This window comes from Desertibacillus haloalkaliphilus, from assembly GCF_019039105.1.
GTDB classification, from domain to species: Bacteria; Bacillota; Bacilli; order Bacillales; family KJ1-10-99; genus Desertibacillus; species Desertibacillus haloalkaliphilus.
In genome coordinates this window covers 57,672-115,342 of record NZ_JAHPIV010000009.1, presented here as the reverse complement: position 1 = coordinate 115,342, position 57,671 = coordinate 57,672, and the positions used below count along the sequence as shown (strand labels likewise).

Genomic DNA, 57,671 nt, shown 5'->3' with positions numbered 1-57,671 from the left:
CAGCTTCAACAAGAAGGTGCTGGTGGTCATGAAACGCCTGGTCGACTTGACTCATCATTTCAAGTTGACCATCACGAATTTCATAACCTTCCATTGATTGAGCGAAAGGTCCTTCTGGATTAGTCATGCTTTCATGAAGGTCATTAAAATTGGTTTCCATTGGCTCTTCACTACGTTCGATAAGAGCACGATGTTTTAATGCTAATTGACGATAAATATCTATATGTTCATCCTCACCCGTAACAGACGTCAACTTGCGTGAAATCATTTGTGAGAGGATCTCTTCTAAATCACTCGTTAGTTTAGCCGCAAGTGTCTTTAAATGCTGGAGCGTAATAAGGGGCAAACGTTCTAACTTAGTAAGTAAATAAAGCAGTAGCTCCCCTGTAACTTCTGCATCGCTATCGGCCTGGTGTGGACGTTCATGTTCTAGACCGAGACTTGATGCCAGCTGATTTAATTTATACCCATCCTCTGTCGGCATTAAGAGCCTGGATAATTCTACCGTGTCAATGGTTGGGCCTTGAAAATGCGAATATCCACACAAATCCAATTGATTTTGTAAAAACGATAGATCAAATTGAACATTATGTGCAACAAAATAAGCGTCATTTAAAAGCTCCAACATCTGTGGCGCAACTTCCACAAACGTTGGAGCACCTGTTACCATGTCATTGTCAATTCCTGTTAATTGCTGAATAAAAACTGGGATCGATATTTCTGGATCAACAAATTGAGAGAACCGCTCTACAATTTTGCCTCCTTCAATAGCGACAGCCCCTATTTGAATAATCCGATCTCCTTGTTTTACGGAATTCCCCGTCGTTTCGATATCAACGACAACAAAACGTTGCGACATTTTCCCCACCTACCTTACATGTACGTGATACGTAGATCACGTAGACCATACTATTACAAATGAGTGATCAGCGGGTGTGATACTTCGTACCGTTCACTTTGTTTACGTATAAACTGAAATTGCTGATCATGTCCCCATGATTTTAATAACCATAAATATGAAATCCATACATTCTCATTATTTGGATCATTTGAGAGTAATTGATAAAATAACTGATTAGATTCTTGACGGTAATCAAGTAACCCATAATTCCAAGCTAACCCATGCCATACCATGATGTCAGAATGTCCGAGAGATAATAACCGTCGATAACAATGCACAGCTGCCTCATAAAACCCATGCCATTCAAAGTCCTGAGCTAGCGATTGTAACAAGCTTCTTGATTCTACAAGTTGTAACGCCGTTATCCACGATTGAAAAGCCATCTCATCTTGGCCAATAAGAAGATAACAACGACCAAGAAAGTAGTATGATTCTGGGTCATCAACCAATAACTCAACTACTTGTTGAAAATAAGGTAGTGCAAGCTTCGGTTGATTTAACATCAGGTGACACATTCCTAAATTATACACGACATCAGGATTGGATGTAAGAGATAATGCCTTTTCAAAGAAATGGGTCGCTTTATCAAGCTCTTGTTGTTGGCCATAAACACACCCTAAGCCAACATAAGCAAAATGAGTTTCTAGCTTCGTTCTTTTTTCATGAGTCAGATACAAAAAAAGTTCTGTTGCACGCTTATGATTTTGTTCATATAAATAAGCGAACCCGAGATATAATAAGACAATCGCTTGTGAATGTCCTTGTTGCTGTTTTTCTTGTTCAAATTCCTTAATCGCTTTATCAAACATATCTAATTTAAAGTATGAGGTTCCTTTTGATTCGTAAGTGTAACCTGATCGTGATTGGTCCTCTAACTCTTCTTGTAAATCAGTATATTGATCCTCCATGGTCATCCACGCTTGTAATGTTAGCTCCTTAATCTCCTCTAATTGATGTAACTGTTTAGTCGTTTCATCTTCCGGCTGAAACAGCCACTGTTGTTTGACTTTTTGATATTGTTCCTCCCACTCCTGCCACCAATTCTCCATAAAAAAACCCCCTTGTTTAAGCTGCACACTCGCTCTTAAACTTAAGTGTACATCTAAACAAAGGGATTTATGCACCGCTATAGCACGGTAGAAGCTGGTTCTGAATCTAACATTTGAACGACATTATTGTTCTCATCCATAATGGCAACTTTCGGATGAAATTCGGATAGCTTTTCCTCTGAAACAAGAGCATATGAGATGACAATAATCACGTCATCTTTTTGCACTAATCGGGCTGCTGCCCCGTTCAGGCAGAACACACCACTACCTCGAGGTCCAGGAATCACATATGTTTCTAGCCTTGCACCATTGTTATTATTAACGACTTGAACTTTTTCATTGGCCGTAATGTCAACAGCATCCAAAATATCCTCATCAATAGTTATACTTCCTACATAATTCAAATCAGCTTCTGTTACACGTGCACGGTGAATTTTAGCTTTCATCATCGTTCGAAACATCTCGTATTCCTCCTATAAGTCGATTTACCTTTGCTGTATTATACCGTTAAGGTGACATTATCAATTAAACGTGCTTTAGCAAATTTCAAAGCAATGGCTATTATAATTTCACCCTCAATCTCGGATATCTCTTTTAACTCTGGGTATGATAACACTTCAATATAATCAATCACACCATCCGTTTTTGTAAGAAGCTGATCTTGGATGAACGATTTGATACGGTCTGGATCACATTCACCATCTGTAATCATTGCAACAGCCTCTGTTAGGCTTTCATAAATGGCAACCGCTTGTTTACGTTCCTCGGGCGCTAAATTGACATTTCGCGAACTTTTGGCTAGTCCATCTTCTTCACGAACAGTCTCACAACGCCTTACTTCAATCGGGAGGTTGAAATTTAAGACCATCTGTTCAATCACTGCCACCTGCTGGGCATCCTTCATCCCAAAATAGACACGATCCGGTTCAATAATATTAAATAGCTTTAATACAACGGTGGCAACACCATCAAAATGACCAGGACGACTTTGCCCACATAAAACATTTGTCCCACTCTGAACAGAAACGGTCACCGTTTGTTCGCTTGGATACATTTCTGACGTTGCTGGATAAAATAAAACATCAACACCAGCCTCTTTTGCAAGCTTTGAATCCCGCTCAAAGTTACGTGGATAACGGTCAAAATCCTCATTCGGTCCAAATTGTAACGGATTCACAAATATACTCATCACAACGAGGTCATTTTCACTTTTAGCTTGTTCAACAAGACTTATATGACCATCATGAAGAAAACCCATCGTTGCGACAAACCCAATCGTTTGCTCCGATTGGTTAGCACTCTTAAGTAAAGTTTTCATCTCCCCAACAGATTCAACAATCCTCATGGTTTGACACCTCCGTATACATGCTGAAGATGTTCTTCTTTCATTGTGAATGAATGTTTATCTTCCGGAAATGCCAAACTCTTCACTTCTGACACGTATTGATTGACAGCATTGTGAATGACTGGGGTGATTTCTGTATACTGTTTGACGAACTTAGGAGTAAATGTACTTCCATAGCCAATAATATCATGATAAACAAGCACTTGCCCATCTGTTTTCACTCCAGCACCAATCCCAATTACAGGAATTGAAAGCACTTCGCTAATATAAGCTGCAAGTTGCTTAGGTACACATTCTAGAACGAGTGCAAATGCACCTGCACGCTCAGCGCTCTTAGCGTCTTCAATCAATTGTTTCGCACTGTCGGCATCTTTTCCTTGAACCCGATATCCTCCTAATACACCGACAGACTGTGGTGTCAGTCCAAGGTGACTCACTACTGGTACCCCTGCTGCTGTTAAGTGGTCAATCATCTTGATAACTTCACCATTTCCTTCCAACTTGATCGCATGGGCACCACCCTCTTGCATTAACGATTGGGCATGTGACATCGTTTCAGAAACCGAGCTATGATACGTCAAAAATGGCATATCAGTGACAACAAATGTATCCTTTGCCCCACGACGAACAGCTTTCGTATGGAGAATCATATCTTCGATCGTAACAGGTACTGTAGAATCATACCCTAGCACAACCATTCCAAGGGAATCACCGACCAGGATCATATCTACCCCTGCTTGTTCAACAATCTTAGCGGTTGGTGCATCATATGCAGTAATCATTGCAATAGGTTCTTTTTTTTCCTTCATCTGTTTAAACGTTGTTGACGTTTTCATCTAATCTCCTCCTTTTTGATCAGAGGAAGATGAGTAAACCGATCAGCGAATCGAACGCATATCATGTTGGAAAAATAGTACAAAAAAATCCTCATTTCCGTGATAGGAAAGAAGGATTTTTGCTACAAAATTGCCTTTTCTTCAGACATTGATGAAAAAGCAATGATTTAACATACGCAACGGTTCATTTCATCCCTCTGTCCTAGTCCTTACTGTGGATCAAGGCAGACTTTGACTGATTTTAACATTGAAGTAACTTTCAATGGTGCAGTTCTGTATTTGATACTGCCCTGTCTAAAAGTATAGCAAACTTTTACGCTTTTGTGACATTTAATTCAATATCAGCTGAATAAATTTTATGAACCGTTCCTTCTTCATCTTCTAACAAAAGCACCCCGTCATCAGTAATTCCTGTTGCAACCCCATATAAAACATTTTGAACGGTACTTGCTTTAATTTGTTTTCCTAAACTAATGGCATGGCTTTCCCATAGCTGTTTAATTGGTTTGAATCCTTCGTTTAAATAACGTTGGTAAAGAGTTTCAAATTCCTCAAAAACGCTGCGAATCACATCGGCACGAGCTATTTCTTCCCCTTTTTCAATTCCTAGTGATGTCGCAATCTCACGGATCTCAGACGGAAACTGCTCCTTGCGATGGTTAACATTAATCCCTATTCCAATAATAACGGAATGAACTCGGTCTGGTTCAGATTGCAACTCTGTTAAGATGCCAACCACCTTTTTCCCATCTAATAAAATATCATTCGGCCATTTAATTTCACACTCTATCCCTGTCGCTGCTTGTATACCACGAACAACACTAACGGCAGCTAGTAAAGTCAATTGCGGTGCCTGTTGGGGCGGAATACTTGGTCGTAAGATGAGACTCATCGAAATACTTGTCCCTATCGGTGAATGCCATACTCTCCCTAAACGTCCCTTGCCACCTGTTTGCTCGTCAGCAACAACGACTGTCCCTTCACGTGCTCCATCCTGCGCAAGCCGATGAGCAATTTCTTGTGTTGACGTCACGGTCTCGTAGTACTGAATCTCTTGACCAATAGTTTCGGTGTTTAAATGAACGCTGATTTCATCAGCTGTAATAGCATTGGGCTTTTTGGTAATCCGATACCCCCGGCGCGGTGCAGCTTCTAATTCATACCCAGCCTTGCGAAGTTCTTCAATATGCTTCCAAACGGCTGTCCTTGAGCACCCTAAATGCTTACTAAGCTTTTCACCTGATACAAATTGACCTTCATTTTCAATGAGCATTTGTAATAGTTTCGTTCTCATGTCACCCCTCCTTTATCGATCCAACATAAAATTTGTTCTCGATCATTAACCAGTTCTTGGTTAACGATGGCTATTTCAATATCACGAAGTGCTTGTTTTACCCACGGACCAGGTGGGCGATTAACGAGTGTTATCACGTCATTTCCATCCACTTTTAATTGACTACGATCTGTTATTGTTAATTGATGAAAGACTTTTTCGATTGCCTTCAGATCGGCTTCTCTATTACTCATGACAGCGATCATTCGCTCGGTTTGACAAGCTAACCTTAAACCTATATCATACACGAGCAAGCTCGTCCAACCAGTTCGCTGATACGCATGATACGTATCTATTATTGTGCGTACTTCAGAAACCAATTGGTTAGACCGCTTCAATTGTTTTAATAGCCTCACTGGCTGTTTCATTTCTAAACAAACAAGAAAGGCCGCCCAGTATTCCGCAATGGTTTGCAAGTCACCTAAGCTCAGCCTGCTCACCTGTATGAGTTGATCTTTTTTATCTTCGGTATAAAACAACGACTGATAAAGCTCCGTCTTAACAAATAACCTTAGGGCTTCGTGAACATGTTTGCCTTGAAGGATTCTCTCAAACTCAGCCGTACTTCGCTCCAAGGCTACCGTCTGAATCAAATGAGCCTGTGTTTTAATCGCTTCAAACGTTGAACTTTCCATACGAAACGAGCGTTCACTAACAAAACGGATCGCTCTAAGCAGTCGTAAAGGGTCTTCACGGAAACGTTCTTGAGCTGATTCGACTGCACGTATGATCCGTTTCTTCAAATCGCTCATACCATCAAAGGGATCAATTACCTCTTGCGTTACACTCATTGCAATCGCATTGATCGTAAAATCTCGATGTTGCAAGTCAACAAATAATGTTTTTTGATCAGCACCGCGAAACGATGTTACTTCAAACGATCGCCCATCTTCAACAACGATAACCGTCCCATGCCTTATACCAACGGGGGCAGTATGTTTAAAAACGGATTGAATCTCTTCTACTGTAGCAGAAGTTACAATATCAATATCATGAAATGGAACGCCTAGTAAATAATCACGGACAGCTCCTCCGACAATGTAGGCCTCAAAGCCATTGCTTATCAACTTATCAAGAATAGGTTTACTCTTTTCAAATGCAATGGCATACATCATGATCATCCCTTTTTAGTTACTTTGTATCGTTCTTTGATAAATCCGTTCATATTGCTCGACAATCTTATTAGAATGAAACAGCTCTTCTACGCGAACGAGAGCTGCAGTTGACAACTGCTGTTGCAACGTAGGATCTTGTAAAACCTCAATCGACCTAGCTGCAATGGCATCAATATCCCCAACTTCACAAACATAGCCTGTTTCGCTATCGGCAACAACTTCGGGAATGCCACCAATGGAGGTACCAATGACAGGCACCCCACAGGCCATCGCTTCAAGAGCAACAAGACCAAAGCTTTCTTTTTCGGATAGCAAAAACAATAAGTCACTAATTGATAGAAATTCAGCTACTCGTTTTTGGTTCCCTAAAAACAAGACACGATCCTCAAGTTCTAATTCTTTAACGAGCCGACATGCAATCGTTACTTCAGGTCCATCACCAATGAGTAGCAATTTAGATTTCACTTGCTTATTAATAATTGCAAAGCTTTTTATAATATCCGGAACACGTTTCACCGAACGAAAATTAGAAATATGAATCAATACCTTTTCATCTGGCTCAATCGAGAACTGTTCACGTAAGTCTGAAGTATCACGTCGATAATAAACGCGTTCATCTACGAAATTATAAACCGTATCTATCTCTTTAGTCGTATGTAATAATTCTTTGGTTTCGCTAGCTAGGTCATCAGAGACAGCTGTCACAGCGTCTGAGTTGTCAATTCCAAACCGGATCATTTCACGTAATGAAGGATCGTAACCTAAAATGGTAATGTCAGTTCCATGCAAAGTCGTCACAATTTTCAAGTTCTCACCAACCATTTGTTTCGCTAAATACGCACAAATCGCATGCGGAACAGCATAATGAACATGAAGCAAATCAAGGTTCTGTCGCTCTGCGATTTCTGCCATTTTACTAGCCAACGCTAAATCATAAGGCGGATATTGAAATACCGAGTATTGATTCACTTCTACTTCATGAAAGTAAATATTAGGGTACACCTTGTTTAATCGAAAAGGAAGACTAGAAGTAATAAAATGGACTTCATGCCCTCGTTCTGCTAATAATTTCCCAAGTTCAGTGGCGATAACACCTGATCCCCCAACCGTTGGATAACATGTAATTCCTATTTTCACTTCAAGTCGTCCCCTTTAATAATTGATGAATGATTGGTGGCTGATCACTTTTGAAGCCTTCAGCATATGAAACACCGACCTCCGCTCCAAACAACCGCTCCCGTGCTTCTACAGATGCTATATACCCATTTGTTAAAGGGGTATCAACACTATTACTCGCTTTAACAAACTGACTTTGATACGCATGTAATGCCTGTATTTTCGTTTCCATTTCAACAGAGATATCAACAACAAAATCCGGTCGATGAAACCCGTTGATCATGTAATAGTGCATCTCATTAACACGATGTCTGGGCAGGTTCTGTCGACCATGATACTTTTGAATTCCTGCATTAAATCTCGCTTCTTTAATTAGTGCGGTACATTGACCATGATCAGGGTGTCGATCCACTTCATAAGGTGTAAAAATGAGCTTTGGTCGATAGCTGCGAATCACGTCCACCAGCAAATCAACCTTTTCTTTCGAATGATACAAACCACGATCTGGAAAATCAAGTTGGATTCGCTCTTTTATCCCTAAATGCTCACCGGCAATGGCCGCCTCTGCTTGTCGTTCTTCAACAGTTCCATTGGAAGACAGTTCAGCAAAGGTCAAGTCACAAATCGCAATTCGATAGCCTTGACTAGCATACTTGGCGATTGTTCCTCCCATTCCAATTTCAACATCATCAGGGTGGGCGCCAAATGCAAGGATATCAAGTGCTTCCTCCTGCTGATGTGTGAATTGATCTCTAGTCATTCTTGTGCACAACCTTTCTCCATTCAAAATCTCCACGGGCAAGTCCTTTTATCAAGATTTCTGCGGTTGCCATATTTGTAGCAAGTGGAATGCCATGAACATCACATAAACGGATTAGCGCTGTGATATCAGGTTCATGCGGCTGTGCCGTTAGGGGATCGCGAAAAAAAAGAATTAAGTCCATTGCATTTTCGGCAATTAAGGCACCAATTTGTTGATCCCCACCCAAAGGTCCTGATAGAAAGCGGTGAATTGATAAATCCGTAGCTTCCATTATCCGCTTCCCTGTCGTTCCTGTCCCATATAACTCGTGCTCTTTCAACACAGGTTCATAGGCAATAGCAAACTGGACGATATCATCTTTCTTTTTATCATGAGCTATTAATGCTATATTCATCTCAGCACCGCCCTACTCAATAATATTCTCTAAGCCGTATACTAATGTGTCGATTTTCATAACCGTTTCAACAGCTAACTTAACGCCTGGCATAAATGAAGTGCGATTGATTGAATCATGACGGATCTTTAACGTTTGTCCAATACCGCCAAAGATAACCTCTTGGTGAGCAACTAATCCAGGTAGTCGAACACTATGTATATGCATACCATCGAAGTCGGCACCTCTAGCTCCTGCTAATTCCTCTTTTTCATCCGGGTGACCTTGTCGCTTGCTTTCTCGAACTTCAGAGATTAATTGAGCTGTCTTTATCGCTGTACCAGATGGTGCATCTAATTTACGATCATGATGTTGCTCAATAATTTCAACATCACTTAAATACTTAGCTGCAAGCTGAGAAAATTTCATCATTAAAATCGCCCCAATCGCAAAGTTTGGAGCGATAATGGCTCCGAGTCCTTTCTCTTCAGCCGTTGACCGTAATTGTACTATATCATCATCTGTAAACCCAGTTGTCCCAACGACCGGACGCACCCCGTGATCAAAGGCAATTTCCATATGCTTACGTCCAACCTCAGGAGTCGTTAAATCAATTAACACATCACACTCATGTTCAGAAAAGCAAACTGCCATGTCCTCATAAATAGGGGCCGAATGATTTGGCAATCCGTCTAGGTCTCCTACAGTCTTACCACCATTTTTTGAATCGACTACCGCAATAAGTTCAAATTCAGAAGTATTTTCCACCATAAAAACGGCTTCCTTCCCCATATTCCCACGTGGCCCTGCAATGACAATGTTTACTTTATTTTGATTCATGTTTATTCATCCTCTCCATCAATTTTTGTCCAACGGTCCTTATCTCGCGTTTTAAATTTTTCCATCACTAGTTCAAACGCTTCATCTAAATCAATATGTAATGAATTTGCAAAGCAAACAAGCACGAAAAATAAATCACCTAGTTCCTGTTCCATCGTGCGCTCTTCTTCGGATTCTTTTTTCGGCTTTTCTCCATAATAATGATTGACTTCTCTAGAAAGTTCTCCTAACTCTTCTGTCATCCGCGCTAACATCGCTAACGGACTAAAGTAACCTTCCTTGAACTGACCGATATATGCGTCAACTTCTTGCTGTACTTCTTCTAAGCTTCTTTTCGCCATTTGATCACCTCTTTTTTCCTCTCTTGTTCATGTTAGCTAAATGCAAGCGATTTGACAAATATTTAAATTAAATTGCTCTCAAATTCCTTTTCTCTTATAATGGTTAAACACAACTTGTTAAATACTAAAAAAAGGAAGCGACAGCTATGTTTTCTACTCTCAAACTTAAGAACACCTTTTTTATTTTGTTAGGTTCTGCGATCCTATCCTTTGGTCTTGTTTATTTTAACATGGAAAATAACTTAGCGGATGGTGGTTTTACCGGGATTACATTAGTATTATACTTTCTCTTTCGCTTTGATCCAGCAATCACAAACCTAGTTTTAAACATTCCACTCTTTTTTATTGGGTGGCGGATTTTAGGTCGCAACGCCTTTATTTATACCGTCATTGGAACGGTAGGTGTTTCATTCTTTTTAGCTATCTTCCAATACTATCCAATTGTTTACCTTCCATTACAAAATGATTTGACCCTCGCCGCATTATTTGCTGGAGCTTGCATTGGCAGCGGGTTAGGCATTGTTTTTCGCTATGGGGGAACAACTGGTGGAGCAGATATACTCGCTAAACTCGGCGTAAAATACTTAGGATGGAGCATGGGAAAAACATTATTTATTTTCGACGCACTTGTTATCGCATCTTCATTGGTTTACTTAAACTACCGTGAGGCGATGTATACATTAGTAGCAGTCTTTATCGCTGCAAAAGTCATCGATCTTATCCAACAAGGCTCCTATTCAGCCAAAGCGGCCTTTATAATCTCCGAAAAAATTCCAGATATTTCAAGTGCAATCTTACAAGACATGGACCGCGGGGCAACAATCATGAATGGTAAAGGTAGCTTTACAGGTGCAGAAAGAGAAGTCCTCTATTGTGTTGTTGGTCGGAATGAAATCACTCGCTTAAAAGCGATTGTTGAGCGAATCGATCCGCATGCATTTTTCACGATCAATGACGTCCAAGGTGTTAATGGCGAGGGATTTACGCTTGATGAAAATAAAAAACCACTACAACTGTAAATTAGACCCTTCTATGATTTTTCCTCATTGCTAGCGCACTCCGCCCCTTAACCTCCATCGAATATGCACCTCCACTTCAGTGAATAGCCCACGAACTTAATCCTAAGGCGGTGCGAGTAAGCCTTCCTCATCGACCCCTTCTCCATCGCTAGTGCACTCCGCCCCTTAACCACAAAAAATGACCCGAAACATATGTTTCGGGTCATTTCCTATTAATCGTCATTCATACCAATATACATTAAGATGAATCGGACTAATTCTAGCAGTGCTACAAGCGCAGCCGCAACATATGTCAGAGCAGCCGCATTTAATACTTTACGCGTTTCACGCTCTTCATCATTCCGAATCACACCGACTGAAACGACTTGTTGCATGGCACGATTTGACGCATCAAACTCAACTGGTAATGTTACTAATTGGAATAATACTGCAAAGGACATAAAGATAATCCCTAAAAGTAGCGCACCACTCATTGAAAATATAATGCCGGCTAAAATCAAGAAGAACGAGAAGTTTGAGCCGAAATTAGCAAGCGGGACTAGCGCATGACGAAACCGTAAAAATGCATAATCCTCTGCATCTTGAATCGCATGTCCGACTTCATGCGCCGCCACTGCTGCTCCGGCCACAGAGTGCCCATGGTAGTTATCCGTAGATAGACGAACAACCTTTGAGCGTGGATCATAATGATCCGTTAACTGGCCACGAACTTCTTCGACTGCTACGTTAAATAATCCGTTATCATCTAATATTTTACGTGCAACTTGTGCTCCTGTCATTCCTGATGAAGATGGAACTTGCGAGTACTTCCGATACGCACTCTTCACTCTACTTTGTGCCCAAATTGGAATGATCAATAGCAGGACGAAATATACAATAAAAGCTCCGAGTGACATGGTTGTATTCCCTCCACTATTTGATTTGTAATGTTATTTTAATTTTATTTTATCAAGATCTAAAAGTCAATTGAAATGCCTCTACGAACAAGCTTCCAGCTTGTCTGTTCATACGTGAAAACTACTCTTCAACCTTTACTTTTTTCTTTTCCGCCTTGTATTTTTTCCACCCAACATAAGATAACGAGACAATAATCATTCCTCCGACAGATATAATCACCCATAATAAGGATGGATCAGATGAGTCCTCCTGAAACTGTTGATATAACGCTTTGAAATCCTCTTCCATGACATCTAAGTGCTTGACTTTTTCGCTATCATTAACAAAATCATGACGCTGGCGCTCAACAAACTGGATATGTGACTCGAGCCGTTGTGTATGGTGCGGCTCTAAATCAATGACTAACGCTGCCCGAATCATTTGATATTGCTTCAGAAAATCATTTAAGCGGTGTTGGAAAGTTTGCGAATCACCTTCATTGGCTGCCGTCTTCATTGCTGAAAAAGCGCCCATAACACTACGTTCTGACTTCACCCATAATGGGTTGTGTTCATTAGATAATGCATCAATCGCTAAGCGAAACTCGGTCATGTTCATCACACGATCTTCATGACTTGCTGACACTTCAGTTACAGCTGCCATCGCCTTTTCATATGTAGTTGTAACGATTCTCAAGTCATTCATTGATAATTCGTTGTGATTGTAATGCACGGATAAAAACTGTTCAGAAAAGGAATCAAGTAATTGCTTTGCTTCATCAAATTTTTCTTCCTTAACAAGGTGTAACGCCCGATCGGCAAGCTGATTTAGTTCCTGCCATTTATTATTATCCTGCTCATGTTCGGCAAAAGTCACGCCTGGAAAAAGTACTAAAAGTATTAAAAATAGCGAAACAATCGTACGCATTCGTTCCCCCCCCAATTTGTACTACTTTATCCTATGAAGTGGTGGACAAGAGTAGACCTACTCAGGGACAAGTTTTCAATCAAATTTTGGAGGGGAAAACGCGAATTCAAAGTTCTATCTTCACACTTTTGCTTCGTATCGCTACCAGATAAACCGTTGTCAGTGATAAAATACTTAACCAAAAAGTAAAGTAACCAATATGAGGAACAAATTCATGTAAGCTCCCCGCTACCCATGGATGCATCCCAAATACATAGTCAATCACATCATTATGGAGGGTCCAGATCGCAACAACAACTAAATGCCAAACCTTAATTCGGTAATAAGGAGCGTATAACAATGCTTGCACAGCCATCCCTAAGTGTGAAAAGATGAGCATATAATGTTGCCAATTAAGCGAAGTTCCAGCAACGCCAGCGGCCATATTCATCACAACAGCCCAAATGCCATATTTAATGAGTGTCACCGCTGCAAAGGCTTCCATTAGTGGCCAATTTTTCCTGACGAAAAACATTGCTAATACAAATAGAAAAAACAAGCTAGCGGTGGGGCTATCTGGGACAAAAAGATAAAAATGAGCAGGAGTGATCGCTAACTGATCCTTATACCACCAGTACCCATAAATAGTTCCGAATAAATTAATTAAAAATACGATGAACAACGCCCACGGTTGTCCTAACATCTTAATCAATCGCACGCAATGACAACTCCTTAAAGTGAGAGTACTAATAGAGACTCTATTCTCTGCAAATAAGTGTAAAAAAAAGCTGACTAAAAAGTCAGCTTTTCCCCTTACTCTTCATGCCCATCATTAGCAATATACTCTGCTAAAATTTCTAATTCTTCATCTGATCCATCGAACATTCCGGCTGGCATATCACCCATACCATTAACTGTAATCTCTTTAATCTCATCAACCGTTAATCCCGTTTCAAAAAGTGCTGGCGCTCCGGCCCCACCTTCCATTTGGTTACCATGACATCCGATACAGGATTGTTCGGAATAGATTTCATACCCTCTTGCATCCTGATCAATTTCATGTTCGATGATTTCACCTTGTTGAGCAGCAGCTTCCCAATCATGTTCATCAACTGACTCCCAAGTTAAATAAATTGTTGCTATGACTGCAAGCATCATTAAACCAGTTGCAATTGGTCGTTTTGATGGACGGCGCTCCGGACCACGATCTAACCATGGCGCAAGAAGCAATGCACCAAATGCTAAACCAGGAATAACCACAGCACCAATAACCGTATAGTCACCGGCTGCATATTCGTACTTAAGTAATTGGTATAAGAATAAGAAATACCAGTCCGGAAGCGGAATGTATCCTGAATCAGTAGGATCAGCCATTCGCTCTAATGGGGATGGATGAGCCACTGTTAAACAAAGGTATCCGATTAAAAAGACCGCACCAACCATCCATTCTTTTAATAAGAAGTTTGGCCAAAACGCTTCCGTTTTACCTGGATATTCCGAGTAATCTTTAGGAATATTCGGCATTCTCCCCTCAGCAGGGATACGAGAATCACCTACAAACTTCATACCTTTACCACGTTTCATCGATTTCCCTCCTTTATCGTTTCATTTTAATTCTATAACGGACCTGAAATACCTTGTTTTCGAATCATAAAGAAGTGAGCCCCTAGAAGTCCGAGTAACGCACCTGGTAAGAAGAAGACATGGATCGCAAAGAAACGTGTTAGCGTTTGCGCACCAATAATTTCTCCACCTGCAAGTAACGTTTTCGCAAATCCACCGACAACTGGAACAGCTTCAGCAATTTGCAGACCTACAACAGTCGCAAAATACGCTTTCATATCCCAAGGTAATAAGTACCCTGTAAAACCAAGCCCTAACATAACAAAGAAGATAAGTACACCTACAACCCAGTTTAACTCACGAGGTTTCTTGTATGAACCGGTAAAGAATACGCGTAACGTATGTAAAAACATCATTACGATTACCAAACTAGCGCCCCAGTGGTGCATACCACGAACGATCACACCAAAGGCTACTTCATTTTGCAAATAGGAAACAGATTGGTAAGCATTAATAATATCTGGTACATAATACATCGTTAAAAACATACCAGAAAGAATCTGGATAACTGTAATAAAGAATGTTAACCCGCCAAAACAATAAACAAAAGCTGAAAAGTGATGTGCTGGGTTAACGTGCTCAGGCACCTCATGGTCAGCAATATCTCGCCACATAGGCGTAATATCCAGACGTTCGTCTACCCAATCATAGATTTTTTGTAACATGAATTACGCCCCTCCTATACTTGTGGTCTTGCTCTACCTAAATAAATTGTGCCATCTCTCACCTCTAGGTCATATTGGTGAAGTGGTTCAGTTGGAGGCGTACCAGGCACATTGGTACCATCGATCTCAAACCGACCATAGTGGCACGGGCAGAAGAATTGATTTGGGTGATCTTCACTCGTATTCCAGTCAACTGTACAGCCTAAATGTGTACAAACTGGTGATAAAGCAACGATCTCGCCATCTTTTTCAAATACCCACGCTGAATTTGTCACATCTGATGTGTACCAAGCATCAACTTGTTCAAACGTAAAGTCAACACGTTGTGGTTCTTGGGTTACTTCATCTGCTTTTAATGGAATTGGCACCATATCTCCTTCTTCTCCTACTTGTAATGCAGGATCAAGTGCGAAACGTGCCATTGGCATTAACATCCCTGCTGCCATAAACCCACCAACACCTGTTAGCGTGTACGTCAAAAATTGACGTCTTGATACTTTATGATCTTTTTCACTCATTAGGTTTCCCCCCCTACGTTATAGTCTTAAGTCCATCCGGACAAAAATACAACACAGATTATACTAGGACAATCTCATGATAGCCTAACTGCTCTAGCACTGTCAATCTTTTGCTGTGTCAAATTATTAATCATTTTGCAGACCACTATCATTTTGCCATTTATTTGTCATAATAGGCAATAGTTGTTTAATTTGGTCTGAAACCGTTTGAACCTTATATTGATGATCCATGTGCTCTAACGGGATCGTCGGAAGCCACAACAACATATCACTTAACTTATTTTCGGCTGTTTTCCAGTCATGATCACTCGTGATATAAACGACATGCTTCACTCCATGTTCAGTAAGTTCTTGATACCAACATTCCAAGCGTTGAACGCGATCGTCAAGTGGCTCAGATTTCAAATAGCTAAAAGCAGGAAACTGAATGACACGACCTCTAAACTGTCGCTCTAATTCATCCGCCATAATCATAATAAATTCGCCCATCGCTACCGTTCCTTTCACTTCCTTTTCCCATGAAATCGGAACTAATGGGATAATTGCTGTATCAACATATTCTTTTGCTTGTAAGTAAGTATCAATTTCTATTGCTTGCCATTTCATGTTATCTCTCCTCGTCTACTCAGGTTCGTTTCCATCATATATCTTTTAACAAACAAATAAAAAGCATTACAACAAAATTCACATTTCCGTCAAAAATTAACTCCTGCCCCTCCTTTACCTAAAAAAAGAACCCTTGTCTATTGATCAAGGGCAGAAAGTTTATTTAATTCCGTTGTTAGCGATAGAAATAACTGCTCATCATTTTGATCAAGAGATTTGTTGATCTCTTCTAATAGCCGTTGCCTCTTAAACGAAACGATTGCTTTATCAAGTACCATTTCCGCCAAGAGCTGGTCAACATTTGTGGCTTCTTCATTTCTAGGAAGAAAAGGATTATCTTCTAACACAGCAACATATTGTGGGTTTGTTTGTGAACTCGGAAAATTAAGTTGAATATAAATATCTTCCTCGTTATTGAGACGGATATCGTGGAACGCTTTTTCTGCATCCATCGTTACATGCTGGTGCTTATGAAAACAAAACGGAATTTGCTCAACGTCTGTTGATGAAATAACAAGCGCTTTAGGACAATGCTCAGCCTTATCTACAAAATGAACGTGTTTCATAATGTCATTATCACTAATCAAGTAATTTAACAACCATGCACATTCTCTTCTTTTCAATTGATAAGTGTTTAAAAACCACTTTAGAAAATCCTTCTTCTCAATAACTGAAATTGTGCTGCTCATCACTAATCCCTCCCCAATAGTAAATTCATCAAAAGTTGATGAGGACCTTATGAGGTACTATAGTAACAATTCAATACACATGACAAAATCCCTGCCACTCTTAAAAATAAATCGCCTGAAAATAAGGCATTTTTCTACAGCCCGACGTAATCTGTACACATTATGAGTATGATTCGATCTCAAAGATTAATTCTTGAAGGTGAAGACGACTCTGATCGTAACCTACGGATTTACGCAGATAAGCAAGCGCTTTTTCCCGATAACCAAGCTCTAATAAAAACCTTCCATATTCCTCTAGGAAGTCTGCATCTTCTCTAAAGGCATCGATTGCTCGTTGGTAGTGCTTGTCTGCTTTATCGACTTGATCTTCATGGTGATAAGCACTAGCTAAGTACCATTCAAACAGCGGATCCTCTTCTCCAAATTCTTTGATATGAGCAATTAACTCAATAACATCATCATAGCGCTCTTCTTCCCTTAAGAAAGCTGCTAATGTTCGAAATGCTTCAAAATTAGCTGGATTTAGCGCAAGAGCATCTCGTAAGTATTCCTCAGCCTGTTGTGTTTGCTTTAGTTTTAGGCTAAGCTTACCTGCATGTACAAATAAGGAGTCATTGTACTCATCAACAGCGACACCCTCTTTGACTGCAGTTAATGCTTCATTTAAAGACTCTTGGGCTTCAAGGGCTTTCGCCAAATAAGGATATAAACTGCTGTACTGTGGGTCTAGCTCTTTCAACTTTTCAAACTGCGCAATCGCTGTTTTATACTCACCTAATTGATAAGCGGTATACCCGTACCCAAAAATCGCATTGAGCTCTTCACTATTTTTTAATCCTTTTTCATAATGGATAAGAGCATCCTCAAATTGACCATTCGCACTATAAGCCTCTGCCATACGTAAATCGACATTGATTTCTGTAGGCAATGATTCCTTTGAATAGATGACTTTCTTGTAATAGGGAATACTCTTTCCATAGTCTCCCCGATCCAGATAAAACTCTGCAAGGCCAAAAGAGATGATTGGTTCATCTGGCGCTCTTTTAGCCGCCTGCAATAACTTTTGCTCTGCTACTTCATCCAACCCCTGCATTTGATATAAATCAGCCAGTAACAGCTGTGCTTGCAAATAGGCCTCGTCTTGTTCCTTAATTTCTAACAACATCTCGATGGCTTCGTCTTCCTGATCAAGGTCGATATATAATTCAGCTGCAAACGTATAAAGTTCGCCTTCATCAGGATAAAGAGCTAAAAGCTCATCAATTATTACTTTCGAGCGATCAATTAATCCTAATTCAAAATAAACTTGCGCAAGCGTATACTTCGTATCATGATTGGCTGTTTTTTCAATGTCCTCTAACTTGTTTAAACCTTTTTCTGTCGCACCTTGTTCAATAAGGCGCATAGCTTGATCAATTGCTTGGTTCATAAGATCCTCCTATTTGTCCGTTCCCATTCATAGATATCGACAACAAAGGTCAACCTAAAAGCATTACACAATAAAAATGCTTATGAATATGCCTCTGTGATAGGTAGAAAATGACCTGGAAGCTTGACTTTAAATTCTCTACCCATACCAGGCCGGTAATAAACGTGCTCGCCTGCTTTTAGGACCGTTCCTTTTGCGACAACGATATCTGGTTTATCCTTATCATAAAGAAATTCGTCGTCTTCAGCAACTATCTCGGACTGCCCTTTTTGCTGAAATAAATTATAGTCAAGTTCACTACCAACGACAAGCTCGCCCTTGCTTGGGTAGAGACCAATTTTTTTGCACGCTAGCTTTGATAATGGTGTATGTTCAGGGAGGTCTTGGGTAGTAGGGATGCGGTACTGGTTCATTAATCGATTCCAATACTCCCTTTCCTTGTCTACCTGTTTTTTCTTTAAATCGTTTTCGTTTTCTCGTACGGGAATGATGACAGGTGAGTATGTCATCATTGCTTCATTGATTCGTTGCCATTGGATTTGCCGAATGTCACAAGAGTCGTGAAATGTCACACGGATGACTGGCACTAGCTCATGCTTACAAGCTCGTATTAACTCTGGGTTTAATGCCGCTGACGGAACCGTGATCCCTATCACATAATCGATCGCACTGTTAATCATTTGGTGCCTAGCCTTGCGTAATTTTGATTTGAGTTCATGATGATAGTTTACATTGCAATAGGTAATAACCGTTGTACAGCCCTTTTCAATCAGTTGCTTAATTTTTAATTTAGATGTCGAATAACTCATTTGAGTTAATAATTGATAATCATTCATTATATAACCAGCTTTAAGGGTAAAGCCATCTGTATTTACCTTTACATGCTTTAATCGACGGGATCTCTCACTCACATAGGACACCTTATGCCCATGAATGAGATAGGATCGTTGAATATAACGACCGGACTCGACTTCTTGTACTCCTTCTAAGATATACTTCATAAACCACCCTCCTCTTATAGACAAGCTATGTCCGAGAACAGGGTTTCATGAATAAAAGAAACGTGAGTCTGAACGAATTCGCTTAGACAATAAAAAGACCTGGCTTGATCACGTAAACGCTTTCAAACCAGGTATAGCAAAAATGCTATAAGTTTATTAGTATGGATAGGAGTGGAGAGAAACCATACGCTAATTAAATTATAACTGATTTACACAGGAAGTCAATAGTGTTTTCAGAAAAATTTGATTTGTTTGAATCAGGCGAAAACAATGTCGTTTTCGCCTAATGTCATTACAAAGATTTTAACGTGTTTAAGTCAGTGAAAAATGTCGGATAAGAGACGGCAATCGCTTCACTTTCGGCAATTGTAACAGGCTGGTCGCTCACACAAGCTGCCACAGCCATTGCCATTCCAATGCGATGATCCCCAAAACTTTGTACATGAGCCCCTTGCAAGCAACCAGTACCATTTATGATCATGCCATCTTCGGTCGCTTCAATCGATGCACCTATTTTTTTCAATTCACTCACTACTGTATCTATACGATTCGTTTCTTTAACTTTTAGTTCTTCTGCATCTTTAATCACCGTCTTACCACTCGCTTGAGTCGCTAAAACTGCGATGACTGGTATCTCATCAATTAACCTCGGGATTAATTCACCACCGATTTCGATCGCTTTTAGTGAAGATGTTGCAATCGTCAAATCAGCCACTGGTTCTCCGTTCAACACTTGCTGATTACTTAAGGTTAAATCAGCTCCCATGGCTAAAAGAACATCAATGATTCCTGTCCTCGTTGGGTTCATACCAACATTTCTTAACGTAATATTGCTATTGGGAACGATGGCTCCAGCCACAAGGAAGAACGCTGCGGAAGAGATGTCTCCAGGTATGACAATATGACGACCTGTTAGTTCTTGCTTACCTCTCACACTTACTGTATTGCCGTCACGCTCTACTTCTACACCGAAAGCCTCTAACATTCGCTCGGTATGGTCTCTTGAGATAAACGGTTCATGTACCGAGGTTATGCCTTCACTTTGGATACCTGCTAATAAAATGGCTGATTTCACCTGTGCACTCGCTACCTTTGATGTATACGATATGCCTTTTGTATTCCCTCCGCGAATCGATAGAGGGGTCAAGTTCCCTTCTGCGCGACCGTCAATGGACGCTCCCATATCGCGTAATGGTACGGTCACTCGTGACATCGGTCGTTTAGCAATGGATTGATCCCCTATAATTACAGAATGAAACGGGCGAGCCGCTAGGACCCCAAGCATTAACCGGGTCGTCGTCCCCGAATTACCAACATCTAATATCTCTACAGGTTCCTGCAAACCATCCCAGCCGTTACCATCTACAGTGACGCGGTCTTGCTCATGATCGATGGCTACACCAAGCTTTTTAAAACAGGAAATTGTACTTATACAATCTTCGCCTGGCAAAAATCCCTCAATGGTTGTTCTCCCATTTGCTACTGCACCAAACATAACAGCTCGGTGTGAAATCGATTTATCACCAGGTATGGTAATATCACCATTCAATCCTTGTCTCACTGGTTCTACCACTACGTCTGCCATTCATTGAACACCTCACTATTGCATCAAATACGTTTCATACAGTTGATTCCCTAGACACTCTTGTGCTTTTGTACGATCGGACTCTGATCGAAAACTCAACCGTAAGACGCCCATAATATCTTCTCTCGTTTCAATAATACGAATATTTGTTATACTAATACCTGCTTGCGCAAGGATGCTAGTCACATCACTAATCACACCTGGATGATCTGGTACATCGACATATAAGTCATAAAACGACGGAATCGCTCCTTTTTTATGTATCGGTAACCCATCGCGAAATTCCTTCGCCACATCAAAGTAACGATAGATCTTATCGCTAGCCTCGCTTTCGATTAACCCTTTTACATAAGCCATTTCCTCCTGCCAATGATCGAGTAGACCTAACAATTGATCTTTATTATGTAAGAGAATATCGCGCCACATCACCGGACTTGCCGAGGCAACTCTTGTAATATCTCGAAAGCCTCCCGCTGCAAGTCTAGAAACGAGCGGATCCTCCCCTTCAATCTTAGCCAATTGATGTACGAGACTAGCTGCAACAATGTGAGGAAAATGACTGACCGCTCCAGCAAGCCGGTCATGCTGATCTGGTGTCATTTCAATAAACTTTGCTTTTGTCCCTTTTAACCAATTTTGAAGTTGAATAACCTTCGTTATATTCGTCTGGGCTGTCGGAGTTAAAATGTAGAATGCATTTTCAAACAAATGTGCACGCGCAGCTTCTACACCCGTCTTATGGGAACCTGCCATCGGATGCCCCCCAATAAACGTCACATCTTTTCTTGCTAATCCGCTTGCCTTTTCAAAAATTCGTTGTTTTGTACTGCCAACATCTGTGATGATAGCCCCCGGCTTCATTTCGTAATCAATCATCTCTTCAAGCAGTTGTTCGGTTTTGGTTACTGGCGTCGCCAAAATAATTAAGTCCGCTTCTATTACACCAGCTTCAATTGAATGCCTATGTTCATCAATTACTTTTAGTGAATGGGCCATTTTCAGTTGACGTTCATCAATATCATACCCGATGATGTTTACATCATGCTCCTCTTTCAATGCTAAAGCAATTGAACCGCCAATCAATCCTAAGCCAATGATAAAGGCTGTACGTGACACGTATCTTTACCCCCTAACATCGTTCATTGACCTTCATTAATTCGAAACTTTTGTCTGTTCTAGCCATGTTGTAAGCTCTTCAATAATACCCTGATTCTGCTCTTTACTGCCAACAGTGATGCGTACACACGTTGGAAAACCAAGTGCCTCACCGGAACGGACAATATATCCTCGACGAAGCAAGTAGTCAAACACTTCATCACCAGAGCGGTTGAAGTCAATCAAAATAAAATTAGTTTGCGTTGGATAGTATGTCAATTCATGTTTGTTACAAAAATCAACATATTGCTTGATTCCTTCATTATTACGCTCAACACAATCATTAATAAATGCTTGATCACCTAAAGCGGCAATTGCTGAAGCATGAGCAATGGTCGTTGTATTAAATGGCGGTCGAACGGGGTCGAGTAATGAAATAACGGATCGCTGAGCAACACCATACCCAATACGTAGTGCCGCTAACCCATAAGCCTTTGAGAACGTCCGCAACACAAGTAAGTTTTCAAACTCTTCTACAAGTGGAAGCGTCTGTGGAAAGTCCTTCGCCGTTACATACTCATAATACGCTTCATCCGATACGACTAGGACGTGATCTGGAACTTGTTCTAAAAACGAGCGGAATTCCTGTTCATTCACATACGTACCTGATGGATTATTCGGGTTACATACCCAAACAATTCGTGTTTGTTGATCAATGGCACGAAGCATCGCTTGCAAGTCATGGACACCATCTTTTAGGGGGACCTCGCGAATTTCCGCTCCTTCAATGACGGCATTTAATTTGTATTGTGAAAAGGTTGGAGTAGCGGTTACCGTATTGGTATCTGACGTCAAAAATGTACGACAAAGCATTTGAATGACTTCATCAGAACCATTACCAAAAACAAGCTGCTCTTGTTCGACATTTAAAAATGCTGACACTTTTTGACGTAGTTCTGCTGCGTATCCATCAGGATACACCGCTGTTTCTGTCGCCAAATGTCGAATCGCCTCTTGAGCTTGTTTAGAAGCACCGAAAGGATTTTCATTTGATGCTAGTTTGATCACTTCGTTCAATCCAAACTCACGTTTCACTTCTTCGATTGGTTTTCCTGGCTTATAAGGTGGTAGTCCAATTAATTGTTTCTTTGCTTCCATCTTTAGCACCTCACATGGATAAAGTATGTTATTGTTCTATGTTACGATGAAATGAGCGATACTACAAACCTTTTTATCTCTGAAAGCGCTTCATCTCTAAATTTTTCGTCAATTAACTGCGATTCTAGTTGTTCAACCATTTTAATAATTGCACTCCCCACAATCACACCGTCACAATGGTTAGCTAGTGCTTCTACTTGATCTCGCTTTGAGATGCCAAAGCCAACAGCTACCGGTACAGGGCTATTCTCCTTCACTAACGATAAAAAGTCATAAACTCTTGGGTCAAACGTATCTCGAACGCCCGTAACACCAAGAGAAGAGACACAATAAAGGAACCCTTGTGCTTCTTTAGCAATCATTGCGATCCTTTGATTTGATGTAGGTGCTACAAGTGAAATATACGCAACCTCTTGCTCCCGACATTGCTTAGCGAGTTCTTGACTTTCTTCGTATGGTAAATCAGGAACGAGTAAACCATCAATCTGATGCTCGTGTGCCAGTTCAAAAAATCGCTCGATTCCTAGTTGTAACAATGGATTGTAATACGTAAAAATAACAAGTGGGATCGTTAATCCTCGTTCTCTCATACGAGAAACAAGCGCTATCGCCTTTTCAATTGTCATCCCATGCTGCAATGCTCGTTTTGCTGAGCGCTGAATGACTGGTCCATCTGCTAAAGGATCTGAATAAGGGATTCCAAGCTCCAACACATCTGCACCACCCTCTTGTAGAGCTAGTGCTAAGTCAATGGTTACGTCTGGATGTGGATCACCTGCTGTGATAAAAGGGATAAATAAATCTTTCTTGTTTTCAACCTGCTCTTTAAAACGAACATTACTCATGATTTTCACCTCTGAACTGTTTCATTAACGTATGAACATCTTTATCACCACGTCCAGATAAACACACAAGGATCGTCTCTGTTGGGTCCATTTGTTTCGCACGCTCAAACGCTTTCGCTAATGCATGGGCACTTTCAATGGCTGGAAGAATCCCTTCCTTTTCTGATAGAACTTTAAGCGCATCTAATGCTTGTTGGTCAGTGACACTTTCATACTTGACGCGCCCTGTTTCTGCTAAATGAGCATGTTCAGGTCCAATTCCTGGGTAATCAAGACCTGCTGAAATCGAATACGGTTCAATAATTTGACCGGCTTCATCTTGAAGCAGGTATGTTAACGAACCATGAATGACTCCTAATCTACCTTTCGTAATCGTTGCCGCGTGTTCCGTTGTGTCAACCCCTTTCCCAGCTGCCTCAACACCGACGAGCGAGACATCATCAGTAAGAAATGGATAAAACATGCCGATCGCATTGCTACCACCACCGACACAGGCAATAATTTCAGTCGGAAGACTCCCTTCAAGTTCAACAAACTGTTCTTTAGATTCATCGCCAATCACTCGTTGGAAGTCACGAACCATTTTCGGGTAAGGGTGTGGTCCCACTACCGAACCGATCAAATAGAACGTATCATCCGCATGGCTCACCCAATAACGAATCGCCTCATTTGTTGCATCTTTTAAAGTTTTACTACCTGAGGTTGCTGGAATGACTTCAGCTCCTAACAATTCCATTCGGAAAACATTTAAGGCTTGTCGTTCCATATCTTCTTCACCCATAAACACTTTACACTCTAATCCAAAACGAGCGGCAATCGTAGCAGTTGCTACCCCATGTTGGCCTGCGCCCGTTTCAGCGACGATTTTTTTCTTTCCCATACGCTTCGCTAGCAGCGCTTGTCCTAGAGCGTTATTTAATTTGTGTGCCCCTGTATGAACAAGATCTTCTCGCTTTAAATAGATTTTTGCACCACCAAATTGTTTTGTCAGGTTTTCTGCAAACGAAATTGTTGTTGGCCGCCCTGCATATTGTTTCAAGTGATGATCATATGCTTGTAAAAATGATTCATCTCTTAGCGCTTCATTCAACGCAGCTTCAAGTTCTTCGAGGGCATTCATTAACGTTTCTGGAACAAATTTACCCCCAAAATTCCCAAAGCGCCCGTACTGATCAGGATAAATCTTACTCATTGTTTTTCAACCTCTCTTCTAATCTACTGATCTCTGCTTTATCTTTTTGTCCGTCTCGTTCGATTCCACTAGAAATATCAATGCCTGTTGGGTGAAAGGATAATAGTTTTGTGACGTTATTAGGATTAATCCCTCCAGCGATAAACACAGGGACACCTTGTCGTTTACCTTCTTCTAGATAAGGGGGTACACTTGACCAGTCAAACGTTTCCCCAGTGCCACCCCATTGACCTTTTACTTTCGAATCGACAACAAATCCGTCGCATACACCATGAAAAGATTTCATTTGTTCTAGCCCGCCTTTATGATGATGAATCACCTTCCAGACAGGAAGTCCAAATGTTTGTTTTATACTGGATACGAGTTCCTTGCTTTCATTTCCGTGACATTGAATCACTTGTAAAGGTACTCTTTGTAAAACATCGTCAATCTCTGTTACAGACGGATTGACAAACAGCCCTACTAATTGCTGCTGTGGAGACAATTCAACTTCCTTCAACCACTCGACTACTTGATCAGCCGTGACCTGACGCTTACTTTCAGCAAATACGACCCCAATAAAATCTGCGTTACTCTCCAAAGTAGCCTGTAAGTCGGAAAGTGAGTGATTCCCACAGTACTTAAGAAGTGGACGCAACGTTTTCGCCTCCAAACAGTAAATGAATACCCGCCTCTGGTGTTTCCGCACGCATTAGCGATTCTCCGACTAAAACTCCAGCGGCCCCCGCTTTTTCTACACGGTCAAGGTCTACACGGGTATGAATACCACTTTCACTAATAAATACACTTCCTTCTGGGATCAACCGACTCATTTTATCTGTTTGTGTTAAAGAGGTTTGAAACGTCTTTAAATTGCGATTATTTACACCAATAATCTTCGGCGTAAATACCGACAATAGTTCTTCCAACTCTTCCTCGGAATGAACCTCAACAAGACATTCTAATCCCTTCTCAAACGCTTCTTCATACAATTGTTGTAGTTTGGTAGCTTCAAAGATCCCTGCAATTAATAGAATGGCATCTGCTCCAATCCGGACACTCTCTTCAATTTGAATCGAGCTGATAATAAAATCTTTTCTCATTACAGGACGGTTGCACACTCTTTTTATCGCAGTTAAATAATCACGGTGCCCTTGAAAATAAGTTTGATCTGTAAGAACAGAAATTGCATCTGCCCCACCCCGTTCATACCCTTTTGCAATCGTTAAAGGATCAAAGTCAGCCCTAATGATCCCTTTGGATGGGGATGCTTTCTTCACTTCTGCAATCAATCCAACGTTACGGTTGCTATTTGTAATATGATCATAAAGGGAAAAATGAGGTACATCAATCGACTCCGGCAAGGTAATATGTTCGATTTCTTCAATTTTTGTTTCAATAATTTTCTCAAGCATGTTGGGATTCCTGCCTTTCAATTTGCAATTTTAAAAAGTGATCTCGTACCTGGTTTGTTTTGAATACTTTTTTTACTTCGGCAACTCCTTCAGCAATCGATTCTACCTGACCTGCGACGTATAACCCAGCACCCGCATTTAAGAGGACAATATTGGTCGCTGACAGATTAGCCTCACCTTCAAGAACTTGCTTAACAAGTGTTGCGCTCTCTGTCACTGTATTGACCTGAATATCTTTAAAGTTACCTCTTTGAAGACCAACATCCTCAGGTGTAATCACATAACGCCGAATCTTCCCTTCGTTTAGTTCGACAATATCAGTGTGGCTTGAAATCGAACATTCGTCAATCCCTTCTCCCCCCGTCACGAGCAACGCACGTTTTGAACCAAGACGCGCTAACGTTTCGGCCATTTTTTCAGCTTGCCTCGTATCATATACACCGATCAATTGATTTTTTGACTGTGCTGGATTCGTTAACGGGCCAAGGAGGTTAAAAATGGTTCTAAAGCCTATTTCTTTTCTCGGTGTAACCGCATGTTTCATCGCAACATGATAAAGCGGAGCAAACATAAAGCACATTCCTTTATCTCGAAGAGCTTCTGCTGCTGATTCTGGTGTCGATTGGATCGATACATTTAGTTTTTCCAATGCGTCTGCACTGCCACTTTTAGAAGACACAGCCCGATTCCCATGCTTTGCTACCTTTACTCCGCATGCGGATAAGACAATGGCTGTTGTTGTGGAAATATTAAACGTCTTTGCTTCATCTCCGCCAGTTCCACATGTATCAACAACAACGTCTTCTTGATGAGGAATTGTGATCGCATGTTCTTTCATAGACTTTGCAAACCCTGTCATTTCATCTACCGTTTCACCTCGAAAGCGTAGTACCGTTAATAAGCTTGCAATTTGGCTTTCCGTCGCCTTCCCTTCCATTATATCATCCATGACTCGCTTCGCTTCCTGCTCCGTCAACCGCGTTCCTTCCATACATTTCTTCAAGATTTCTTTAACCATGACGAATTGCCTCCTCTGCAAACATGTCTTCAGCCACTTGAATCGCTTTGATCAGTGCTTTTGCTTTATTTCTTGTTTCTTCCCACTCCATCTCAGGTACGGAATCAGCAACGACTCCAGCGCCAGCTTGAACATATGCCTTCTGATCTTTAATCACCATCGTCCGAATCGCTATACATGAATCAACATTCCCATCATAACCAAGGTAACCGATTGCCCCTGCATAGACATTCCGATCCGTCGGCTCAATTTCTTGTAAGATTTCCATCGCTCTAATTTTAGGAGCCCCCGAAACAGTTCCAGCTGGGAAAGATGACATCAAGGCCTCAATGGGATGCACATGTTCACCTAATTTTCCAGTTACTTTCGAAATAATATGCATCACATGTGAAAACCGGCCAATCTCCATTAATACAGGAGTATCAACACTTCCATAAGTAGAAACTCTGCCAACATCATTACGCGCAAGGTCCACTAGCATATAGTGTTCAGCTCTCTCCTTCTCATCCGCTAACAACTCTTGAGCAAGACGATCATCCTCCTCTGCTGTACGCCCACGTTTTCTCGTACCCGCAATGGGATGGATTTCGACATGACCTTCTTGAATTTGTACGAGACGCTCTGGGGAACTACCGACGATTTCCTGACCACCGATTTTCAAATAAAATAAATAGGGGGATGGGTTAATCATCCGTAATACACGATAAACATCAAGGCCTGATACCGAAACGTCTAATTCAAAACGTTGCGACAATACCGTTTGGAACACATCACCTGCGCGGATATAATCCTTGATCTTATTGACATCATCAAGAAATTGTTGTCGCTCATAATTTGATTTCACATTTGAGAAATCAACATCCTCAACAACCTTTGGTGGTGAAAATAATTTTGACTCCTGTGTTGACACCGTAAGTTTCTCGACAATAGCTTCAATATCCCTTGTCGCCCTTTGATACACCTCTTTGTTTTGATCATGATCGCTCGTCGTTCTTGCATGGTAGACGATGAACAATTCTTTTTTTATATGATCATAGGCAATGATCGTTTCACAAAAGAGAAAATGAAACTTATTGGTTTCGTGCTTTTTGTTTTGCTGTAAAACTGGCTCGATTTCTCTGATCGCATCATAAGCGATATAGCCCACAGCTCCACCCTTAAACGGAATTGGCGTATCAATAGGCTTTACTTTTAAATAATCAAGCGTTGCATCAAAGGCTGCTTGAAACGAAGCTTCCGTTAGAACAGATTCTCGTTTCTTCGTTTTTAATTCATAGACACCATCTTCTTCCTCTAAGGATAGAAAAGGATTCAAGCCAATAAACGAAAAACGAGACCATGGCGACTGCTCATCCTTACTTTCCAACAGAAAGGCTGCATCATTCTCAAGTTGTCGAAAAATTTGAATAGGGGTTAACGTATCCGCAAAGAAATGTCGAACAATTGGGATGGTATGATAAATTTGGGAATCTTCCAAAAATGTAGATAATGTTGTTTCATTCATTTATTTTCACCTCTCTAATGAACTGGAGGAATGAAAATAAATTGAGGAGGCCGATGAGGAAACAAGCGTTAGAATGTCTAACACTGTTTAATTATTCTATTAAACCTTTTTTAAATGATAAGATATAGAAAAAACCCTATAACTGAAAAGTCATAGGGTAGACGTCACCAAAAACTACCTATGCTATGCTCAGCTCTCCTCAACTCATTCATTCTCATCTCAACTAAACTAAACTCTTACTGAATCTCTTCACTCAAAACCATAATCTTTTAATTGGTATCATCTTAACGTGAACGGTGATCCTTTGTCAATTGCAAATCTGGTCGTAATTGAACCGCCTTCTCTAAGTATACATGCTCAATATCTTGTTGTGCCTTTGTTGTATTGACAGTCATCATGATTCGAATACAGTGTTCTAAACTGCCCGGCACTGGAATTTCACGTGAACACATCACCGGTACATACGTCCAACCTTCAAAACTGCGAATCGCCTTGGCTGGGAAGGCGGCATCGATATCGTCAGTAACAGTGATGATGACATGAGCAACATCATCGGCTTTGATATCATTTTTTGTAATCATTTCCGTTACCAAGGCCTCTGTTGCACGTAAAATCTTCTCAGCATCATTTTCAGTAATCGTTGTTGCTCCACGAATCCCTCTAATCATTGTCACACCTCCCCCAAATCTTCAACTAACAATGAATGTATTTGCTCTTCATCGACCTCAACAAGTTCAGCTTGCCCGATTTTTTTTAACAACACCATCCGAATGATCCCGTTTTGAACTTTTTTATCTTTCCTCATTGTTCTTAACAATTGTTCTGCCGATAATGATTGCGGGATCTCAGTATCGTAGCCATAACGACGAAACCAAGCAGAAAGATCCTCACTCCCTAACGAACAACGAAACAGACGTTCACTAAGCTTAAGTGCAAAAGCCATTCCAATCACTACAGCTTCGCCATGGGTTATTTTCCCGTAGCCTAACTCTGTCTCTATCGCATGGCCTAATGTATGGCCAAAATTCAAAAATGCACGAATTCCTGATTCTCTTTCATCTTCTTGGACGACAGCAGCCTTAACAGCCATTGATCTCATTAAAAGACGTTCTGCTGTCTCCCCACTAATATCAGCAAACGTATCAACCTCTTCTCGTAACCAATCGTAAAATTGAGGATCCCAGATAAGTGCATGTTTTATCACTTCCGCAAAACCTGAGCGCCACTGTGACTCTGGTAACGTAGAAAAGACCGAATAGTCATAAATAACGGCTTCTGGCTGATGGAAGGCACCAATCATATTTTTCCCTAACGGATGATTAATAGCTACCTTCCCGCCAACACTGCTATCATGTGCAAGTAACGTTGTTGGCACTTGGATAAATGGGATCCCTCGCATATACGTAGCTGCGACAAAGCCGGCAATATCACCAACCACACCACCACCTAATGCGATGATGAGTGAACGTCGATCAAGTCCTTTTTCAAGCGCGTACGTTTGGATATCATAGTACTGCTGAAATGACTTCGCTTGCTCACCGTGGTCGAGTGTATATGAAAAGACATGGTTATGATCACGCAAACAGTTTTTCAAATCGTCTAAGTAATGTTTGGCGACGACATCGTCTGTAATAATTAAAATCGCGGAAACGTTATCTCCCAACACCTGTTTAGTGAATGCTGCCGTGTCAAAACGAATTTGTTCACCTATAAAAACGGGATATTGCTTCGAATTTGTCGAAATTAGCATGTCTTGCATTAAAATGACCTCGCCTCTTCATTGTATCGATCAATATTTTCCGCAATTTCTGTTACTTGATCACTTCCGAACTTCTCAAGCAATGCTTTAGCAACTTCCCATGCAACGACAGATTCAGCAACAACAGATGCTGCTGGAACCGCGCAACTATCAGAACGTTCGATACTAGCAGCAAACGTCTCCTTTGTTTCGATATCAACGCTTTGCAGTGGCTTGTATAAGGTAGGGATTGGCTTCATAACCCCCTTAACAACGATCGGCATTCCATTTGTCATTCCACCTTCAAAACCACCAAGGTTATTTGTACGTCGAGTATAGCCCTTATCTTCATCCCAAATTATTTCATCATGGACTTCACTTCCAGGCTTACGCGCCGCTTCAAATCCGATCCCAATTTCGACTCCTTTGAATGCATTGATGCTCATAACAGCTGCTGCAATTTTCGCATCTAACTTTTTGTCATATTGCACATGACTACCTAACCCAATCGGTACACCTTCGATCACAACTTCTACAACGCCACCGATAGAATCACCTTGCTTTTTTGCTTCATCAATGGCTACCATCATTTTTTCTGAAGCCGCTTCATCCAAGCAACGCACAGGAGATTTTTCTGTTCGTTGTTGTAAGTCTTCAATCGAAGAATAGTCCGTTTGCTCTGCCTTAATGCCAGCAATTTCAAGAACCTGTCCAGCCACCTTGATACCAAATGTTTTCAACACTTTTTTTGCAACCGCTCCAGCCGCGACACGAACCGTTGTCTCTCGTGCAGAGGAACGCTCTAATATATTACGCATGTCACGATGCCCATATTTGATTGCACCATTTAAGTCAGCATGACCTGGGCGCGGGCGTGAAATTTTACGCTTCACTTCTTTTTCCTCTTCCTCTGTTAAGGGGTCCGCCCCCATAATCTTTGTCCAATTTTTCCAATCCTTATTTTCCACAACAAGAGCAATAGGCGCCCCTGTTGTTTTCCCGTGACGAACACCACTTAAAATTTGCACTTGATCTTTTTCAATTTGCATTCGTCTCCCACGTCCATAACCACCTTGGCGACGAGCTAAATCTATATTTATATCTTCTGCTGCTAACTCTAAATGAGCAGGAATTCCTTCAAGGATTGTCGTTAATTGCGGTCCGTGTGATTCTCCAGCTGTTAAATACCTCATACTATATACTCCTCCTTAGTCATTACGCCTCATGCCTTTAACGCTTTTATGTACTAAATAATAACATAAGTATTTTCATTTGTCTTTCGATTCAAATAAAAAGTTTGATATTTACAAAAAAATGTCACTTCTACCTCATCACAGCTTTAACGAATGATGATTGAGATCATTCCCTTCATGTTACTAAAAATAGGTTAATCATTGGATTAACCTACCCTATGTTGAAACCTTTCGATAAAAAAAAGTATCCTCTGATTCAAATCCATACGTACTCGGGTTAAAGATTTGCTCAGTACTGCCAACAAACAGGACACCACCTGGTTTAAGAGCATCGCTGAATTTGTGATAGAGCTCGTGCTTGGCTTCTTCCGTAAAGTAAATCATTACATTTCGACAAACAATTAAATCAAAGTCGTCCTCAAATCGATCTGATAACAAATTTTGCTCCTTGAATTGGATGACACTTTTGATATCTCTCGTTACACGATAGCCTAGCTCGTCCTTTGTAAAATATTTCTTCAACATGTCTTTTGGAACTTCTTTAAGCGCACGCTCCGAATAAACACCAGCCTTTGCTCGTTCAAGAATCGCACGGTCAATATCTGTAGCTAAAATGGATACCGAGGAAAGTGGCACAAACTTAGACATAATCATCGCTATCGTGTATGGCTCTTCTCCTGTTGAACAGGCAGCACTCCAAATTTTAAGTCGTCGTTTTTGCGTCAATAAGCGCGGAATGATTTTATTTTCAAGAACATCCCACCGCCTAGGGTTCCGATAAAACTCCGAAACATTGATCGTCATTCGCTCTAAGAATTCGTTGAAAAGCTCACCATCATCGAGCATCCCTTGATAAAATTGATTAAAATCGCGAAAACCTCTTTTTTCTCGCAATGAATTTAATCGACGTTTCATCTGCGCTTCTTTATACAACGATAAATCGATGCCTGTTTGTCGTTTAATATTGGTGATAAATTGTCGATAATCCTGAGTCATCTTCTTATGCTCCCTAGTATGATAAAAAGTGTTATTCTCTTTTTATCATATTTTTTTCGATAAAACTAGCCTTAACTTTCTAAAAATAGCGAAAACGAAGTGAATATACTACACTTCCACATAAAAAATGTAAGCCAATCAATCAGAGATTGACTGGCTTACACACCATGTTAAAACGCTATTATCCATTATACCCAAGAATTAATTGTTTTTGTGTATTCATTTAATTCTTCTTGATTAAAGAAGATACCAATTTCTCGTTCTGCACTTTCCGGTGAATCTGAACCATGAATGACATTCATCGCTACTTGAACACCGTAATCTCCACGAATAGTCCCTGGAGCTGCTTCAGCAGGATTCGTTGCTCCCATCATTGTACGAGCGGTTGAAATCACATTTTCTCCTTCCCAAACCATCGCAAATACAGGTCCAGATGTAATAAAATCAACTAACTCTCCAAAGAAAGGACGCTCTTTATGTTCAGCATAGTGCTTTTCAGCAAGCTCATTTGAAATCGTTATCATTTTTGCGCCTACTAATGTAAAGCCTTTCTTTTCAAATCTTGATACGATTTCCCCAACTAAATTACGTTGCACTCCATCTGGTTTAATCATTAAAAATGTTTTTTCCATCATATAACCCTCTCTTCTCATTTATCTATGTATGATCATGAAACCTTTATAATTATAACAAATATTCGGATATTTGGCAATAAACGACATCAAGTGAAACGTCACTTGATGTCAAAATTTACGCTTTCCAATATATTCTGCAATTTGGGTCAATGACGATTTTGCTGGTATATCTGGCAACCTTTCAAGCATTTCAAATGCTTTTTGCAGATAGCGATCACTGATGTTCTTTGAAAATTCTATCCCACCAGACTGTTTAATTGCAGCAATAATCGTATCCATGTTTACACGCTCATTGGTTGATTCACTTAATTGTTCTGTAATCATATCTTTTATATCTGCCTGGTGAAACATCGCATAAAGAGCAGGTAGTGTTACATTCCCTTGTTTCAAATCACTACCAGCAGGTTTCCCTAATTCTTTTTCTGTGCCGATAAAGTCCAGAATATCGTCAGTTATTTGGTAAGACATCCCAACATTATAACCGAATGTATAAAGATCTCGTTGCACTTTCTTTGTTGCACCCGATGCTATCGCCCCTAATTGACAACTTACAGCAATCAGCAAAGCTGTTTTCCGTTTAATCCGCCGTAAATATACGCGAAGAGTTTGTCCCCAATTATATTGATCACGGATCTGTTCAACCTCACCAATACACATCTCGACCATCGCATTTGATAGGACTTGATGGACTTGAGGGTTCTCAAAATACGTCGTTGTTTCTACCGCCTTAGCAAAGATATAATCTCCAGTATACATGGCAACTCGATTGTCCCATCTAGCTTTTGTTGTTTTTTTGCCACGCCTCAGTTCAGCATCGTCAATCACATCATCATGAACAAGTGATGCCATATGTATAAGTTCAAGCGGAACAGCAATTTGTTGTAAATTCTTAATGTCATAATGACCGAACTGACCTGCTAACAACACAAAAACAGGGCGGATCCGTTTTCCACCAGCCTTCAACAATTCTGTAGAGGCTTCTCGTAATACTGGGTGCCGAGCTCGGAGGGCAACCTCTAATTCTTTTTCTATTTTTTCAATATCTGCCTGTAAAAATAAATAAATATCAGCTAATTTCATATTTTCCACCCTATAAAATGGAATGACATTTGCCGTGTGCACTCCATAATGAGATTGATTGTACCTGCTTTTTTAGTAATCCTTGCTGATAGGCAAGTTTATAATAATAAAGCAATCCTTCAAGTTGTTTTTCATCGAGATCATGTGTCAAACCGGAAAAATACGTTTCCCAAAACGAACGCTCTCCCCCAAAATCGTTCCGTATTTTTGCAATCATCGGTTGATAGTGCTCACGCTCACTTTTCTGTTTACTATGAATAAACTCTTGATGCAAAGCTTCAATAACGTCACGTTCATTGGCTAACACTTCATTTCGAACTGCAAATACAGCATATGTCATCGGATACCCTGTATGCTCGTACCACAATTCACCCATATCATAGCGATAATACCCTCTCGCCTTTCTCCATAAGGTCAAAATCGCATCATCACCAATTAATAAGCAAGCATCATGAGTGGCCATCATCTCACCAAAATTGGGAGCTTGTACTGAATAATTCACATCTATATCATAGAAGTTTTTAAGGATTATTTTCAATAGATTTACTGACGTAGCTGAACTAGAGGTCAATGCAATTTTTTTCTCATGTAAGTCAGTAATCGGGACTTTTGAAAATAAGAAGATCGATCCAACCTGTTTCTTCGAAGCGACTGCTAAATCTGGTAATAATTGATACCGATCAACATTTTCTGCATAGGCAAATGATGATATCCCTCCGACATCAATCACACCCGTAGCCATCGCATGGTTTAACTGCGCAGGCACATGCGGGATGAATGAGCACCCTAACTGTTTTAAGCGTGCACGGTCCAAATAATAATATAGAGGCCAAATGTTTGTATAGGAAATTTCTCCTACCGCTACTGCCATGCTTACTCCCCCCATCTTGTAAAGAGCTGATGATCAACCGATAAACTATCAAGTGCTTTCCCAACAACAAAATTAACGATATCATCAATCGACGTAGGCAGGTGATAATATCCTGGCATTGCTGGTAAAATCTTTCCCCCGACCTTTGTCACCTTTAACATGTTCTCAAGGTGAATTTGGTTGAGCGGTGTTTCTCGCGGAACAATCACTAGCGTCCGGCCTTCTTTTAACATGACATCTGCTGTTCGTTCCAACAAATTACCGGAAGCACCTGCAGCAATACCCGATAACGTCCCCATTGAGCAAGGGATAATAATCATTCCATCATTTTGGTAAGACCCACTAGCAATCGATGCTGTATACTCATGCAATCCATGATACTCAAGCAATTCAGAGGAATCAGGAAATAATTGCGCTATAACAGCCGCACGGTCACTAGTATCTAATGATAGCTCCTCACGAAACACTTGCCATCCCGCTTCCGTTATGATGAGGTGGACTTTATATTGTTGTTGGAGTAATACTTGTGTTAGACGAACTCCATATATCGCTCCACTTGCACCGGTGATACCAACCGTATAGATCCCCTTATGAGAAGTCATAGCAGAAAATCTCCTATCGTAAAAATAAACATGACTACACTTAAAATTCCGTTCATTGTAAAGAATGCGACTCCAACTTTTGATAAGTCATCAGCAGATACTAATGAATGTTCATACACCATGATCGCACCAGCAATCACAACACCAATGAGATACACCCAGCCTAGCGGTGTAATCACAAACATGCTTACAAGTGCTATGAAACTAATGACGTGAAAAAGCTTTGCCAATAGTAATGAACGGGCAATACCAAAGCGACTCGGAATGGAATATAAGCCAACATCACGGTCATAATCCGCATCCTGTGTGGCGTAAATCACATCAAACCCTGCTGTCCATAATGCGACTCCAATAAACAAGACAACCGCTTCCCATGTTAATGTTCCTGTTGCACCTACCCAGCCTCCAAGCGGTGCAAGCCCAATTGTCATTCCTAGGATCAGATGACAAGCCCATGTAAATCGCTTCGTGTATGAATAAATCACTAAAAAGAAAACAGCAACTGGTAACAAGTAAACAGCCAGTAGATTCAACTGATAAGCCGCGAAAAAGAGAACGACAAAGGAAGCGAGAATAAAGACAAGAATTTCAAGCTTCGAAATTAAACCCGCAGGTATCGCACGTGTTGCTGTCCTTGGATTTTTCTTATCAATCTGTGCATCAATCACACGGTTAAGAGACATCGCTGCACTTCTTGCACCGACCATAGCCAGTGTAATCCATACCCACTCCATGAGTGTAGGCCATGTCCCTTCAACAATTTGAGAACCTAAAATAGCTCCCAAAAAGGCGAAAGGCAAAGCGAAAACCGTATGTTCAAACTTTATCATTTCTAGTATTATCTTTAACTTTCTAATCACAACATGTTCCCCAATTCTAGTTCTATTCTTTTATTTTCCTGGTTTTTCCCCTAGGTGTAATGCCGCCACACCTAACGAATATGGTTTCACCTCTACGATCGTAAATCCAGCTTCTTCAAAAAGGTTAGCCAATTCCTCACGTCCCGGAAATGACATCGTTGACTCTTGCAACCATGAGTACTCTTCATAGCTTTTAGCGAATATTTTCCCAAAAAGTGGCATAATTGATTTAAAGTAAAAATAATAGACATGCTTAAACACCGGAATCGTCGGCTTTGACGTTTCTAAGCAGACCACTTTCCCCCCCGGCTTTAACACACGGTACATTTCCTTTAAGACTTGCATATAATCAGGAACATTACGCAAACCAAACCCTATGGTTACATAGTCAAATTGCTGATCCGGATATGGAAGTTCCATCGCATTCCCGTGGACCAATTCCACATTCGTTAACTTCTGTTCATTCACTTTCTCTTCTCCAACGGCTAACATGTTTTTACTAAAGTCTAGGCCAATGACGTGACCTTCTTGTCCAACAGCATGAGCTAATGCAATCGTCCAATCTGCAGTCCCACAACACAAATCTAGTGCTGCACTTCCTTTTTTGATTTGCATTCGTTTCATTGTGTCTTTACGCCAAGCTTTATGACGTTGAAAACTTATAACTGAATTCATCATATCGTAATTTTTTGAAATTGATTCGAACACTTGATGAACCCGCTCTTCTTTTGATCGTGCCATCTATCTAACCCTCTTCCGCAACTTTTTCATTAAAGTGATGCCCGTCTTTCATCAGTCGATCAATTCGATCAAGAAGTAATTCTTTATGTTTTGGAAAAGAATCGCACAAAGCCACCAATTCAGACCGAGTTGCATCAATATGTGCCTGACAAACATGTAACACCTTGCTCAGGACTTCCTCTCGAAGCGGATCACTTGTATCCGCACTAATAAAATCAGTGATAAATGAGCGGATAAGTGGAAGCTTCTTTCCATATAATAATTGATTTCTTTCAAAAATAAACCGCTTTAAAAAGAAAAACTGTTCATAGAACGTACTCCATGACGTAAGTGTAAAGTGATTAGCGATATTTTGCAATAAAACTGATTCAATCACACGTACATCACGACTATTCTCTTCAAACGATTGTTTGTTTTTATAAACACTCATCTTATGCTCATTGGATTCCTGGATGGAACGACTAAACACTCGGATCATCGATATATAATTATTTTTTGAGAGCAAAAAATAATACAAACTACTATAAAAGTCCCCAGCTAATACGGTCAACTGGTGATTCTTTTTAATGGTGTCGGATTTTATATTTTGTAGGGAGACCTCTTCATGAGTATCAAGTGCTGCTTGAACGAGCATTGATGACAACACGCATTCTTTCACCAGTTTAGTTGGCAGTTGCTGTTCAGATAACATCATATAAAGAAATAAAATTTTATCATCATCAACAACCGGGTCTTGAATAAATTTTTGTAAATACGGATGCTTGACCCGTTCATAAAAACATTCTTTGAACTCAATGACTTTATCATTGAAATGATTGATTTTGTTCATTACAAAGTCCCCCAAATCCTCTTGCTATTAAAAATCCTTATGTATACTTACCTTTATTCATTATATCATAGATCTAAAAACGCAAGAAACACGTTTCCAAAAACATTTATTACCAACGATACCCACCTTACGTGTTAAAAAGAGCACTGATTTTAACCATGTACTTCACAGATTGGCTAATCCTCATTTTAAATTAAAAAGAAAAGCAGGAGTTCCTGCTTTTACGCTTCTGTATCGATCTCTCCATGGCTCGTTTGAATAATCGCTTTCCCACGCACCTTAACAGCCGATGTATGTTCGGTAAATTGCGCGACCATCACTTCACCCTTGTCTAGCTTTTCCGAATGATGGAATCTTGTATCTGTACCTCTTGTCAGCCCCATTACATTGACTCCATCCTCTTTGGCTTTAATAACAAAAAAATCTTGTCCCGCACTCATCGCCAATCCCTCCTCATTAGTCATTCTCATCAATCATCTAATGAATATCGTAGTTGCTCCACCTTACTATTAGCTATTAATTAATGATAATACTTCTGCTCTCGCAGCAGCATCATCAGAAAACACACCACGTACAGCTGAGGTTACGGTTGATGAACCAGGCTTTTTAACACCTCTCATCGTCATACACATATGTTCCGCCTCGACGACAACAATCACGCCATGTGGATCGAGCGTTTCAACTAATGAATCCGCAACCGTTGACGTAATTCTTTCTTGAAGCTGAGGGCGTTTAGCTACAGCCTCGACAGCGCGAGCTAATTTACTTAGACCTGTTACTTTTCCACCTCTAGGGATATATCCAACATGAGCTTTTCCGAAAAATGGAACGAGGTGGTGTTCACACATTGAATAAAATGGAATATCTTTAACGAGTACAAGCTCTTCGTGATCTTCTCCGAAAATCGTAGCAAAATGCTCTTTCGGGTCTTGATTTAACCCTTGAAACACTTCACCATACATCTTAGCGACTCGTTTTGGTGTATCTAAAAGGCCTTCTCGATCTGGGTCTTCCCCAATCGCTTCTAATATCATTCGAACAGCTTGTTCGATTTTTTCTTGATCAAAATTTTCCAAAACAAAAGCCTCCTATCGACAAATTTCATCTTTAAAGATTTTAGCATAGTGTTCCTAATAAAAGCAAAAAAAAGAGCCACAACTCGTGACTCCCTCTGTCTTGCCTGCTATGTACTTATTTTACAGCATCTTTAAGTGCTTTTCCTGCTTTGAATGCAGGTACTTTCGTGGCAGCAATCTCAATCTCTTCACCTGTTTGAGGGTTACGGCCTTTTCTTGCAGATCGTTCACGTACTTCAAAGTTTCCAAAGCCAATGAGCTGGACTTTGTCCCCTGCTTGTAAAGACTCAGTAATACTATCAAATACCGCATCTACTGCGTCTGTTGCATCTTTCTTTGATAAGTCGGCTGCATCTGCCACAGCATTAATCAAATCCGTCTTGTTCATTCCCTTCACCTCCTCCCATAAGAAGCCTTTCTCTTCAAAACGTAAATATCAACGCCTATCTTAAACGAAGCGTACTTATATTTCAATATCTTTCTAAAAAAGTGTAAGAAACAGGCTCTTTGATAAAAGCTTAGCAAAGCATACCATAGTCTATTTCATTTAGGCAACTATCATATGTACTGACCTTCTCTGTCTACTGACCCCTATTCACTGTTTTTCATTTACTTGCCCCCCCCTTTCTCCCCTAAGTAAAAAAGCTCCTCAGCTGGGAGCTTTCAAACTAGATATAAAAACTAATCAAATGGTTCTTATAATATGATAGCGATAAGACCTCCAGAACCTTCATTAATAATTCGTTCTAATGTTTCTTTTAGTTTGTACCTTGCATTTTCCGGCATTAAAGATAATTTAGCTGAGATCCCTTCTCGAACGATCGAATTGAGGGAACGCCCAAAGATATCTGAGTTCCAAATCGACAATGGGTTCTCTTCAAAGTCTTGCATTAGATAACGAACAAGCTCTTCACTTTGCTTTTCTGTACCGATAATCGGCGCAAATTCTGATTCAACATCAACTTTAATCATATGAATCGAAGGTGCAACCGCTTTTAACCGAACCCCAAACCTTGATCCTTGACGGATGATTTCTGGCTCATCTAAGCTCATATCCGTTAACGCAGGCGCTGCAATCCCATAGCCTGTTTGCTTTACCATTTTGAGCGCATCTGCGACTTGATCAAACTCTGCTTTTGCATAAGCAAAATCCTGCATTAATTGAAGTAAATGGTCTTTTCCACGTATCTCAACACCGACGACCTCTTTTAAAATTTGATCATATAAATCATCTGGTGCATAAAGGTCAATTTCAGCTACCCCTTGCCCCATTTCGATACCAGCAAGGCCCGCATGTTCGATAAACTCATAATCACCAAAGTGCCCTACGACTCGGTTCACATCACGCAAACGCTTAATGTCTTTGACCGTTTCACGAACAGATTCTTCATAGCTTTGTCTTAGCCAGTGATCCTCTCGTAAAACCATCACCCAGCTTGGTAAATTTACATTGACTTCATGGACTGGGAACTCAAATAGTACCTCACGTAAGACGTTGTTGATGTCTTGGTCACTCATGCTCTCTATGTTCATCGCCAACACAGGAATATCATGCTGTTCCGCTAACTCCTGTCTTAATTCATCCGTATCAGGGTGGTGCGGACGAACACTGTTGACAATCATAATAAACGGTTTCCCTACTTCTTTTAGCTCCTCAACGACGCGCTCTTCAGATTCTAAATAATCTGATCTTGGAATTTCACCGATCGATCCGTCTGTTGTAATCACAACACCTAAGGTCGAATGTTCTTGAATGACTTTCCTTGTTCCTATTTCCGCTGCTTCCTGAAACGGAATTGGCTCTTCATACCATGGTGTATTAATCATTCTTGGGCCATTTTCATCTTCGTAACCTTTTGCTCCAGGAACCGCATAACCAACACAATCGACAAGACGAATGTTGACATCTAGCCCCTCATCAACATGAAGTGAAACCGCTTGATTTGGAACAAACTTCGGCTCCGTAGTCATAATTGTTTTACCAGCTGCACTTTGTGGCAATTCATCTTGAGCTCTTGCTTTTTCTGATTCGTTTTCGATATTAGGAATGACAACTAGTTCCATAAACTTTTTAATAAAAGTCGATTTACCTGTACGAACGGATCCCACTACTCCTAAATAAATATCACCGCCAGTGCGTTCCGCGATATCCTTAAAGATATCAACTTTCTCCACGTGATCCCCTCCCGATCATTTATAGTTTGGAATTCGTCATTCACCATACCCGCTTACTCTTGGACACTATATACTTATGATGTTGTCCATCAAATATGACAAGTGTTTGAGTTATAAAATGTCCTAATCTTCTTCTCTTAGCAGTAAACACGAATTCCGAAATGACTATTCATTGGCCCAATCTGTCTTCTTAAAACACGAAAAAGCCCCTTCCTCTTGTATATATATGAACAGGAAGGGGGAATATAACTTTAAATGATCATTCTTTTTATGTTTATAATTGGTGACTCGTGGTCAAGTAACTACTCAAGGTTAATCGTTGGTTCTCCGGCTTCATCAACGGTATAAGGGACAGAGAAGGCCGGTACAAATGGTGAGTGCTCCACTAACAGTTCACGAATGTCATCACCCGCCTCATAATCATGGTCATACGTCTGCAAGGCCATGTTTAAATCAATGCTATAATCAATGACGACTTGTCCCTGGTTATCAATCAATAATGGTAGTAAGTTATCAAAATACCTCGTTCGAACTCTTGGACGCTCTTTATAGCCCAATTCCTCATAATCGAGCGTAAATAAACCTACTGCTAAAACCTCATCCACTGGCGCATATTGGTTGTTACGCATGTATTGATTAACCGCTCTTTGAAACTCTTGGATCTCTCTCATCATAGCTAAATCAATTAACTTTACTTCAGGATCCGTGTCTGGGTTGACCAACACATATTGAAATACGCCTCCGTTTTCAAAGGAATTTCCGGGTGGATCTTGTAAATACCTTGGAACTAACTGATTAAAGTCAATCGGATACTTTTGATAAATCGGTGTTTCCATATCTCTAGTCATGATCGGTAACACACCACGATCCGATTGAAACTGATTAACTGCACCCTGAACGGCCTGTAATTGATCCTCATATGGCACTTGATTTTCGACTCTTCGTTCGTCAGGGTACAAACAGCCTGTTAATAATATTATCGATATTGCAAGTGCTGCTACAACTGCAAGGTCCTTCTTCATCTTCTGCAACTTACATTCACGTCCTTATTTTACAGTTTATCCTGCCGTAGCTGTTGGCCCACCTAAAACGATAATCACAACAATCAGCCCGGAAATGACTAAACAAACAAACGAAAAGGATAAAACGACCATTTGTAGAATTCCATTGAGCTTCTCTCTACTAAAAATCGCTGTGACAACAGATACAAACATTAAAAACATCGCGCCAAAAGAAATCCACATATTCAGCATTGCTTGCGACATATTTTTTCCTCCTTTATTCCAATCATATTATAGCATAGACGACCTATTTACTGTCTAGAGCTTGTCCGCACTGACTAGAATACCTGTTTTAATTCTTGACATCACTCACTCGCCCCAACCTATAATCTTTTCACCAAATCACTTCTTACCATCGGTGGTTTCCCCTCGAAAATGATCAAATGAGATTCAAACAGCCGTTAGGTAACCCAAACTTTCCTAACATAAAAAAAGGTTGGAGAATTGGGGCACATTCTCCAACTTGACTAAATACTTCCTTGACCCACAGCCCTAGATTTAATCCGTTCATTTCAGTATATGCTGATTTAACAAGAAGCGTTTTGTCCAATCGCCTACATTTCGCCTATTTTTCGGCAAACATTTTGGCCAACGTACCAAAATCTAATGGAACTTCATTATGAATAATTGCGTCAATTAATTGTTCTTCTTTTTCTTTTGAAACGGGGACATTCGCTAGCTGTGATACTTGTGCGATTAATTGCCTAACTGTGTTTTCATCCGTTAAATCTGCATTGCTAACTGAATTTGCTAATGTAAATAAATCTTCTTGTTTCACATTTGTTTTCTTTTCAAGCTCATTAAAAAGATTATTCTGCAAAAGTGGTCCTCCTTCTTATCTAACATCAAGATATCGTATGCAAGAAGAAGAAAGATGTGCATGAGTTGATCTTTACAACTCCTATGATTGCTTATCGCTCAAAGTTCCATTGACTATCGATGTAAGGTCCTCAACCTCATGCTTTTTCACTCGACCCATTAATTCCTCAGCAGCATCTGCTGGGCGTTTATTTTCAAATAACACACCATAAATCGCACTTGTAATCGGCATGTCAACGTTTTCAGTAGACGCTAGGTGATAGGCTGCCTTCGTTGTTCGAATCCCTTCAACAACCATCCCCATACTTTCTAATACCTCATCTAGACTCTTTCCTTGTCCTAATAATTGCCCCGCTCGCCAATTACGGCTATGGACACTCGTACAAGTGACGATTAAATCACCTAGGCCAGATAAACCAGCAAACGTTAATGGGTTGGCACCTAAATGGATCCCTAACCGAGCAATCTCTGCTAACCCTCTTGTCATTAAGGCTGCTTTTGCATTATCGCCATAACCTAAACCATTGGTCAAACCAATACCTAAGGCAATTATATTCTTAAGTGCTCCACCTATTTCTACACCAATCAAATCAGGATTCGTATAGACTCGAAAATGTTGATTCATAAATAAGTCTTGGACATACTTCGCCTCATCTTCCTCTACCGAAGAAACCGTTACAGTCGTAGGTTCACGTAAGGCAACCTCTTCAGCATGACTCGGTCCTGATAATACACATACAGATTTTCGAAATTGCTTTGGAATTTCCTCTTCAATCATCTCAGAAACTCGTTTGGATGAGTCAGGCTCAATCCCTTTGCTTGCGTGAACAATCGTCACTGGTGTATCCAAGTAGCTCTTAATTTCTGCTGCAACCTCCCGAATCGCCTTTGTCGGTACGACAAAAAGAATCGCTTCTGTGTCTTTGACAGAATCGCTTAATTCTGTATAACCTTTAATATTCGTCGGTAATGAGACGTTAGGTAAGTATTTATGATTTGTGCGGTCCTTATTTAGTTCTTTAATTTGGTCTTCACTTCGGCCCCACAGTTTGACGTGGTGACCATTATCTGCCAATACTAACGCAAGTGCAGTTCCCCAACTACCTGCACCTATCACTGCAATGTTAGCCATATGTATCTTTCAACCCCCTTCGGATGATCAATCAGACGTCGCCCCACACTTATGAATTCGATCCCGTTTTACCAATTCGGCTTTCGGTACCCTTAAGTAACCGTACAATATTTGAACGGTGTCTCCATACGGAGAGGACTGCAACGATACAAGCCAAATAAAAGTAGGCTATCGGGTACCCATAATAGGTCAAAAACACGATCGTGAATACCGGTGTACCAATGACAAAGAGCAATGATCCAAGCGATACCATACGGGTGATAAAAATACTCGCAATCGCAATAATCCCAGCAAAAAGTGCCGGAAAAAAGACTAAACTAGCCAAAACACCAATCGTCGTTGCAACTCCTTTGCCACCACGAAAGCCGTAGTATATCGGCCAATTGTGACCCAATATTGCAGCCAACCCAGCGAGAACAGGTACCCAACCAGGCCCTGCAAGCGCACCAGCAATCGCAACCGAAACGATTCCTTTTATCACATCAAGCGCAAGTACTGCTATAGCAGGACCAACCCCAAGAACCCGCAATGTGTTTGTTGCACCGGCATTACCACTACCGTGTTTACGAATATCGACTTTCTTAATTTTCTTAGCGATTAAGTAACTGAAGCTGATTGAACCAAGGAGATACGCAAGTATAACCGAAAGAATTAATTCCATGTTCCTTCTCCCCCAAACCAATAAGTGTTTCTACCCCTTATTTTTTAAATAACAATCATCGCTAGATGATAAAGCCTTATTCATTTTTCTTTCGAGCAATAATTTTAATAGGTGTACCTTCAAACTCAAACGTATCTCGAAGACGATTTTCTAAAAACCGTTCATAAGAGAAGTGCATAAGTTCGGGATCATTAACAAAAAACACAAACGTCGGCGGTGAAACAGCGACTTGTGTCACATAATTAATTTTCAAACGACGTCCTTTATCTGTTGGCGTTGGATTCATCGCTACAGCATCCATAACAAGGTCATTTAACACATTCGTCGGCACACGTAAATTATGATTTTCTGACACTTGTTCGACTTTAGGTAGGACATGCTGTAAACGTTGTTTTGTTTTTGCAGACACGAACAAAATTGGTGCATAGCTTAAAAATAAGAAATGATCGCGGATCTTCTGCTCAAACTTTTGCATCGTCTTATCGTCTTTTTCTAGCGTGTCCCACTTATTGACAACAATGACCACTGCTCGTCCTGCTTCATGCGCATAGCCTGCAATTTTTTTATCTTGCTCGATAATCCCTTCTTCTGCGTTAATGACAACGAGGACGACATCAGAACGTTCAATTGCTTTTAATGCCCGAAGAACACTATATTTTTCTGTACTTTCGTATACTTTCCCTCTTTTTCTCATACCTGCTGTATCAATGAGCACATACTCTTGACCATCTTTCGTAAAAGGAGTATCGATGGCATCACGGGTTGTACCTGGAATATTACTTACAATAACACGTTCCTCACCTAACATCGCATTGACAAGTGATGACTTTCCAACGTTCGGACGCCCAATTAAAGAAATTCTAATTGTATCTTGATCATAGTCATCCTCCTCTTCATTTGGAAAATGGCTAACGACTTCGTCTAACAAATCCCCAAGACCGATACCGTGAGCACCCGACACCCCTATCGGATCTCCCATTCCTAATGAATAAAACTCATACAGTTGCTCTTGCATATCCGGGTTATCAATTTTATTAACCCCGAGCACAATCGGCTTTTTGGAGCGGAATAAAATTTTCGCAACTTCCTCATCAGCGCTTGTAACTCCTTCTCTTCCGTTAACGATGAAGACGATCACATCCGCCTCTTTAATCGCCAGTTCTGCTTGCTCTCTCATTTGTTCCAAAAATGGTTCATCTCCGATTTCAATTCCACCGGTGTCAATCAAGTTAAATTCTCTATTTAACCATTCCCCTGAACTGTAGATACGATCTCTCGTTACACCAGGGAGATCTTCTACGATTGCCACGCGCTCTCCAACGATTCTGTTAAAGATCGTTGATTTGCCGACATTTGGTCGGCCAACGATCGCTAATACTGGTTTTGGCATACTTCCACGACCTTTCTATTCTATCAACTTAATGATTTAATTCTCCATATCAATCAAAAACACACATGTCAACTTAAAACACTTTCGCTGATCTGAACCAATTTATTCTACCAAAAACTTCATTGGTAGACAATATTGCGTTTTTAAAGGTCCATCGGTTTGTCTACATGTTCTTTTAAATAATCGTTACATTTCGTTAGCACAACCTCGAGCAAATGCCAAGTAAATAACAACATGCATGCTATCGCCAACACATCCAAAAACCCTAAACCACCAATTGGATAATCAGTCCATACTCGTTTAAAAAAAAGAGCAACCACCACTTCTCCTTGAATAAACCCAACAGCTAACGTATAAAATCTTAACAACGGTTGAGAAACAAGAATTAAGATGATACAAGCCATGATGATCGCTTGCATCCAACTACGATGAAAAAGCACAAATACTGGATCATAAATTTCAAATAACATAAAACAACTGTATACTAGCGTTACAATTAGGCAAACGCAACATGAATACATAAGCGTTAACCGGCTCTGTTTAAGAAAACCGCTATAAGCAACCATGGCAACTAAAATGAAAGATACATGAATCACAAAATCCAAAAATGGCAACGTAAAAATTGAGCTTATAATCAGTATAAGGATAAATGCACTAACTCCTATTCTGAATCTTGTTTTTTCCATTATAAAAGACGCATAAATCCAACCTAGCCAAGAAAACCAGTAAAAATAAATTCCATCCACATGTTCCACCACCTATCATCACCATTATTGCTAATTTTCATTAAAGCTAATCATGGAATGACTGAATTTTTAGGGTCATACGGTATGGAAGATAGTCATGTAAGGAAACTAAACTGGTGCACTCAGGTTTCTTTTCCTGCACAGAGCAAAAAGACTCTGATCAACAACGATCAAAGCCTTTTATTAGACTCCGTCATGCTTAAGACCTTGTGCTATATGTAGTTGTATCAACCCCACGTTGCTCAAGCCAATGGTGCGTCTCACCTTTTAAAACGAGCGGAACATGTTGTAGATCTTGAATGGTCTGTGCCCCTAATGCTGTCATAATAAATCGTAAGTGTGCTTCTAACTCTTTAACAGCAATAAGTAAATCATCAATCCCCTGCTCCATCAGGATTTTCAGGAAATGCCCAGCAATCCCGACAGCACTAGCTCCTAAAGCAACAGCTTTAGCTACTTCTAACGCACTCTGAATGCCACCGGAGCCAATAACCGAAAGATGAGGATAAGTCCTTTTTACTTCGCAGATAGAAGCCGTGGTTGTAATCCCCCAATGATTAAAATAATCGAGCATACGATCACGGCGGTTATTTTCGATTTTAGCAAAATTTGTGCCACCAACCCCGCCGACATCAACAGTTGTCACACCGACATCCGCTAATCGTTTAGCCGTTTCCTTACTCATCCCGAAACCGACCTCTTTTACAACCACAGGAACGTCTAAGTGTGTTTTGATATTTTCAATCCTATTTAAGGCCCCAATAAAACTACGATCACCTTCAGGCATAACTAACTCTTGAATGGTGTTTAAGTGGATTTGCAGACCATTCGCTTCTAACATATCCACCGCACGCTTCGCTTGATCTAGCGTCGCTTCGCTCCCAAGGTTACCGATAACAACCCCATTAGGATTTACCTTTCGAATAATTTCATATGATTTCTTTTGTTCTGTTTCTCGCAGGGCCGCCATCTGTGAACCAACTGCAATTCCTAGCTTACATTCAGAAGCCACTGTTGCTAATTGCTGATTAATCTCAAGCGTTTTCGCTCCGCCGCCACCAGTCATCGCATTGATAAAAATCGGCGAACTCAAAGGAAGTTCGCCGATTTTAGTTGCTAATTTAATTTCATCTACTGAACTGTTAGGCAAGCTTTGATGAACGAACTGAATATCTTCAAACCCGTGCGAGCGGTCTTGACCGGTAGCTATAGCGTGCTTAATATGGTCAATTTTTCTTTCAGCTCTACTCAAGTCTCATCACCTATGACTTATATTTTTTTAGTTGATCGCCAATCATATCTCCAAGTGAGAAGCCACTATGATCGTCATTATCATTTGTTTTAAATTCTTGTTGTTGCCCAGAATCGCCACCCTGTTCTTCTTCATGAAGCTCACGGATGCTAAGTGAAATTCTCTTTTCTGCAATATTGATATCTAAAACCTTAACTTCAACGGTTTCACCTTCTGATAAAACTTCACCCGGTGTTCCGATGTGACGGTTGGCAATCTGTGAAATATGGACGAGCCCTTCGACACCAGGAGCTACTTCAATAAAAGCTCCAAATGAGACAAGACGGCGCACTGTCCCCTTAATGACATCACCAGCTTTAATATCTCCTTCAATCGTTTCCCATGGTCCTGGAAGCGTATCCTTAATCGATAGAGATACACGTTCATTTTCTGGATCAACAGACAACACTTTCACTTTTACTTGATCACCTTCATTGACTACCTCAGAAGGAGTTTCTACACGATGATGTGCAAGTTGTGAAATATGTACAAGGCCATCTACCCCGCCAACATCGACAAATGCACCGAAATCGGTTAAGCGTTGAACAGTTCCATCAATAACATCTCCTTCAGATAATGTTTGGAGAACTTTTGATTTTTCTGCCTCTGCTTCATCATCAAGCACTGCTCGTTGTGATAAAATCAGTTTGTTATTTTCAGGCTCGATCTCAACGACTTTCAGACGCAGCTGACGCCCTTTATAATCTGAAAAGTCTTCGACGTAGTGACGCTCAACGAGAGATGCAGGGATAAAGCCGCGTACACCTAGGTCTACAACTAAACCACCTTTGACAACATCGGCTACTTCTGCTTCAATCACTTCACCAGATTCGAATTTTTGTTCTAACTCTTGCCATGCTTTCTCTGCTTGAACGGCACGTTTTGATAAGATTAATTCATCGTCATCAACTTTGGTCACTTTAAGTTCAAGCTCATCTCCTTCAGAAATAACATCACTTACTTTTTCTACATGTAAACTTGAAAGTTCACTAATTGGAACAATCCCATCAACTTTAAAACCAACATCAACAAAAGCTTGTTTATCTTCAACTTTTGTAACCTTCCCTGTTACAACTTCCCCGACAGTAAAGGAATTCATTTCTGCCATTTCGTTATTCATTTCTTCAACCATTGACATTTGCCTCCTTCTATACCCGTTGTTCGGGAGCATTTACTAATATTTATAAATTATCTTTCACGGTAGCGAAAGAAATTTAACCATTGATTTAAACTAGCAATGACAGTTAATCGTTTGAATGCTGATCAATTAATGATTTTATCGAGTTCATAATATATTCTGTTGCTTCTTCGACTGATTTCTTTTGCTCACGGAACTCCGTAAAATCAATTGGTTCTCCATAAATGATCTTCACTTTATTAAAAAGTTTATACGGACCAATAATTGCACAAGGAACAATATAAGCATCTGTTCTTAATGCAAAAAATCCAGCACCAGCTAATCCTTTTCCTAATTCTCCGTTTTTGCTCCTCGTTCCTTCTGGAAATAAACCAAGCACTTTATTTTCTTTCAAGATGGATAATCCCGACCTTAGTGCTTGTTTATCACTCATCCCTCTTTTTACCGGAAAAGCCCCTACTCTAGGAAGCGCATGTTTTAATAATGGTACATTAAACAACTCCGCCTTTGCCATAAAATGTACACGACGAGGGGCACATGCGCCAACTAGTGGCGGGTCCAAATTGTTGATATGGTTTGAACACAACAAAATGCCGCCGTCTTTTGGAAGGTTGTCAGCTCCAATAACTTCAATACGGTAAAAAACCGAAAAATATGATTTAAAAAGGTTCTTTCCAAATGTATATAGATCCATTTCGTCTAATTCCTCTCTTTTACCAAGTTCAGAATGGAATCGACAACCTCATCAATCGTCAACGATGTTGAATCTATCTCAACTGCATCAGTTGCCTTTTTCAAGGGAGCAAACTCACGGTTTGAATCTCTCTCATCACGAAGCTTAATTTCTTCCATTAGCTGATCTAAATTTGATGGATACCCTTTAGCAAGGTTCTCTTGATGACGCCGCTTCGCTCGTTCGCTTACCGAAGCAGTTAGAAAAACCTTAACCTCAGCATCCGGCAACACATGAGTACCAATATCCCTACCATCAAGTACTGTCCCACCACCTTGAGCGAGCTTTTGTTGCCTGCGCACCATCTCTTCACGGACTCGCTTATGACTAGAGACAACTGAAACAGCATTTGTCACTTCAGCGGTGCGAATATCATTTGTGACATCCTTTTGATTAACGAGAACATTAGTCTCACCTTCACTCGCAGTTAGCGTGATGTCGATCTTATCAAGCAAGTCACTTAAAGTTGATTCATCCTCTAGATCAACATCGCGATCAAGAGCACAATAAGTTAGTGCTCGATACATAGCACCTGTATCAATGTAAATATATGATAGATTTTTGGCCACCAATTTCGCTACTGTACTCTTACCTGCACCAGCAGGTCCGTCAATGGCTACGTTAATATGTTGATTCATATGACACCTCGTATGTAGTTCAAACTCATTTTAAAACGTACCTATTTGGAAGTTTCAAAATCTAATAATTCAATCAATATCATATCATATTCGTGAAATTTGGTCTAATTATTCGTACGTAATTTCATCCAATGTTACTATTCTTTACTAAAAATTCCAAACGCTATCAATTAGATTCCACTTTCATTTTCTAAAGCCCCTTTTTATGCTTCAAAAACAATTGGCGTTCAAAACAATAGCGGATAGCTTTTTGTCGGTCATGATCTGAAATATTTATGAATTGGAGTGATGCACGCTCTCGTAACGCGTGTTGTTCAATAATTCGAATCACCCTACACTCAGTTTTAATATAATGAATGTCCCCAGATTGCATGTGTAAAACGAGCAAACAATGAATGTTCGTACCAGCCTTGACCGTGTGGTTCTTTGGCAATAGTATTGCAATTCCACCCCCACTCAAATCAAGTGATGTCGTTACAAATGGTGGAAACTCATGTTTGAAAGGGTGAACAGCGACATCAATTGACGTCTCCACTCGCACATAATTTCTTCGTTGTATGCGAAGGTAATTTTCTTTACCTGGGTTTTTTAGCAGCAACATCGGAATATTCCCTTTTTTGCGTCCTCGAATTTCAGTGTCAAATGAGTACACGGCCTGATCGCTACCGATAAACCATGCGACAAATTGTGTACCATCATAAAAGAAACCAGGTTTATTTGTCTTTTCATTGATTGGAATATCAATGACAAAGATATCGTGAATTTGATCCACCAGCCGACATTTAAAACGTTTTCCATCCTCTTTTAAATCAAGAAAAATCGTATCTCCAATTGCGATCAATTAAAAAACTTCCTCCCATTTTATGCTTCTCATTTTCTCTCTTTTATATAGCCATCTTCCTATCCAACTATGAATGTATCCCTTTCTATTATCTCACGAAATATCGAAAAGAAGAAGCCTAAGTGGCTCCTTCTTTTTCAGATTTAAGTGGTCTCATAAACCGGTTCTGCATTTTGTAGTTTTTCAACATGCTCTTCGTTACCATCTTGCGCATTAATAAAGATACGATACGTATCATTGTTAATGACACCATAGAATTCATAGCAAAGTACCTCATCACCTAGATCGTTGATTATAATAGCAAGGTGATCTTCCATAACCTCGAGATTTCCATTTAAATATTCTCTTGCTTCTTCTTTCGTAAGCTCTGGTTGATCTAACTCTCTCTCTTGGTGATTTAACAAATAATCTTCTGCTTCATAGCCAATGACTTCACCGTCATCTAACGCTACCTCAATTACGATCGAATCAGCGTATACTCGAACATTGTCAATTAAATAGGCAAACTCAAATACACCAATGGAATCATACTGCTTACCATCTACAAGTTGCATCCCCTCAATACCATTTCCCTCCAAGTGTTCCTTTGCTTTTTCTGATGCTTCATTTAAACTGATATTTTGCTCTGCTATATCCCTGTGCTGTAAAAACCATAGCACATGACCACCATGTTTTGTGATATCCATATAATAATTTGTTTCATGATCTGGATCATCTATCGTTAAGCTATAGGCTTGATAGGCTAACCCTTCTCCCGTTTCAGCTACTTGGACATCTACATTTTCCTCTATTCCGATGAATGCTAGCGCCTTTTCTTTTGCTTCACTTTCACTGATTTCATCACCGTTCAATTTTTCGGCAAGATCTTCATCATTAAACACATCCATTTGTGACAACCCAGCGCCCCAATCCGTTTCACTATAGCCTTTGACCATGTTATTAACATGATCAAAGCCATTTACAACCGTATTATCTAAAGGCTCATCTAATGATTGAAACTCCGACTCGATGTCCAGCCAACGCATATTATGTTTTAATAATGAAGCTTGGGCCTGCCTTAACTCATTCTGAATATCTTTAGACATATCATACAAATGTTCGATAGTGTTATATTCGTCCTCTGTTAATGGCTCTTCTTCTAAATCTCGCACCGCTGTTTTGTAACTAAACGTCCCTACATCATGCAGGAATTTTTCCGCTTCATTAATCTCCATCATCCCGAGCGGAAGTTGGCCAATTTCACTTTGTGCTAGGGACGTTACTCTCCAAATATCAGCCAGTTTAGGTGAAATGTGGCGCTTCGTATTCATTGCCAATACTGTTCCCAAGTCATTTTCTAATTGATCTAGATGGTAAACGAGCGAGTGATAAGCACGTTGATAACTGCCTTCGACATTGTTTGCATGAATTGCATTTTGCTGTTGCTCTGTATAGCCCCAATATCCTGTTCCAATAATCCCTAATACTAATGCTCCTATTATAATATTTCGAATCATTTACATCACCTCCAACCTATTTAGCAAAGACATGCTTTCCTATTGTTTTTATCTGTGGTCTAGACCACACCCATGGTGATCTTGCGGTTGCTGGGTTAAAGAAGTATAATGCGTGTCCAGTAGGATCCTGTCCATTCACTGCATCTAATACTGCTCTTCTTGCATCCTCATCTGGTTCATTATAGATTTCACCATTAGCCACTGGTTCAAATGCTCGTGGTTCATAAATCACTTCTGAAGGTGTATTAGGGAAATCTGGGCTATTTACACGGTTAATAATAACTGCTGCCACGGCAACTTTCCCAATATATGGTTCACCTTTTGCTTCAGCATAAACCGCTTGAGCCATTAATTGTAGGTCATTATCTGAATAGCCATCTGGGACATTCATTGCTTTTTCAACAGATACATCGTCACCTTGAGCTTGAGGATCCTCCTCAGTCGGTACAGGTTCCCCTTCAGGCTCAGGTGTTGGTGTTGGCTGTTGCTGCTCTGCTTGCTGTTGTTGCTCCGCTTGCTGTTGTTGCTCCGCTTGCTGTTGTTGCTCCGCTTGCTGTTGTTGCTCCGCTTGCTGTTGTTGCTCCGCTTGCTGTTGTTGCTCCGCTTGCTGTTGTTGCTCCGCTTGCTGTTGTTGCTCCGCTTGCTGTTGTTGCTCCGCTTGCTGTTGTTGCTTTTTTGTACGGCTTCCTTTTGGTCCTTGCTGAATGTTGTTGTCAACGCCACCATAATGGGTGAATTTACGCCCTTCTTTTAGAGCATTATGTACGAATTGCTTATCAAAATTCGTCGCTCTTTCAAGCATATCTTTCATTTTTGGACCTACGAGTCCATCAACTTGCTCTAATCCAAATTCCTCTTGAAACTTACGAACCGACCAATATGTGCTCCAATCAAACACGCCATCAATGTCACCTTCATAAAAGCCAATATATTGCAGCCTTGCTTGTAACTCTACTACATCCTCTCCTGTAGCCCCCCGTTGAATGATTTGATCAGAAAATGCAGAAGCATCTTGTGGGACAAAGACAAATTGTAATAAAACCAATCCTAAAATAAAGGGGTATTTCCAAGTTGATAAATTTTTACTCATGTTGTATGGACCTCCTTTTTGAAAAAGTAAAATGCTTTTTTCCACCTTTTGTTTTTGTTGGTATGGATAGTGTTTGTTAGCAATCAAAATTTATACAAAATAGTCATTTACTTTAGAACAATTTATAAACCATCGTAAAAAAGAACAGCTCAACAAAGCTGTTCTTTTATAACTTATTTAGTTAACATTAAAATACCTACCTTCTGGATGGGCAAATACCATTGCTGTGACACTTGCCTCGGGCTCCATCATGAATTCATCAGTTAGCTGAATGCCAATCTGTTCTGGCTGTAGCAATTTAAATAACTTCGCTTGGTCCTCAAGGTTCGGACAAGCAGGATAACCATATGATACACGAACTCCTTGATACTTAGCCGCAAAGCGTTCTTGCATCGTAAAATCTGGTGAATCTGGGAACCCCCATTGATCTCTCATTAAATGGTGAACACGTTCAGCAAACGCTTCAGCAGTTTCCAATGCAGTTGCTTGAATGAGATGGCTGTATAAGTAATCACCATCATCCTTTGCTTTTGTTGCTAGATCGCGAATGCCTTTTCCTGCTGTCACTGCTAAAAATCCAACATAATCAAGTTCACCACTAGTAACTGGGCGAAGATAATCAGCAAGACACAAGTGCGGCTCTACAGGCTGACGCGGGAACGTAAATCGTTCAATTTCCGTTTGCTTATCAACCGGATCATAGATGATAATATCATTCCCATCCGATTGTGCCGGGAAAAATTGATACATCCCATTAGCCTCAATCGTACCGTTTTGTTTAGCATCCTGAATTAACTCATCTATCTTTTCCTTGAGGTTAAGCGCCTTTTCATTACCTTCATCTAACAAACGACTCACTTTCCCTTGAAGACCTAAATGTTTCCCCATTAGCATTTGTAAGTTAATATACGGTTCAATATGGCTAATTTTATAGTTGCGCAGGACATGTGGTTTTAAATCTTGCGGTGTAAAGACAGGAACGCTTGTTGAAACATTTGATCTTGTCAACACAGCTGTTGATGCCGCGCCCCCTCGTTCAACCTGATCAACTGACCGCTCAAGTTGGCTTTCCTGCTTATGTTTTAATTCAGTCATGAACTTCTCTCGCTCTTCCGGACTTAAAATTCGGTTGGCAATTTCAAGGCCATTCATGGCATCCTTCGCGTAAGCAACAACACCATCATATTCCGCAGCAATCTTCGTGTCTGTGAATTTACGTGTTAACGCTGCCCCACCAACAAGGATTGGAATCGACACTTTCTGTTGTTTTAAATCTTGAGCTGTTAATACCATTTGCTGTGCTGACTTAACTAATAATCCAGATAAACCAATCGCGTCTGGTTTTTCACGGTCGATCGCTTCAAGTAGTTCATTAGAAGTTACTTTAATTCCTAGATTGACAATTTTAAAGCCATTGTTACTTAAAATGATTTCTACAAGGTTCTTACCGATATCATGGACATCACCTTTGACCGTCGCTAATAAGATTTTTCCTTTACCGTCATCATTTTCTTTTTTCTCCATGTGCGGCTCAAGGTGAGCAACGGATGCCTTCATCACTTCTGCACTTTGAAGAACTTCAGCAACAATCAATTCATTGTTATTAAACAAGCGCCCAACTTCATCCATACCATTCATGAGTGGTCCGTTGATGATCTTAAGTGGATCATCATAGCTCTCTAGCGCTATATCTAAATCTTTGATCAGACCTTCTTTTGTACCTTCAACAATGTAATTAGCGAGTCGTTCCTCTAACGTAAGGTTCGTTTTCACAACTTTGTCTGTAGCCTTTTTACCACGATAAAACGCTGTAAACGTTGCTAGTGATTCATCTGTCGTTTCAAATAATAGTGTTCTTGCCATTTCTTTTTCATCATCAGAAATGGAAGGATAACGCTCTAACTTCTCCGTATTTACAATCGCATAATCCAAACCAGCCTGTGTACAATGATACAAATATACTGCATTTAATACTTCACGACCGACAGGAGGTAGACCGAAAGAAACATTACTAACTCCTAAAATCGTTAAACATTCGGGCAATTCTTCTTTAATCATACGAATACCATCAACCGTCGCCTGTGCTGAACCGATATATTGCTCATCACCTGTCCCAACTGGGAATACAAGTGGATCAAAGATAATATCACTTGGCTCAATCTTATATTTATGGACAAGTAAGTCATATGAACGCTTAGCCACTTCAAGTTTACGCTTGGCTGTTACTGCCATTCCCTCTTCATCAATCGTCCCAACGACAACCGCAGCACCATATTTATGGATAATTGGCGCTATTTTCTCAAAGCGCTCCTCTCCATCTTCAAGGTTAATGGAATTAATAATTGCTTTTCCTTGTGAATATGACAAGGCGCGCTCTAATACCACTTCATCCGTCGTATCTATCATAAGTGGGACCTTCACTTTATTGATGACAAACTTCAAAAACTCTTCCATGTCACTCAATTCATCACGGTCAGGATCAGCTAAACAAATATCAATCACGTGAGCCCCTCGCTTCACTTGAGCTCGAGCAATTTCGGAAGCCTCTTCATACTTCCCTTCAGCGATCAATCTCTTGAATTTTCTTGAGCCGATTACGTTCGTACGCTCACCAACGAATAACGGACGCATACTGTCGTCATAGACGAGCGGTTCAATCCCTGATACCGCATGAGGATGTTCATCATTAAGTTGACGTGGCTGT

At 40.4% G+C, this 57,671-nt stretch carries 62 protein-coding genes (2 of these 62 cut by a window edge); 1 reads left to right on the top strand and 61 read right to left on the bottom strand.

Annotated elements, in window-relative coordinates; genetic code table 11:
- From dinG to KH400_RS11655, 12 genes are all read right to left on the bottom strand, one after another.
- Positions 1-859, bottom strand: partial view of an ATP-dependent DNA helicase DinG gene (gene dinG / locus KH400_RS11710; RefSeq protein WP_217224807.1) — the 5' portion only. 1,958 nt of this gene lie to the left of the window's left edge; only the first 859 of its 2,817 coding nucleotides appear in the window; the start codon lies at positions 857-859; its stop codon lies beyond the left edge, outside the window.
- A 53-nt stretch (positions 860-912) separates the two neighbouring features.
- Positions 913-1,950, bottom strand: a complete 1,038-nt coding sequence (locus tag KH400_RS11705) for a tetratricopeptide repeat protein (RefSeq protein WP_217224805.1) — start codon at positions 1,948-1,950, stop codon at positions 913-915.
- Positions 1,951-2,027: 77 nt separating this feature from the next.
- The gene (gene panD / locus KH400_RS11700) at positions 2,028-2,411 is read right to left on the bottom strand and encodes an aspartate 1-decarboxylase (RefSeq protein WP_217224803.1); all 384 of its coding nucleotides are present in this window, start codon (positions 2,409-2,411) and stop codon (positions 2,028-2,030) included.
- 38 nt (positions 2,412-2,449) lie between these two features.
- Positions 2,450-3,295, bottom strand: a complete 846-nt coding sequence (gene panC / locus KH400_RS11695) for a pantoate--beta-alanine ligase (RefSeq protein ID WP_217224801.1) — start codon at positions 3,293-3,295, stop codon at positions 2,450-2,452.
- Positions 3,292-4,131 carry a 3-methyl-2-oxobutanoate hydroxymethyltransferase gene (panB, locus tag KH400_RS11690; protein ID WP_217224799.1) on the bottom strand — a complete coding sequence of 280 codons (840 nt, stop codon included), beginning with the start codon at positions 4,129-4,131 and terminating at the stop codon, positions 3,292-3,294. The genes panC and panB overlap by 4 nt, the downstream gene beginning before the upstream one ends.
- 313 nt (positions 4,132-4,444) lie before the next feature.
- Positions 4,445-5,425, bottom strand: coding sequence for a biotin--[acetyl-CoA-carboxylase] ligase (locus KH400_RS11685; RefSeq protein WP_217224798.1), 981 nt, complete (start codon positions 5,423-5,425; stop codon positions 4,445-4,447).
- Positions 5,422-6,579, bottom strand: coding sequence for a CCA tRNA nucleotidyltransferase (locus KH400_RS11680; RefSeq protein WP_217224797.1), 1,158 nt, complete (start codon positions 6,577-6,579; stop codon positions 5,422-5,424). Before KH400_RS11680 ends, KH400_RS11685 begins: the two co-directional genes overlap by 4 nt.
- Before the next feature lie 12 nt (positions 6,580-6,591).
- A complete protein-coding gene (bshA, locus tag KH400_RS11675) occupies positions 6,592-7,716 on the bottom strand; it encodes an N-acetyl-alpha-D-glucosaminyl L-malate synthase BshA (protein ID WP_217224796.1) in 1,125 nt (374 codons plus the stop codon).
- A gap of 1 nt (position 7,717) precedes the next feature.
- Positions 7,718-8,455: a bacillithiol biosynthesis deacetylase BshB1 gene (bshB1, locus tag KH400_RS11670; RefSeq protein WP_217224795.1), complete on the bottom strand. Its 738-nt coding sequence runs from the start codon at positions 8,453-8,455 to the stop codon at positions 7,718-7,720.
- On the bottom strand, positions 8,448-8,852 hold the full coding sequence (gene mgsA, locus KH400_RS11665) for a methylglyoxal synthase (RefSeq protein ID WP_217224794.1): 405 nt from the start codon (positions 8,850-8,852) through the stop codon (positions 8,448-8,450). Before mgsA ends, bshB1 begins: the two co-directional genes overlap by 8 nt.
- 12 nt (positions 8,853-8,864) lie before the next feature.
- Complete coding sequence (gene dapB, locus KH400_RS11660) at positions 8,865-9,671, bottom strand: 4-hydroxy-tetrahydrodipicolinate reductase (protein ID WP_217224793.1); 807 nt, start codon at positions 9,669-9,671, stop codon at positions 8,865-8,867.
- 2 nt (positions 9,672-9,673) lie between these two features.
- On the bottom strand, positions 9,674-10,012 hold the full coding sequence (locus KH400_RS11655) for a nucleotide pyrophosphohydrolase (protein WP_217224791.1): 339 nt from the start codon (positions 10,010-10,012) through the stop codon (positions 9,674-9,676).
- Between the two features lie 146 nt (positions 10,013-10,158).
- Between KH400_RS11655 and KH400_RS11650 the strand changes: the two genes are divergently transcribed.
- On the top strand, positions 10,159-11,031 hold the full coding sequence (locus tag KH400_RS11650) for a YitT family protein (protein ID WP_217224789.1): 873 nt from the start codon (positions 10,159-10,161) through the stop codon (positions 11,029-11,031).
- Positions 11,032-11,243: 212 nt separating this feature from the next.
- Here KH400_RS11650 and KH400_RS11645 read toward each other — a convergent pair whose 3' ends face one another.
- From KH400_RS11645 to metH, 49 genes are all read right to left on the bottom strand, one after another.
- Entirely contained in the window at positions 11,244-11,927 is a 684-nt protein-coding gene (locus KH400_RS11645; RefSeq protein ID WP_217224788.1) for a zinc metallopeptidase, read from the bottom strand.
- A 121-nt stretch (positions 11,928-12,048) separates the two neighbouring features.
- Entirely contained in the window at positions 12,049-12,834 is a 786-nt protein-coding gene (gene ypjB / locus KH400_RS11640) for a sporulation protein YpjB (protein WP_217224787.1), read from the bottom strand.
- A gap of 106 nt (positions 12,835-12,940) precedes the next feature.
- Positions 12,941-13,516, bottom strand: coding sequence for a lipoprotein heptaprenylglyceryl N-acetyltransferase LhaT (lhaT, locus tag KH400_RS11635; RefSeq protein WP_217224920.1), 576 nt, complete (start codon positions 13,514-13,516; stop codon positions 12,941-12,943).
- 110 nt (positions 13,517-13,626) lie between these two features.
- On the bottom strand, positions 13,627-14,397 hold the full coding sequence (locus KH400_RS11630; RefSeq protein WP_217224786.1) for a menaquinol-cytochrome c reductase cytochrome b/c subunit: 771 nt from the start codon (positions 14,395-14,397) through the stop codon (positions 13,627-13,629).
- A gap of 32 nt (positions 14,398-14,429) precedes the next feature.
- Positions 14,430-15,101, bottom strand: a complete 672-nt coding sequence (qcrB, locus tag KH400_RS11625; RefSeq protein WP_217224785.1) for a menaquinol-cytochrome c reductase cytochrome b subunit — start codon at positions 15,099-15,101, stop codon at positions 14,430-14,432.
- A 14-nt stretch (positions 15,102-15,115) separates the two neighbouring features.
- Positions 15,116-15,619: a Rieske (2Fe-2S) protein gene (locus tag KH400_RS11620; protein ID WP_217224784.1), complete on the bottom strand. Its 504-nt coding sequence runs from the start codon at positions 15,617-15,619 to the stop codon at positions 15,116-15,118.
- Between the two features lie 126 nt (positions 15,620-15,745).
- Positions 15,746-16,225: a YpiF family protein gene (locus KH400_RS11615; protein WP_217224782.1), complete on the bottom strand. Its 480-nt coding sequence runs from the start codon at positions 16,223-16,225 to the stop codon at positions 15,746-15,748.
- 137 nt (positions 16,226-16,362) lie between these two features.
- Complete coding sequence (locus KH400_RS11610) at positions 16,363-16,914, bottom strand: ReoY family proteolytic degradation factor (RefSeq protein WP_217224781.1); 552 nt, start codon at positions 16,912-16,914, stop codon at positions 16,363-16,365.
- A gap of 160 nt (positions 16,915-17,074) precedes the next feature.
- Positions 17,075-18,343, bottom strand: coding sequence for a tetratricopeptide repeat protein (locus KH400_RS11605; RefSeq protein ID WP_217224780.1), 1,269 nt, complete (start codon positions 18,341-18,343; stop codon positions 17,075-17,077).
- An 80-nt stretch (positions 18,344-18,423) separates the two neighbouring features.
- Positions 18,424-19,344, bottom strand: coding sequence for a hypothetical protein (locus KH400_RS11600; RefSeq protein WP_217224779.1), 921 nt, complete (start codon positions 19,342-19,344; stop codon positions 18,424-18,426).
- Positions 19,345-19,636: 292 nt separating this feature from the next.
- A complete protein-coding gene (aroA, locus tag KH400_RS11595; protein WP_217224778.1) occupies positions 19,637-20,929 on the bottom strand; it encodes a 3-phosphoshikimate 1-carboxyvinyltransferase in 1,293 nt (430 codons plus the stop codon).
- 15 nt (positions 20,930-20,944) lie between these two features.
- A complete protein-coding gene (locus KH400_RS11590) occupies positions 20,945-22,045 on the bottom strand; it encodes a prephenate dehydrogenase (RefSeq protein ID WP_217224777.1) in 1,101 nt (366 codons plus the stop codon).
- A 36-nt stretch (positions 22,046-22,081) separates the two neighbouring features.
- A complete protein-coding gene (hisC, locus tag KH400_RS11585; protein ID WP_217224776.1) occupies positions 22,082-23,182 on the bottom strand; it encodes a histidinol-phosphate transaminase in 1,101 nt (366 codons plus the stop codon).
- 41 nt (positions 23,183-23,223) lie between these two features.
- Positions 23,224-24,027 carry a tryptophan synthase subunit alpha gene (gene trpA, locus KH400_RS11580; protein WP_217224775.1) on the bottom strand — a complete coding sequence of 268 codons (804 nt, stop codon included), beginning with the start codon at positions 24,025-24,027 and terminating at the stop codon, positions 23,224-23,226.
- Complete coding sequence (gene trpB, locus KH400_RS11575) at positions 24,020-25,219, bottom strand: tryptophan synthase subunit beta (RefSeq protein ID WP_217224774.1); 1,200 nt, start codon at positions 25,217-25,219, stop codon at positions 24,020-24,022. The genes trpA and trpB overlap by 8 nt, the downstream gene beginning before the upstream one ends.
- Positions 25,212-25,856 carry a phosphoribosylanthranilate isomerase gene (locus tag KH400_RS11570; RefSeq protein WP_217224773.1) on the bottom strand — a complete coding sequence of 215 codons (645 nt, stop codon included), beginning with the start codon at positions 25,854-25,856 and terminating at the stop codon, positions 25,212-25,214. Before KH400_RS11570 ends, trpB begins: the two co-directional genes overlap by 8 nt.
- On the bottom strand, positions 25,840-26,613 hold the full coding sequence (trpC, locus tag KH400_RS11565) for an indole-3-glycerol phosphate synthase TrpC (protein ID WP_217224772.1): 774 nt from the start codon (positions 26,611-26,613) through the stop codon (positions 25,840-25,842). The genes KH400_RS11570 and trpC overlap by 17 nt, the downstream gene beginning before the upstream one ends.
- Positions 26,606-27,631 (bottom strand): anthranilate phosphoribosyltransferase, encoded by a 1,026-nt coding sequence (trpD, locus tag KH400_RS11560; RefSeq protein ID WP_217224770.1) that lies wholly within the window; start codon positions 27,629-27,631, stop codon positions 26,606-26,608. The genes trpC and trpD overlap by 8 nt, the downstream gene beginning before the upstream one ends.
- A complete protein-coding gene (trpE, locus tag KH400_RS11555; protein WP_217224769.1) occupies positions 27,624-29,135 on the bottom strand; it encodes an anthranilate synthase component I in 1,512 nt (503 codons plus the stop codon). Before trpE ends, trpD begins: the two co-directional genes overlap by 8 nt.
- A gap of 284 nt (positions 29,136-29,419) precedes the next feature.
- On the bottom strand, positions 29,420-29,803 hold the full coding sequence (gene aroH / locus KH400_RS11550) for a chorismate mutase (protein WP_217224768.1): 384 nt from the start codon (positions 29,801-29,803) through the stop codon (positions 29,420-29,422).
- Positions 29,804-29,805: 2 nt separating this feature from the next.
- Positions 29,806-30,894, bottom strand: coding sequence for a 3-dehydroquinate synthase (aroB, locus tag KH400_RS11545; protein WP_217224767.1), 1,089 nt, complete (start codon positions 30,892-30,894; stop codon positions 29,806-29,808).
- Positions 30,894-32,066, bottom strand: coding sequence for a chorismate synthase (gene aroC / locus KH400_RS11540; RefSeq protein ID WP_217224766.1), 1,173 nt, complete (start codon positions 32,064-32,066; stop codon positions 30,894-30,896). The genes aroB and aroC overlap by 1 nt, the downstream gene beginning before the upstream one ends.
- A 216-nt stretch (positions 32,067-32,282) precedes the next feature.
- Positions 32,283-33,062 (bottom strand): CheR family methyltransferase, encoded by a 780-nt coding sequence (locus KH400_RS11535; RefSeq protein ID WP_217224765.1) that lies wholly within the window; start codon positions 33,060-33,062, stop codon positions 32,283-32,285.
- Between the two features lie 188 nt (positions 33,063-33,250).
- Positions 33,251-33,694, bottom strand: coding sequence for a nucleoside-diphosphate kinase (gene ndk / locus KH400_RS11530; RefSeq protein ID WP_217224918.1), 444 nt, complete (start codon positions 33,692-33,694; stop codon positions 33,251-33,253).
- Between the two features lie 111 nt (positions 33,695-33,805).
- On the bottom strand, positions 33,806-34,777 hold the full coding sequence (gene hepT / locus KH400_RS11525) for a heptaprenyl diphosphate synthase component II (RefSeq protein WP_217224764.1): 972 nt from the start codon (positions 34,775-34,777) through the stop codon (positions 33,806-33,808).
- Between the two features lie 10 nt (positions 34,778-34,787).
- Positions 34,788-35,648: a menaquinone biosynthesis protein gene (locus KH400_RS11520; protein ID WP_217224762.1), complete on the bottom strand. Its 861-nt coding sequence runs from the start codon at positions 35,646-35,648 to the stop codon at positions 34,788-34,790.
- A gap of 2 nt (positions 35,649-35,650) precedes the next feature.
- Entirely contained in the window at positions 35,651-36,250 is a 600-nt protein-coding gene (locus KH400_RS11515; protein ID WP_217224760.1) for a UbiX family flavin prenyltransferase, read from the bottom strand.
- Positions 36,247-37,110, bottom strand: a complete 864-nt coding sequence (locus KH400_RS11510; protein WP_217224759.1) for a UbiA-like polyprenyltransferase — start codon at positions 37,108-37,110, stop codon at positions 36,247-36,249. The genes KH400_RS11515 and KH400_RS11510 overlap by 4 nt, the downstream gene beginning before the upstream one ends.
- Positions 37,111-37,140: 30 nt before the next feature.
- A complete protein-coding gene (locus KH400_RS11505; RefSeq protein WP_217224758.1) occupies positions 37,141-37,851 on the bottom strand; it encodes a demethylmenaquinone methyltransferase in 711 nt (236 codons plus the stop codon).
- 4 nt (positions 37,852-37,855) lie between these two features.
- A complete protein-coding gene (locus KH400_RS11500) occupies positions 37,856-38,680 on the bottom strand; it encodes a heptaprenyl diphosphate synthase component 1 (RefSeq protein ID WP_217224757.1) in 825 nt (274 codons plus the stop codon).
- 221 nt (positions 38,681-38,901) lie between these two features.
- Positions 38,902-39,120, bottom strand: coding sequence for a trp RNA-binding attenuation protein MtrB (gene mtrB, locus KH400_RS11495; protein ID WP_217224756.1), 219 nt, complete (start codon positions 39,118-39,120; stop codon positions 38,902-38,904).
- Between the two features lie 69 nt (positions 39,121-39,189).
- Entirely contained in the window at positions 39,190-39,756 is a 567-nt protein-coding gene (gene folE, locus KH400_RS11490; RefSeq protein ID WP_217224755.1) for a GTP cyclohydrolase I FolE, read from the bottom strand.
- Between the two features lie 115 nt (positions 39,757-39,871).
- Entirely contained in the window at positions 39,872-40,144 is a 273-nt protein-coding gene (hbs, locus tag KH400_RS11485) for a non-specific DNA-binding protein Hbs (RefSeq protein ID WP_217224754.1), read from the bottom strand.
- A gap of 308 nt (positions 40,145-40,452) precedes the next feature.
- A complete protein-coding gene (spoIVA, locus tag KH400_RS11480; protein WP_217224753.1) occupies positions 40,453-41,931 on the bottom strand; it encodes a stage IV sporulation protein A in 1,479 nt (492 codons plus the stop codon).
- A gap of 302 nt (positions 41,932-42,233) precedes the next feature.
- Positions 42,234-42,953: a YphF family lipoprotein gene (locus KH400_RS11475; protein ID WP_217224916.1), complete on the bottom strand. Its 720-nt coding sequence runs from the start codon at positions 42,951-42,953 to the stop codon at positions 42,234-42,236.
- A 36-nt stretch (positions 42,954-42,989) separates the two neighbouring features.
- Positions 42,990-43,196 carry a DUF2768 domain-containing protein gene (locus tag KH400_RS11470; protein ID WP_217224750.1) on the bottom strand — a complete coding sequence of 69 codons (207 nt, stop codon included), beginning with the start codon at positions 43,194-43,196 and terminating at the stop codon, positions 42,990-42,992.
- A gap of 361 nt (positions 43,197-43,557) precedes the next feature.
- The gene (locus KH400_RS11465) at positions 43,558-43,812 is read right to left on the bottom strand and encodes a stage VI sporulation protein F (RefSeq protein ID WP_217224748.1); all 255 of its coding nucleotides are present in this window, start codon (positions 43,810-43,812) and stop codon (positions 43,558-43,560) included.
- Positions 43,813-43,893: 81 nt separating this feature from the next.
- Complete coding sequence (locus KH400_RS11460; RefSeq protein WP_217224746.1) at positions 43,894-44,943, bottom strand: NAD(P)H-dependent glycerol-3-phosphate dehydrogenase; 1,050 nt, start codon at positions 44,941-44,943, stop codon at positions 43,894-43,896.
- Between the two features lie 49 nt (positions 44,944-44,992).
- Positions 44,993-45,604, bottom strand: a complete 612-nt coding sequence (plsY, locus tag KH400_RS11455) for a glycerol-3-phosphate 1-O-acyltransferase PlsY (protein ID WP_217224744.1) — start codon at positions 45,602-45,604, stop codon at positions 44,993-44,995.
- 76 nt (positions 45,605-45,680) lie between these two features.
- Entirely contained in the window at positions 45,681-46,994 is a 1,314-nt protein-coding gene (gene der, locus KH400_RS11450) for a ribosome biogenesis GTPase Der (RefSeq protein ID WP_217224742.1), read from the bottom strand.
- Positions 46,995-47,137: 143 nt separating this feature from the next.
- The gene (locus KH400_RS28480; protein WP_438821114.1) at positions 47,138-47,740 is read right to left on the bottom strand and encodes a YphA family membrane protein; all 603 of its coding nucleotides are present in this window, start codon (positions 47,738-47,740) and stop codon (positions 47,138-47,140) included.
- Between the two features lie 199 nt (positions 47,741-47,939).
- The gene (gene fni, locus KH400_RS11440; protein ID WP_217224740.1) at positions 47,940-48,992 is read right to left on the bottom strand and encodes a type 2 isopentenyl-diphosphate Delta-isomerase; all 1,053 of its coding nucleotides are present in this window, start codon (positions 48,990-48,992) and stop codon (positions 47,940-47,942) included.
- Between the two features lie 10 nt (positions 48,993-49,002).
- On the bottom strand, positions 49,003-50,163 hold the full coding sequence (gene rpsA / locus KH400_RS11435) for a 30S ribosomal protein S1 (protein WP_217224739.1): 1,161 nt from the start codon (positions 50,161-50,163) through the stop codon (positions 49,003-49,005).
- A 112-nt stretch (positions 50,164-50,275) separates the two neighbouring features.
- Positions 50,276-50,863: a lysophospholipid acyltransferase family protein gene (locus KH400_RS11430; protein ID WP_217224738.1), complete on the bottom strand. Its 588-nt coding sequence runs from the start codon at positions 50,861-50,863 to the stop codon at positions 50,276-50,278.
- Positions 50,864-50,868: 5 nt separating this feature from the next.
- A complete protein-coding gene (gene cmk / locus KH400_RS11425; protein WP_217224737.1) occupies positions 50,869-51,540 on the bottom strand; it encodes a (d)CMP kinase in 672 nt (223 codons plus the stop codon).
- Positions 51,541-51,730: 190 nt separating this feature from the next.
- Positions 51,731-52,381 carry a flagellar brake protein gene (locus KH400_RS11420; RefSeq protein ID WP_217224735.1) on the bottom strand — a complete coding sequence of 217 codons (651 nt, stop codon included), beginning with the start codon at positions 52,379-52,381 and terminating at the stop codon, positions 51,731-51,733.
- Between the two features lie 143 nt (positions 52,382-52,524).
- Entirely contained in the window at positions 52,525-53,877 is a 1,353-nt protein-coding gene (gene ypeB / locus KH400_RS11415) for a germination protein YpeB (protein ID WP_217224732.1), read from the bottom strand.
- 16 nt (positions 53,878-53,893) lie between these two features.
- The gene (sleB, locus tag KH400_RS11410) at positions 53,894-54,967 is read right to left on the bottom strand and encodes a spore cortex-lytic enzyme (RefSeq protein WP_217224731.1); all 1,074 of its coding nucleotides are present in this window, start codon (positions 54,965-54,967) and stop codon (positions 53,894-53,896) included.
- Positions 54,968-55,144: 177 nt separating this feature from the next.
- A protein-coding gene (metH, locus tag KH400_RS11405; RefSeq protein ID WP_217224729.1) for a methionine synthase crosses the window boundary here: on the bottom strand, positions 55,145-57,671 show its 3' portion. The gene runs 923 nt beyond the window's last position; only the last 2,527 of its 3,450 coding nucleotides appear in the window; its start codon lies beyond the right edge, outside the window; the stop codon is at positions 55,145-55,147.

What these genes read in the sequence shown, in the direction of transcription:
- KH400_RS11705 (WP_217224805.1), bottom strand. Translation starts at nt 1,950, where the DNA reads ATGGAGAATTGGTGGCAGGAGTGGGAGGAACAATATCAAAAAGTCAAA.
- panD (WP_217224803.1), bottom strand. Translation starts at nt 2,411, where the DNA reads ATGTTTCGAACGATGATGAAAGCTAAAATTCACCGTGCACGTGTAACA.
- panC (WP_217224801.1), bottom strand. Translation starts at nt 3,295, where the DNA reads ATGAGGATTGTTGAATCTGTTGGGGAGATGAAAACTTTACTTAAGAGT.
- panB (WP_217224799.1), bottom strand. Translation starts at nt 4,131, where the DNA reads ATGAAAACGTCAACAACGTTTAAACAGATGAAGGAAAAAAAAGAACCT.
- KH400_RS11685 (WP_217224798.1), bottom strand. Translation starts at nt 5,425, where the DNA reads ATGAGAACGAAACTATTACAAATGCTCATTGAAAATGAAGGTCAATTT.
- KH400_RS11680 (WP_217224797.1), bottom strand. Translation starts at nt 6,579, where the DNA reads ATGATGTATGCCATTGCATTTGAAAAGAGTAAACCTATTCTTGATAAG.
- bshB1 (WP_217224795.1), bottom strand. Translation starts at nt 8,455, where the DNA reads ATGACTAGAGATCAATTCACACATCAGCAGGAGGAAGCACTTGATATC.
- mgsA (WP_217224794.1), bottom strand. Translation starts at nt 8,852, where the DNA reads ATGAATATAGCATTAATAGCTCATGATAAAAAGAAAGATGATATCGTC.
- dapB (WP_217224793.1), bottom strand. Translation starts at nt 9,671, where the DNA reads ATGAATCAAAATAAAGTAAACATTGTCATTGCAGGGCCACGTGGGAAT.
- KH400_RS11655 (WP_217224791.1), bottom strand. Translation starts at nt 10,012, where the DNA reads ATGGCGAAAAGAAGCTTAGAAGAAGTACAGCAAGAAGTTGACGCATAT.
- KH400_RS11650 (WP_217224789.1), top strand. Translation starts at nt 10,159, where the DNA reads ATGTTTTCTACTCTCAAACTTAAGAACACCTTTTTTATTTTGTTAGGT.
- KH400_RS11645 (WP_217224788.1), bottom strand. Translation starts at nt 11,927, where the DNA reads ATGTCACTCGGAGCTTTTATTGTATATTTCGTCCTGCTATTGATCATT.
- ypjB (WP_217224787.1), bottom strand. Translation starts at nt 12,834, where the DNA reads ATGCGTACGATTGTTTCGCTATTTTTAATACTTTTAGTACTTTTTCCA.
- lhaT (WP_217224920.1), bottom strand. Translation starts at nt 13,516, where the DNA reads ATGTTAGGACAACCGTGGGCGTTGTTCATCGTATTTTTAATTAATTTA.
- KH400_RS11630 (WP_217224786.1), bottom strand. Translation starts at nt 14,397, where the DNA reads ATGAAACGTGGTAAAGGTATGAAGTTTGTAGGTGATTCTCGTATCCCT.
- qcrB (WP_217224785.1), bottom strand. Translation starts at nt 15,101, where the DNA reads ATGTTACAAAAAATCTATGATTGGGTAGACGAACGTCTGGATATTACG.
- KH400_RS11620 (WP_217224784.1), bottom strand. Translation starts at nt 15,619, where the DNA reads ATGAGTGAAAAAGATCATAAAGTATCAAGACGTCAATTTTTGACGTAC.
- KH400_RS11615 (WP_217224782.1), bottom strand. Translation starts at nt 16,225, where the DNA reads ATGAAATGGCAAGCAATAGAAATTGATACTTACTTACAAGCAAAAGAA.
- KH400_RS11610 (WP_217224781.1), bottom strand. Translation starts at nt 16,914, where the DNA reads ATGAGCAGCACAATTTCAGTTATTGAGAAGAAGGATTTTCTAAAGTGG.
- KH400_RS11605 (WP_217224780.1), bottom strand. Translation starts at nt 18,343, where the DNA reads ATGAACCAAGCAATTGATCAAGCTATGCGCCTTATTGAACAAGGTGCG.
- KH400_RS11600 (WP_217224779.1), bottom strand. Translation starts at nt 19,344, where the DNA reads ATGAAGTATATCTTAGAAGGAGTACAAGAAGTCGAGTCCGGTCGTTAT.
- aroA (WP_217224778.1), bottom strand. Translation starts at nt 20,929, where the DNA reads ATGGCAGACGTAGTGGTAGAACCAGTGAGACAAGGATTGAATGGTGAT.
- hisC (WP_217224776.1), bottom strand. Translation starts at nt 23,182, where the DNA reads ATGGAAGCAAAGAAACAATTAATTGGACTACCACCTTATAAGCCAGGA.
- trpA (WP_217224775.1), bottom strand. Translation starts at nt 24,027, where the DNA reads ATGAGTAATGTTCGTTTTAAAGAGCAGGTTGAAAACAAGAAAGATTTA.
- trpB (WP_217224774.1), bottom strand. Translation starts at nt 25,219, where the DNA reads ATGAGTAAGATTTATCCTGATCAGTACGGGCGCTTTGGGAATTTTGGG.
- trpC (WP_217224772.1), bottom strand. Translation starts at nt 26,613, where the DNA reads ATGCTTGAGAAAATTATTGAAACAAAAATTGAAGAAATCGAACATATT.
- trpD (WP_217224770.1), bottom strand. Translation starts at nt 27,631, where the DNA reads ATGGTTAAAGAAATCTTGAAGAAATGTATGGAAGGAACGCGGTTGACG.
- trpE (WP_217224769.1), bottom strand. Translation starts at nt 29,135, where the DNA reads ATGAATGAAACAACATTATCTACATTTTTGGAAGATTCCCAAATTTAT.
- aroH (WP_217224768.1), bottom strand. Translation starts at nt 29,803, where the DNA reads ATGATTAGAGGGATTCGTGGAGCAACAACGATTACTGAAAATGATGCT.
- aroB (WP_217224767.1), bottom strand. Translation starts at nt 30,894, where the DNA reads ATGCAAGACATGCTAATTTCGACAAATTCGAAGCAATATCCCGTTTTT.
- aroC (WP_217224766.1), bottom strand. Translation starts at nt 32,066, where the DNA reads ATGAGGTATTTAACAGCTGGAGAATCACACGGACCGCAATTAACGACA.
- KH400_RS11535 (WP_217224765.1), bottom strand. Translation starts at nt 33,062, where the DNA reads ATGACTCAGGATTATCGACAATTTATCACCAATATTAAACGACAAACA.
- ndk (WP_217224918.1), bottom strand. Translation starts at nt 33,694, where the DNA reads ATGGAAAAAACATTTTTAATGATTAAACCAGATGGAGTGCAACGTAAT.
- hepT (WP_217224764.1), bottom strand. Translation starts at nt 34,777, where the DNA reads ATGAAATTAGCTGATATTTATTTATTTTTACAGGCAGATATTGAAAAA.
- KH400_RS11520 (WP_217224762.1), bottom strand. Translation starts at nt 35,648, where the DNA reads ATGGCAGTAGCGGTAGGAGAAATTTCCTATACAAACATTTGGCCTCTA.
- KH400_RS11515 (WP_217224760.1), bottom strand. Translation starts at nt 36,250, where the DNA reads ATGACTTCTCATAAGGGGATCTATACGGTTGGTATCACCGGTGCAAGT.
- KH400_RS11505 (WP_217224758.1), bottom strand. Translation starts at nt 37,851, where the DNA reads ATGGCACGATCAAAAGAAGAGCGGGTTCATCAAGTGTTCGAATCAATT.
- KH400_RS11500 (WP_217224757.1), bottom strand. Translation starts at nt 38,680, where the DNA reads ATGAACAAAATCAATCATTTCAATGATAAAGTCATTGAGTTCAAAGAA.
- mtrB (WP_217224756.1), bottom strand. Translation starts at nt 39,120, where the DNA reads ATGAGTGCGGGACAAGATTTTTTTGTTATTAAAGCCAAAGAGGATGGA.
- hbs (WP_217224754.1), bottom strand. Translation starts at nt 40,144, where the DNA reads ATGAACAAGACGGATTTGATTAATGCTGTGGCAGATGCAGCCGACTTA.
- KH400_RS11475 (WP_217224916.1), bottom strand. Translation starts at nt 42,953, where the DNA reads ATGAAGAAGGACCTTGCAGTTGTAGCAGCACTTGCAATATCGATAATA.
- KH400_RS11470 (WP_217224750.1), bottom strand. Translation starts at nt 43,196, where the DNA reads ATGTCGCAAGCAATGCTGAATATGTGGATTTCTTTTGGCGCGATGTTT.
- KH400_RS11460 (WP_217224746.1), bottom strand. Translation starts at nt 44,943, where the DNA reads ATGGCTAACATTGCAGTGATAGGTGCAGGTAGTTGGGGAACTGCACTT.
- plsY (WP_217224744.1), bottom strand. Translation starts at nt 45,604, where the DNA reads ATGGAATTAATTCTTTCGGTTATACTTGCGTATCTCCTTGGTTCAATC.
- der (WP_217224742.1), bottom strand. Translation starts at nt 46,994, where the DNA reads ATGCCAAAACCAGTATTAGCGATCGTTGGCCGACCAAATGTCGGCAAA.
- rpsA (WP_217224739.1), bottom strand. Translation starts at nt 50,163, where the DNA reads ATGGTTGAAGAAATGAATAACGAAATGGCAGAAATGAATTCCTTTACT.
- KH400_RS11430 (WP_217224738.1), bottom strand. Translation starts at nt 50,863, where the DNA reads ATGGATCTATATACATTTGGAAAGAACCTTTTTAAATCATATTTTTCG.
- cmk (WP_217224737.1), bottom strand. Translation starts at nt 51,540, where the DNA reads ATGAATCAACATATTAACGTAGCCATTGACGGACCTGCTGGTGCAGGT.
- ypeB (WP_217224732.1), bottom strand. Translation starts at nt 53,877, where the DNA reads ATGATTCGAAATATTATAATAGGAGCATTAGTATTAGGGATTATTGGA.
- sleB (WP_217224731.1), bottom strand. Translation starts at nt 54,967, where the DNA reads ATGAGTAAAAATTTATCAACTTGGAAATACCCCTTTATTTTAGGATTG.